A 53,450-nucleotide genomic window follows, 5' to 3' on the forward strand; every position below is an offset into this window, starting at 1 on the left:
AATGATCAGCGCGACGATCAGACCCTTCGGTCGCTGCGGAGGCGGCTCGTCGAACGGACTGCGGTGAACGTGAGTGGTGGTGTCAGTCATTCGTCACCTACCCTCACCGCTCGTCCGTGCCGATGAGCGCGACGCTGTAGAAGCCGTTGTCCTGCAGCATGTTCATCACGCCCATGAAGTCACCGTAGAGGGTGTCCTTGTCGGCGCGGATGAAGATCCGCTCCCGGTTCGGATCCCGGCGGCCCACCGCCCGGCGGATGTCGTCGCCGAGCGAGGCGAGGTCCGTCGCCGAGTCGCCGATGTAGATGTTCCCGTTCGGCTGGATCGAGATGTACACCGGCGTTGGTGGGTTCGGCGATGGCTGTGCGACGGCCGGAGGGAGCACCACCTGCACCGTCACGGCGGCCATCGGGGCGGCCACCATGAAGATGATCAGCAGGACCAACATGACGTCCACGAAGGGCGTCACATTGATTTCGTGGTTCGCCTCGACGTCGTACTTGCCACCCCCAGAACCTGAGAGTTTGGCGCCCATCTAGATTAGGCCCCCTTGTCGAGCTGGCGGGAGACCGCGTTCATCAGTTCGGCGATAAACCCTTCCGTCCGCGCGCCGAAGGCGGCGATGCGGGTCTGGAAGTAGTTGTAGAAGATAACCGACGGGATGGCCGCGAAGAGGCCGATGCCGGTGGCCAGCAGGGCTTCGGCGATGCCGGGCGCCACGACGGCCAGGTTGGTCGTGTTGGTGTTCGCGATACCGATGAACGAGCGCATGATCCCGTAGACGGTGCCGAACAGACCGATGAACGGACCGGACGAGCCGAGCGAGGCCAGGAACTGCATGCCGCCGGAGAGGCGCTTGGCGAGGTTCGCCTGCACCGCGCCGATGGCGGCCTGGGCGCGGGTCAGCGTGGTGTCGCGGTGTTCGCCGGTCACCTGCAGGCCGGCCTGCTGCGAGAGCTGGACTTCCTGAGCGGCCGCGGCGGCCATGTCGGCCAGCGGGTTGCCCTCGAATTCTTCCGACAGGGCGATGCGGCCCATGTCGTTGATGTTCTTGGCGCCGCGGAAGGCTTCCACGAACCGGTCGGAGGAGCGGTTCAGGGAGTTGAATTCGATGATCTTGGTGATCAGCAGCATCCACGAGAGGACGGAGGCGAGCACCAGACCGATCATGACGATCTTCACGACCCAGTCGGCGTCGAGGAACATCTGCATGATGGTCAGTTCGCCAGCATGCTCGATGGTCGGCGGGGCTTCGCCGGCGGGGGCGGCCGGAGCGGCGGGCGCGGCGGCCGGATCGGCAGGCGCGGCGGCGTCGCCGGCCGGGGCCGCAGCCGGAGCGGCCGGTGCGGCGGGAGCGGCTGCGTCCTGAGCGAACGCAGGCGCGCTCGCCATCAGCGCGACGGCGCCGAGGAGAGCCAGGAAAGGGGTCTTCCGTTTGTTGTCGAGCATCTGTCGCCAGTTCCTAATGGTCTAGCACGTTGGACCGAGGGTCGTCGCGCGAGAGCGTCTCCACCCTTATTCATCAAGCCCGGACCGAGGAATTCCGCAAATGGAATCCCCGCTCCAGAACCGCTGTCGCAGCGCCGGACCCGCCACGCTTCTCTTCAACTCCAGTCGAAGACCCGCGTATCGAAGGCGCAATGGCGGCTCCTTCCTTCCTTCCGGCCGGAGGGAACCTTACCGCTAGTTTAGACGTGCGGCGACGGTCCTTTGGCAACCCCTTTGACGGGCGTCAAGGGCGAAGCGTCGGTGCAACGAAACGGAGATGTTTGGATTTCCGCGAGCTTGTTGCGTTGCACAATAAGAAATCATCGCGAGTGCAGCGATGATCACAAGCTGACCGCGTTTGGATTTGCTGCGATGCAGCAGAAGTACACGGAACGCGGGTCTACGGACGTTTCAGCCCGGAAAGATGTTGTGCGACAGAACAGTAACAGCCTTCGCCGGCGCAGAATCCGCTCGCCGGCCCGCATATCAGGCAGCGCACGAAGGCGTAGAGTATAGTCAGGCCCGCATGCCCATCGCCGGACGAAACGTCGGCGGACCGTCTTCCGGCGCCGGGACAGCGCCATAGTGGCTGAACCGCATGCCGAACCGGGCCCGTCCCTGCGAGATGGCCTGAAGGGTGTTCGCGTAGCCGAACATTCTCGACAGCGGAACCGTCGCGCTGACGACGGTGGCTTCGCCGCGGATGTCCCGCCCCAGGGTCCGAGCGCGCCGACCGCCAAGGTCGCCGAGGATCGTGCGCAGATCCTCCTTCGCGCTCTCGACCTCGAGACTCATGATCGGCTCGAGCAGCTTGGGGGAGCCCTTCTCGCGTAGCTGTCGGAAGGCGGCGCGGGCGGCGATCTCGAAGGCCAGCGGCGAAGAATCGACGTCGTCCCAGGCGCCGTCGATGAGGATGGCTTTGAAGTCGATTACCGGGAAGCCGGCGACCAGTCCGTCCTCCCTGGCGCTCTCCAGGCCCTTCCGAACGCCCGGGATGTATTCCTCCGGGACCGCGCCGCCGACGATGGCGCTCTCGAACTGGAAGCCCGAGCCCGGCCCACCGGGGTCGAACACCAGCTTGACGCGGGCGAACTGGCCCACGCCGCCGGCCTGCCGCTTGTGCGTGTAGTCGATCTCCGCCCGACGCCCCAGAGTCTCGCGATAAGCCACCTGCGGCGCGCCGACGTTGAACCTGAGCCCCTGCTGAATCAGCTCGCCCAGGCGCTGATCAAGATCCTGCTCGCTCGATCCCGCGAGGATGAGCTGCCCGCTCTCGTTGTCGATCCTCACGGCGATGGAGCGGTCTCGGGCGGCGGCCTCGGCCAGCGCCGCCCTGAGGGGTTCGACATCCGCCGCTGGCCGCGGCTCGAGGGCGACCTCGATCAGGTGATGTGGCGGGTCGTCGTTCATGGCGCGGCCGACGAAGCTTAGCAGCTTCAGCACCGAAGCTCGAAGTGATGCGGCCGCGAGGACTTGGGAAAGGAAGTGGTGCCTGGGGCCGGAATCGAACCAGCGACACGCGGATTTTCAATCCGCTGCTCTACCAACTGAGCTACCCAGGCGAGGCCGCGCTCGCGGGAGCCGCGTCTATAAAAGAGGCCCCGCGGGAAGTCCAGCGGCCCTTCGTCAGTCCGCGTCGGGATCGGCTTCGGCCGGTCCGTCCTCGTCCTCCACGGCCGGCACGGCGTAGCCGCCGGTCAGCCAGCGCTGCAGGTCCACGTCCGCGCAGCGCTTCGAGCAGAACGGCCGGTAGTCCGGCTGGGCCGGCTTCTTGCAGATCGGACAGGGCGCGCTCATCGCAGGCTCACCCGCAGGTCGTCCTCCCTCAGGGCCGCATCGGAAACCAGCTCGACCCGGGCGCCGATCCGGGCGGTCAGCGCCTCCACCAGCGGCCCGGCCGCCTCGGCCACGGCCGGCGCGCAGGCCAGGATGAGCCGCCCGCCGGGGTCGGCGGCCGCTTCCCGCTCGGCCTGGCGGATCAGCCGCTGGGCCAGGGTCCGCACGGTCGGGCGCCCGCCCTCCCCGCACAGGGTCTCGGCGATCGGCGCCGTGCGGCGGGGAATCAGCAGCTCCAGGGTGCCGAACCGGCTGATCGGGCCGATGGCGACGCCCGGATTGTCCGGCCGGAAGGCGGCCCGGGCCGCTTCGGTCAGCGCCGCCCCGTCGTGCCCGCGCCCGACCAGGTCGAAGACCACGATGCCGCCCAGCCCCTTGAGCCGCAGCAGCCGGGCCGCCGCGGCCAGCGCGGCGAGATTCGCCTGCCGCGCGACGCGCTTGGTCTCCTGGCCCTGCCGCTCGCCGACGTCGATGTCGACCGCGGTCAGCGCCCGGGTGGGCTCGATGGAGAGGCTCCCCCCGCCCGGCAGAGGATGGATCACCGCCAAGGCCTCGGCCTCCGCCTCATCGGCGACCTCGCGGGCCGAAGGGCCTTCGGTCACCTTCACGCCCGGCGCGAAGGCCGCGAGCTGGGCCTTCAGACCCGGCGGCGGCGCGAGCATCTGCGGCGCACCCTCGGCGGGCCCCACCGCGCGCGCCAGGGCGAGCTTGCCCCGCCTCGGCTCGGCCCGGATCTCCACCTCGATCGACGCGCCCTGCACGGGCCGCGCGTCCGGCTTGAAGTCGAGCATCGCCTCGGCCCCGCCGGCCAGCTCCAGGAAGGCCGCGCCCAGCTGCGGCTCCACCTTGCGCACCCGGGCCCGGTGGCGGGCGCCGAGCCGCAGCTCCAGCGGATCCGAATCGCGCGCGATCAGCAGCCGCTCGGGCCGCCCGTCCAGGGTGACCACGCCGCGTTGCTCGCCGACGCCCTTGTCGAGATAGAGCCGCCGCTCGCTCATCGGACCTTCAGCCCTGCGCCCGTCAGCAGATTGAGTGTCTCATAGAGCGGCAAACCCACCACCCCGGAATAGGAGCCCGTAAGCTCGGTCACGAACGCCCCTGCCCGGCCCTGGATGGCGTAGCCGCCGGCCTTGCCCAGCCCCTCGCCGCTTTCCAGATAGCTGGCGATGTCGGCGCCGGTCAGCCGTTTGAATCTGACGCGCGTCTCCACCAGCCGGCTCGTCAGCCCCTTGGGCCCGCTCACCGCCACCGCCGTCAGAACCTTGTGGGCGCGGCCCGACAACAGCTCCAGGCAGGCGCGCACTTCGGCGCCCGTCTCGGCTTTCGGCAGGATGCGCCGGCCCAGGGCCACGACCGTGTCGGCCGCCAGCACGGCCGCATCCGGCCGCTCGGCGGCGACCTTCAGCGCCTTCTCGCGCGCCAGCCGGACCGCCAGCAGGCGGGGCGTTTCCTTCGGTTTCGGGGTTTCGTCGATCTCGGCGCCGAGGACGGTGTCGGGCTCCAGTCCCACCTGGCGCAGCAGATCCAAGCGCCTGGGGCTCGCCGACGCCAGCACCAGGCCTTGCGGCCGCTTGTCCGGCAACGTCCTTAGCGGACGCGGAAGGTGATGCGGCCCTTGGTCAGATCGTAGGGCGTCATCTCGACCAGGACCTTGTCGCCGGCCGACACGCGGATGCGGTTCTTGCGCATCTTGCCGGCGGTGTGGGCGATGATCTCGTGGTCGTTCTCGAGTTTCACGCGAAACGTCGCGTTGGGCAGGACTTCGCTGACCGTGCCCGGAAATTCCAGCAGTTCTTCCTTCGCCATACAGGCTCCCTAGTGCGGACCATAAAACGAACGGCCCGCGTCGAGGCCGCGAGCCGCACAGCCTCTATTATAACGCGCTTCGCACCCGCTGGTCGATGGGCCTCGTCGGGAGCGCCGTCAGGCGTGTCGCGCGAACACCCGCGTGCGGCCGCCGGGCAGCAGCAGCAGGGTCTCGTAGGGCTCGGTCTTGCCGGAGGGGTGCTCCATGCCCGGCGAGCCCAGCGGCATGCCCGGGACAGTGAGGCCCAGCGCCTTGGGCCGCTCCTTCAGCAGCCGGCGCACGTCCTGCGGCGGCACGTGGCCGACCGTGACGTAGCCGCCGATGTCGGCGAGATGGCAGGAGGAGAGCTGGTCCGGCACGCCCCGCTTGCGCCACTCCACGGACAGGTCCTCCACCTCCACCACCGTCGGCGCAAAGCCCGCCCGCGCCATCGCGGTCACCCATCCGCGGCAGCAGCCGCAGGAGGCGGTCTTGTAGACGGTGAGTTTCGGGCCCGCCGCCGCCGCCGCCGAGCCGGCGGAGAGCGCCGCCGCGCCCGAGGCGATCAGGAAGAGGCGTCTGTCCATGCCCCCAATGTGGACCCGCGGGGGCCGACTATCCAGCCGTCCCGCCGCCGAATCGCTCGGCGATGCGCCGCGCCAGGACGTCGCGCACCTCGCGGTAGGCGGCCAGCCGCGATTCGCGCGAGCCCTCGGCCAGGGTCGGGTCGTAGGTCGGCCAGTACTCGATCTCCACCGCCCGGCCGCGGGTGAGCTCGACCGCCCGGTGCTGGGCCTCGGGGGTGAGCGAGATGACCAGGTCGAAGGAATCGTCCTCCAGCTCGTCGAAGGTCTTGGGCGCGTAGTCCGCAAGGTCGACGCCCACCTCGGCCATCACCGCCCGGGTGAAGGGATCGACGCCCTCGGCCCCCTCCCCCGCCTCGTGGCGCAGGCCGCAGCTGTCCACATAGATGCTGCGCCCCGCCAGCTTCTTCAGCAGCCCCTCGGCCATCGGCGAGCGGACACGGTTGAAGTTGCAGGCGAACAGCACCGCGTGCGGCGACTTTACCCCCGAGCCCAAGCGATCAGCCCCGCCAGTGCAGCGCGCAGATCAGGGTGAACAGCCGCCGGGCGGTGTCGAGGTCGGTCTCGACCTTGCCGGCCAGGCGCGTGCGCAGCAGCTGCGAGCCTTCGTTGTGCAGTCCCCGCCGGCCCATATCCATGGCCTCGATCTGCTGCGGGCTCGCCGAACGGATCGCCTGGTAATAGCTGTCGCAGATCATGAAGTAGTCCTTGATGATGCTGCGGAAGGGCGAGAGCGACAGGATGTGGCGCTTCTCGTAGGCCGGGCCCTGGACGTCCAGCACCAGCCGGTTCTCCATCAGGCCCATCCGAAGGTCGTAGGGGCCCGTCTCGGCGCCCTCGGGATGGAAGTAGTTCTCCTCGAGCAGGTCGAAGATGGCGATCTGCCGCTCCTGCTCCTGGTCGCGCGAAACGGCCGCGAGCGACTCCTCGTCGATCTCGACGCTCTGCAGGCGGTGCTTCTTGCGCTCGTCGTCGGCCATGGCGGATTCGTAACGGCGAGCTTTATGCCAATCCGGGCTGCGCCGTCATCCGCCAGGACCCCACGGAACAGAAAAGGGCGCCCGGGGGTGGCCCGGGCGCCCAGTCTCTCCTCAGCCGATCCGGCGTTAGTAGCGGGCCGCGTAGCGGCCGCCGCCCGCCGGCACGACGTAGGCCTCGTGGACGTAGCCGACGCCGACGCCGCCCTCGCCCACCAGCACCCAGGGCGAGTTGCGCACCCGCGCCAGGGCCTCGAACTCCTGGCCGGCCCGCAGCTGGCCGACGCGGGCCGAGCCGGTGGTCGGCGCCGAGCGCACGTTGATGGTCGTCGTGGCGCGGTAGACGTCGCCGTCGCGCGCGAAGCTGGCCGGCGAAAGGCCGCCGTTCAGGCGGTAGCCGCCGTGGGTGTAGGTGCGCTCCTGATAGCCGTACGCGCCCTGGCGGGTGGCGTCCGAGCGCTGCATCCGGCAGCCGACGTAGGAGCCGGTGGCCGCGCCGGCGACCGCGCCGATGGCCGTGCCCGTGCCGCGGTCGTTCTTGGCCAGGTTCGAGCCCAGCGCCCCGCCGGCCAGGGCGCCGATCAGCGCGCCGGCGATCTGCTTGTTGCCCGGCGCGTCGCAGTTGACCACGCCGCTGCCGATCTGCTGGGCCGAAGCCGGGACCGCCGCGCCGGCCGTCAGGGCCAGGCCGGCCAGGGCCGCCGCCGCGCCGCGCGCCAGCTTGGTTTGGGTGAAGTTCATGGCTGCTCTCCGTCCTCGTGTCGCGAATTTCGTCCGGAGCCGGTGACGGCCCCGATGCGACGCACCCTAGCGGCGCGCATCTGAACGGCCCCCGCCCCGCGTCTGTCAGCTACTGTTCAGCTTCGTTAGGCGGATTTCGGACGCTCCGAGGGCGGGGCCTCGCCACAGGTGTTGCGGGGTGGTTAACGGGGGCGGGACGATGCTCCCGGTTAAGGGCTCGCGATGGCGGACCCTCGCCAGTGCGGCTCTACTGGACCAGGTGACGCCGCCCGTCGGGCAGCAGGTCAGCGCCGCCGGGGCGCCGCGCTGAGCACCACCAGGAGCGCGAGCAGCACGGCGGCGTGGGCCATGGCGTTTCCGGCGAAGTAGAGCGGATCGAAGGCCGTGTTGTGAGCGCCGTCTTCCAACACCTGGCGGAACAGGTAGGGCTTGGGCCAGCCGTGGCGGGTGACGAAGCCGGTCCCGGCATGGCCCGTGGTCGAAGCCAGACCGGAAAGTCCGCTCATGATCGCCGCCGCCAGGATCAGGCCCGCCCAGATCGCCGGCCGCCGCAGGCGCTGGCGGAGCGTCGGCATGCGAAGGGCCGGGAGCCCGGCGAGACACATCGACCCGAAGAGGAGGGCGGCGCATTCGTGGAAAGGCATGGGCCCGAGGCTAACCCCGCCCCGGCGGGACGGCGAGCACGCCTTCGCCTCGGCGCCCGGTGTGAACGCGGCGGCCCCGGTTCCGTTAGATTACCGAGCCCCTCGAGCGGGCGGCTGGCGAGGTCGCAATGGCTGAACGCCTGATCCTTGACGATGCGCAGTACGGGCTGTTGCGCAGCCTGCTCGTGTGCAGCCCCCGCGGTGGGCGCGTGCCCAAACGCGACCTTCTGCATCACGCCAAGGAGGCGAACGGCCTCTCGCCCGAGCGGGCCATGAAGGCGCTGGGCGAATTGCACGAGTTGGCGATCATCCGCCTCGATGTGTCTCAGCGGGTCTTCCTCGCCAGCGGCGTGACGTTGCACCTGGCAAGTTCGTCTCCGATCCCGGCCTCGTTCCGAGCCGACAACGGCGAAGCGCATCTTGTCCTGCCGGAGGCCTAGGCGCTCTAAGCCATGCTGAAGGTGCTCATACTGCAGGACGATCCGATCGCCGCCGTCCTGCTTCAGGAGGCGATCGAGGCCGCTGGCCACGCGGTGGCGGGCTGGGCCATGAACGCCGAGGACGCGGTCGCGCTGACCGCAACGCATCGGCCTGATCTGCTCATCATCGACACCGACCTCGATGCGTTCGACGCCTCGACAGAATCGGTGCTCGAGATCGGGCGGAAAGCCGACGCGCAGATCGTGTTCCTGACGAACGGCGACGAGCGCGTGCGGGAGGCGCTGGCGACGCTCCAGCCGGTGGCCATCCTCGACCTGCCATGGCGAGAAGAGTCGCTTCGCACGGCCCTGGACAGGGCGGATAGCGCCCGTCCTTCGCAGGTCTAGGGCAACCTGGACTCACGGCCTATCATCCCGCGATCGCCACCGCGGAGGATCGTGATGCTGAGAGTGCTCATCCACGCATCAACGCCCACGGCCGAGCGGCTCACGACGCTGCTGGCGTCGCGTACGGACGTGGATTGCCGACGTTCCGGCGCACAGTTCCACACCCTGCGGCAGCTTCGCGAATGGCGTCCGCACCTGCTCGTCGTGGAGGCGGAGCGCGAGGCGGCCGGTCTTGCGCCGTTCATCGCCGAGGCCGCCGCCTTCACCTTGTGCCTCGCGTTCTTCTGGCCTGAGGATCCGGAGGTGCGCCGCTCGCTCCTCCGGTATTCGCCGATGGGAATCCTGCCCCGGAACTACGATCGCGGCGACGTGGCGTCTCTTCTGGCCGCCGTCCGGAGCGAAGCGGATCTGCCGGACGCCGGGAAGCGCGCTCCGGCGCTTCGCCTCGAGGTTCTTGGGATGATCTGCGGACTCCTGGCGGCGGCGCTCGGGTTTCATCTGCCAGGGGCGTCCGCCGTCCTGGCCGGCGCCGACCACCGGGGCTACTACGCCGTGCTGGGCCTGGCGTTGATCGCCGGCGCCTGTCTTCTCCAGGTTCGGAGGCCCGTTGTCGCGGCCGTCCAGGCAGTGCTCGTGACGGCGGTCACCCTGGCCCCCACCCAGGCCTGATCCTCGGCGTCAGGCGTCATAGTTGCGGGCGGGGCGTCGTTCAGGGGCGGGTCGGCGCGGCTCGGCGTCGAACTGGCGCTCGAATACGCCCCCTTCCCCCGAGAGCCGGGCCTTGGCGACGATCAGCCTCGCCTCGCCTGGATCCACGCCCATCCGCGTGAGCGCGTACTCCAGCAGACCCAGCGCCAGCTCGCGCTCGCCCATGATCGCGATGCCCACGCCTTTTCTCGCAAGCTCGGCCACCTGGCTGTCGGAGTGCGTGCGGACCGCAGTGTCGATCGTGGGATTGACCTCGCGGGCGGCGTCTATGATCCGCTGCGTCTGGTAGCTGCCCGGCGTGGCGACGATCAGCAGTTTCGCATGCCGCAGGCCGGCGGCCTCGAGGACGCCTGTATTCGCGGCGTCACCGTAGACGGCGGCGACGCCCTCCTTGCGGAGAGCTTCGACTCGCCGACGGTCCTCGTCGACGGCCACCACGGCAAGACCCTGGCTGCGGAGAATGTCGCCCACACGCCGGCCGACGCGTCCGTAACCGACGATGATGGCATGATCCGACGGGCCCTCGTCCCCTCCTGTGGGCAGCTTCGCCAACGCCTCGTCGCCCTTGCGTTCGATCTTCGCGAGCATGTCTGGGCGGGCCCGGAGACGACGCATGATCGGGTCGATGGTCGCAAATGCGATGGGATTGAGGGTGATCGAGAGCAGGGCCCCGGCAAGGATAAGGTCACGGCCTTCCTCCGGCAGCAGACCGAGGCTGACGCCCAGCGCGGCTAGGATGAAGGAGAATTCGCCGATCTGGGCCAGGCTGGCGGAGACGGTAAGCGCCGTCCCCGCCGGATAGCCGAAGGCGAGCACGATCCCGAAGGCTGCGATCGACTTGCCGAACACGATCACCGCCACCACGGCGGCGACCGCCAGCGGTTCGCGGACGAGAATGGTGGGGTCGAAGAGCATCCCGACGGAGACGAAGAATAGGACCGCGAAGGCGTCCTGGAGCGGCAGGGAATCGGCCGCCGCCTGGTGGCTGAAGTCTGTCTCGCTCAGCACGACGCCGGCGAAGAAGGCGCCGAGCGCGAAGGAAACGCCGAAGAGCTCCGCCGACCCGTAGGCGATGCCCAGGGCGGTCGCCAGGACGGCCAGTGTGAACAGTTCACGCGATCCGACCTTGGCGACCTGCCGTAGCAGCCAGGGCGCCACGCGCGAGCCCACGGTGAGCACCAACGCCAGGAAGAGGCCCACCTTCAGCACCGTCAGGCCCAGTGCGCCCCAGACGCCGCCCGCCGCGTTCGCCGCCGCACCGCCGGCCACGGCAGGATCACCGCCGAGCGGCCCGGCCAGCGCCGGGAGAAGCACGAGGCTGAGGACCATCACCAGGTCTTCGACGATCAGCCAGCCGACCGCGATGCGTCCATTGACGGTGTCGATGGCGCGCCGCTGCTCCAGGGCGCGCAGCAACACGACGGTGCTGGCCACCGACAGCGCCAGGCCGAAGACAAGACCGGCCCCGAGCCCCCAGCCCCACAGGTGAGCAAGGCCCGCGCCCATCGCGGTCGCCGCCGCGATCTGACCGAGGGCGCCCGGCACGGCGATGTTCCGGACCGCCAGCAGATCCCTGATCGAAAAGTGCAGCCCCACGCCGAACATGAGGAGAATCACCCCCAGCTCGGCGAGCTGGGTGGCGATCTCCTCGTCCCCGGTGAACCCCGGCGTGAACGGACCGACTGCAATCCCGGCCAGCAGGTATCCCACTAACGGCGGCAGCCGAACCTTAGCCGCCAGGAAGCCTCCCGCGAACGCGAACACCAGGCCCATGACGACGGTGGTGATGAGCGACGTGTCGTGGTGCATTCAGTCCGCCGAGCTGTCCCAAAGGTGGACCACCCACGTGGCGCGTCGGAGCGGTCAGCGCCAACCATCAGCGGGTTTGCGCGCCCGCCGTTCCGCGAAAAGCGCCGGCGGCGCGGGATCTCGCCCGGCTGCTAGGCCGCCGCCGCCTCGCCGACGATCGCCCGGGCGACCGCCTCGGCGACCTTGATGCCGTCCACGGCGGCCGAGAGGATGCCGCCGGCGTAGCCTGCGCCCTCGCCGGCCGGGAACAGGCCGCGCACGTTCAGGCTCTGGAAGTCGCCCCCGCGGGTCATGCGGATCGGCGAGGAGGTGCGGGTCTCGACGCCGGTCAGCACCGCCTCGGGATCGTCGTAGCGGGGGATCTTGCGGCCGAAGACCGGCAGAGCCTCGCGCATCGCCTCGATCACGTAGTCCGGCATGACAGCCGAAAGGTCCGTCGGCCGCACGCCCGGGCGATAGCTGGGAGTGACGGAGCCCAGCGCCGTGGAGGCCCGCCCGGCCAGGAAGTCGCCCACCAGCTGACCCGGCGCGTAGTAGTCGCCGCCGCCGGCCACGAACGCCCGGCTCTCCAGGTCGCGCTGCAGGTCGATGCCGGCCAGCGGGTGCTCGCTCGGATAGTCGGCCGGCGAGATCCCCACCACGAAGCCGGAGTTGGCGTTCCGCTCGTTGCGCGAATACTGGCTCATGCCGTTGGTCACGACGCGGTTCGGCTCGGAGGTGGCCGCCACCACCGTCCCGCCCGGGCACATGCAGAAGCTGTAGACCGTGCGCCCGTTGGCGCAGTGGTGCGACAGCGAATAGGCCGCCGCCCCCAGGTCCGGATGCCCCGCGCACGGCCCGAACATCGCCCGGTCGATCCACGACTGGGGGTGCTCGATGCGGAAGCCGATTGAGAAGGGCTTGGCCTCGATGTGGACGCCCCGGTCGTAGAGCGCCTGGAAGGTGTCGCGCGAGGAGTGGCCGACGGCGAACACGACCTGGTCGGCCTCGATGAACTCGCCGGTGTGCAGGTGCAGGCCCCGCAGCCGCCGCACGCCGTCCCGCCCGCGGTCCAGCTCCACATCGACGACCCGCTGCTGGAACCGATACTCCCCGCCCAGCGACTCGATCTTGGCGCGCAGGCTCTCGACCATGGTCACCAGCCGGAAGGTGCCGATGTGCGGGTGCGCCTCGGTCAGGATCTCGGCCGGCGCGCCGGCCTGCACGAACTCGGTCAGCACCTTGCGGCCGAGGAAGCGCGGGTCCTTGATCTGGCTGTAGAGCTTGCCGTCCGAGAAGGTGCCGGCCCCGCCCTCGCCGAACTGGACGTTCGACTCCGGGTTCAGCTCGCTGCGCCGCCACAGGCCCCAGGTGTCCTTGGTCCGCTCCCGCACCACCTTGCCGCGGTCCAGGATGATGGGGCGCAGGCCCATCTCGGCCAGGATCAGCCCGGCGAACAGGCCGCAGGGCCCGGCCCCGATCACCACCGGCCGCAGCCGCGGCGCCGGCGGTGCGGCGACCACCGGGCGGTAGGCGGTGTCCGGCGTCGGCCGCACGTGCGGGTCCTTGACCAGCCGCTTCAGCACCGCCGCCTCGCCCTTCACCTCGGCATCGACGATGTAGACCTTCAGGATCGCCGATTTCCGGCGCGCATCGTGCGCCCGCTTCCACACCGACCAGCGCACCAGGTCCTCAGGCCGCACGCTCAGGCGCCTGGCGATCGCCGCCGGCAGCGCCTCGGGCGCGTGGTCGAGGGGCAGCTTGAGTTCCGAGATCCGCAGCATCGTCGCCAGTCTAGCCCTAAGACCTCTCTCTCCGCGAAGCGGGGGGAGAGGGTTGGGAGAGGGGGGCCTCCGCCGCGAGCGCCGCCTGGAGGTCTTAGCCGTCGCCGCGCGCCGGCGTTCGCCGCCGGGGCGGCGAAGCCCCTCACCCTACCCTCTCCCCGCAGGGCGGGGAGAGGTCAAGACCGTCAGCCCCGGCCCAGCCGGATCGCCGCCGAGCGCGCGTGGGCGGGCAGGCCTTCCGCCTCGGCCAGCGCCACCGTCGGCGGGCCGAGATGCTCGAACGCGGCCGCGTCGCACTTGATGATCGAGGTGCGCTTGATGAAGTCGAACAGGGACAGGCCCGAGGAGAACCGCGCCGCCCGGCTGGTGGGCAGCACGTGGTTGGAGCCGGCCACATAATCGCCGACCGCCTCCGGCGCATGCCGCCCCAGGAAGATCGCGCCCGCGTGGCGCACCCGGTCCGCCAGCCGCTCGGGCGCCTCGACGGCGAACTCCACGTGCTCGGGGGCGATGCGGTCGACGAGCGGCGGCGCCTCGTCGAGCGGGGCGATGATCACCGCCCCGTGGTCGCGCCAGGAGGCGGCGGCGTCCTCGCCGGTGGAGAGCGCGCCGAGCTGCTCGGCCAGCGCCGCCTCCACCTTGCCGGCGAAGGCCTCGTCGTCGGTGATCAGGATCGACTGGGCGTCCGGGTCGTGCTCGGCCTGGGAGAGCAGGTCGGCGGCGATCCAGGCCGGATCGTTGGCCCCGTCCGCCACCACGACGATCTCCGAGGGGCCGGCCATCGCATCGATGCCGACCACGCCGTAGACCTGCCGCTTGGCTGCGGTGACGTAGGCGTTGCCCGGCCCCACGATCTTGTCCACCGGCTGGATCGGCCCGGCCCCGTAAGCCAGCGCCGCCACCGCCTGCGCCCCGCCGATGCGCCAGATCTCGGTCACGCCCGCCGCCTTGGCCGCCGCCAGCACCGCCGGCTTCAGTCCGCCCGGCGGCGTCACCATGGCGATCCGCTCGACGCCCGCGGCCGCCGCCGGCACCGCATTCATCAGCACGGTGGAGGGATAGGCCGCCCGACCGCCGGGGACGTAGATCCCCACCGCCTCCAGCGCCGTCCACCGCCAGCCGAGCTCGACGCCGGCCTCGTCGGTGAAGCGCATGTCCTGCGGACGCTGCCGCTCGTGGTAGGCGCGGATCCGCCGGGCCGCGAACTCGATCGCCTCGCGCACCTCCGCCGGACACCTCGCCGCGCCCTCGGCGATCTCCTCGGCGCTGACCCTCAAGGTCGCCTCGGTCAGGGCCGGATCATCGAACTTGCGCGCGAACCGCAGCAGGCCCTCGAGCCCCTCGGTCCGCACGGAGTCCACCACCTCGCGGACCACCGCCTCCACGTCGGCCGGCATCCCCCGCCGCTCGTCCACGAAGGCCGAGAAGCGGTCCTGGAAATCGGGGTCTGGGAAGCGGAAGCGGCGCATGGCGCGCTCTTTATCCGCCCTGGCGACAGAACGCCACGCGCCTTGCTCGCGGTCAGTCCGGGCGACCCTCCGCCTCCACCAGCCGGGCCAGCTTCTTCGGAGCCATCGCGCAGTAGCTCTGCCGGATCCACGCCTCCAGCGTCGGCAGCTCCGCCAGGACATCGTCCTGCGGCCCGAAGCGGGCGATGGCCCATTGGTGCTGCCTGTACCAGCCGCGGCTTTCTCGGACGAAGGGCAGGTCCTGCACCATCTCGAACGAGATCGGCAGCTTGACGGTGATCGTCAGCGCGTCCTCAGGCTCGGCCTTGTCGCCGAAGATGCAGAACATCTTTCCTTTGACCCGCAGCACCCGGGTGAAGGCCCAACCCAGACCCGCGTCCGTCTCCGGGAAGGTCAGGCCGTAGGCGGTGAGCGCCGCCTCCGCCTCCTGGTGCGGCGTGGCCACCGCTCACACCTCGTGCGCCGGGGTCCTCGGCGTCGGCCAGGGCTCGGAGACGTCGGCCAGGACCGCGTCGACGCACTCGACCTCGGCCTTGAGGTCCGCATCGCCCGCGAAGCTGAAGACGATGCAGCCGCCGGGCGCCTCGTCGCCGGGCTCGAAGGTGACGGCGAGGATCTCCACCACCGCGTCCTTCACGCCTCGCTTCAGCTTGCGCGACTTGACGTTCAGCACCCCGCCCAGTTGCAGGCCGCTGCGCACCCGCTCGCCGCCGGCCTCCCAGCGATAGCGGTTGAAGGCCAGCGTCAGCCGCCGCGCCTTCGGCTCGTAGGAGATGTCCCCGAGCTTGACGACCGCGTCCTGAACGGCCGCCGAGATGATCGCCAGGTCCTCGGCGTCCTGCGCCAGAAGACGCAGCGGCGGCGCCTTGGAAGCTGCCATGCCCTGCCCCTACTCCTCCGTCTCGCCGTCGCCTTTGAGGCGGCGCACCTTCGCGCCGCACGCGCCCAGCTTCTCTTCCAAACGCTCGAACCCGCGATCCAGGTGGTAGACGCGGTTGACGATCGTCTCGCCCTGGGCGGCCAGGCCCGCGATCACCAGGCTGACCGAGGCCCGAAGGTCGGTGGCCATCACCGGCGCGCCGTTCAGGCCCGAGACGCCCCGCACGCGCGCCTCGCCGCCGTGGACGGTGATGTCGGCGCCCAGCCGCGCCAGCTCGGGCGCGTGCATGAACCGGTTCTCGAAGATCGTCTCCTTGATCACGCTCTCGCCGTCGGCCAGCGACATCAGCGCCATGAACTGGGCCTGCAGGTCGGTGGCGAAGCCGGGATAGGGGTCGGTCTCCACCTCCACCGCCTTCAGCCGCGCGCCGTTGCGCTTCACCGTCAGCCCGTCGTTGTGACGCGTCACCTCGACCCCGGCCTCGGCCATCTTCACCAGCAGGGCGTCGACGAAGTCCGCCCGCGTGCGGGTCAGCCGCACTTCCCCGCCGGCCATGGCGGCGGCCAGGGCGTAGGTGCCGGTCTCGATCCGGTCCGGGATCACCGCGTGGGTCGCCCCGTTCAGCCGCGCGACGCCGTCGATGACGACGGTCGAGGTCCCGGCGCCGGCGATCTGCGCGCCCATCTTGATCAGGCACTCGGCGAGGTCGGCGATCTCCGGCTCGGCCGCGGCGTTGCTCAGCACCGTCCGGCCCTCGGCCAGCACGGCCGCCAGCATGGCGTGCTCGGTCGCGCCCACCGAGACGAAGGGGAAGGCGATCTGCGCGCCCGTCAGGCCCCGCGGCGCCTGGGCGTAGACATAGCCCTCGTGCAGGTCGATCCGGGCGCCGAGGGCCTCCAGCGCCTTCAGGTGCAGGTCCACCGGCCGCGCGCCGATGGTGCAGCCGCCGGGCAGCGAAACCTTGGCCTGGCCGGTCCGCGCCACCAGCGGGCCCAGAACGTTGAACGAGGCCCGCATCTGGCGCACCAGGTCGTAGGGCGCGATGGCGCTGACGATCTCCGGGGTGTGCAGCAGGGTCTCGGGCCCTGCTTCGCCCTCGGCCTCGACCACTTCGGTCCCCAGCCGCTGCAGCAGCTTGCCCAGGAACCGGGTGTCGGCCAGCCGCGGCATGTTCGTCAGCCGCAGGGGCTGGTCGGTGAGCAGGCTGGCCGCCATCAGCTTGATGGCCGAGTTCTTGGCGCCGCTGATCGGGATCTCGCCCTCCAGCCGCGCGCCGCCTGTGATGGCGATGCGATCCATTCGGTCCCTCAGGTCCGGCCCCGCCGAACGCGGACCGTCTCTCCAAACGCGCTTCTAGCGGCGCCCCCAAGCGCCGCCAAGGCGCAACGCACGGCCCGCCGAACGGCTCACCGCCCGCCGGACTCGCCGCCCTCCCCGCCCGTCGCCGGCCCCGAATCGCCGGCCTTCGGAACGGGCTTCGGCGCCTTGCGGCGGCGCAGATTCGCCCTCAGCGCCTGGGCGAGCTTGGCTTCACGGTCGGCGTCGGATTTGTCTGCGCTCATTGGATATTTACGGCCTGCGACCATAGATAACGGGCGGATCGGTCCCTCTTCACCATTTTAGGGGCTTCCCGCGGGCGCGTCTTTTGGCTATCAGCGCGCCCTCGCCTTTCGCCGCCGTAGCTCAGTGGTAGAGCGCATCCTTGGTAAGGCTGAGGTCGGCAGTTCAATCCTGCCCGGCGGCACCACTTCTTCCTCCCGACATGTAGAGATCACCCCTTCGGGGGCGTGACGTGGAACGGCTGGACGACGGCCGCGAAGTCCGGATGGGCCTCGCAGGCCTTTGCGTGGGCCGCGAGCCTTGGCCAGCGGGCCGCATCAAACGCGCCGGGCAACGCCTCGCCGACGAACCGCAGGACGCAGCCGGCGGCGATGTCGGCGTGGGTCAGCCGCTCGCCGAACCACCAGGCGGCCTCGCCGCGGGAGGCCTCCAGCGCATCCAGCACCCCGGCGATCTGGGTGCGGCAGCGCTCGACCCAGACCGGCGTGCCGCGGCCGTGGACCACCTGCTCGTAGACGAGGCTCACCGCCTTGTCGGCCATGCCGGTGGCCAGGGCGCAGACCTTCAGGGCCGCCCGGCGCTCCGGGCCCGACGGCGCGATCAGCGCCCGCCCCGGACCCGCCTGCTCGTCCAGCCAGTCGAGGATGGCCGCGCTTTCGATCAGCGACTCGCCGTCGTCGGTGACCAGCGTCGGCACGCGGCGCAGCGGATTGTAGCGGGCGATCTCCTCGGCGTTCCCGAACACCGACCAGGGCCGGTGCTCGTAGGCCATGCCGTAGAGCCGCAGGGCCACCGCCACCCGCCGCACGAACGGGCTGTCGTACTGTCCGATCAGGATCATGCCCGGAATTCCGCCCGAGGCGGCGCATACGGTCAAGCCGAACAGGCGCAGCGCTCGTTCGTTCTCCTCCCGGCAGCAACCCGAGGAGCACACGCCATGCCCGCCAAGTCCGCCGCCCAGCAGAAGGCCGCCGGCGCGGCCCTGGCCGCCAAGCGCGGCGACCAGCCCAAGTCCAAGCTGAAGGGCGCCTCCAAGTCGATGGTCGAGTCCATGAGCGAGAAGGAGCTCGAGAAGATGGCTTCGACCAAGCGCAAGGGTAAGCCGGAGCACGTCGCCCGCAGCTAATTATACCCGGGCGTAATTGACGCCGGCGCGGCGGCCCTGCTATGCCGCGCCATGGACGAGCGCCGCTACACCGCCTTCGCGGGCGACCGCCTGCTGGCCCGCGGCTCGGCCGCCCAGGTCGCGGTCGCGCTGAAGGCCGCCTATGAGCGCGGCGAGACCCGGCTGATCGCCTTCGAGGACGCGACCGGCCGCCCCACCGACTTCGACCTGCGCGGGGACGCGGCCGAGATCGCCGCGCGCCACGCGCCCGCGGAGCCCCCGAAGCGCGGCCGGCCCAAGCTCGGCGTCGTCGCGCGCGAGGTCACCCTCCTGCCGCGCCACTGGGACTGGCTCGCCGCCCAGCCCGGCGGCGCCTCGGCCGCGCTGCGCCGGCTGGTCCAGGCGGCGATGACCGACGCCGATGGCCCCGAGGCGGTGCGCCAGCGGCGCGAGGCCGCCTACCGCGTCATGTCCACCCTGGCCGGCGACCTGCCCGGCTTCGAGGAGGCCAGCCGCGCCCTGTTCGCGGGCGACCTCGGCCGCCTCGACGAGTTGACCGCCGGCTGGCCGGCCGACCTGCGCGCCTATCTCGCCGAGCGGTTGGACGGCGGCGCCGCGTCGCGGGGCTGACACGTCCGAGTCTGACGCAGGCCTGTCGCTATAGTCGCACATGTCCGCCATGCGCGTTTTGATTGCATCCACCGTCGACACCCCCGCCCCTTGCAGGCGTCCGGGCGCGGCGCGACTTCGGCAGGCGCGGATCGCCGCCGGGTTCGAAACCGCCGAGCAGGCGGCCGGCGCCTGCGGCTGGGACGCGGCGGCCTACGCGGTGCACGAGGCTGGCGCCGCCTCCTTCGACTGGCGCAGGGCCAAGGTCTATGCGAGCGCCTTCCGCGTGCGGACCGAGTGGCTCTACGCCGGCGCCGGGCCGGCGTCCGACCCGGGCTTTGCGCCGGTCATCGGGCGGGTCGGCGCCGATCCCTCCGGCGCCCTGCTGTTCGCCACGGGGCAGTCGCCGGGCGAGCTCGCGCCCCTGCCGCCCGGCGCCACCGACAGGGCGGTGGCCCTGCGGGTGGCCGGCGAGTCCATGCGCGGCCTCGCCGACGACGGGGCGCTGATCTACTTCGAGGACCAGCGCACCCCGCCGACGCCCGACATGCTGGGCCATGTGGTGGTGGTCGAGACCGACGGCGACGAGGTGCTGGTCAAGCGGCTGCTGCGCGGCTCGCGGCCCGGCCTCTACGACCTGGAGAGCCTCGATGCGCCGGCCCGCAGCGACGTGCGGCTGCGCTGGGCCGCGCACATCACCGCGATCATCCCGCCCTTCCAGGCCCGGCGCATCCTCGTGAGCGCGGCCTGACACCCGAGTTCGGAACAACGCTTTTGCGGCCACGTTGCCTAGTTCGGTCGGGCCAAGAGGAGAGTTCTGATGAGGAGCGTTATCTACATCGTCGGCCTGGTCGTCGTCGTCGCCGTGGTCCTGTCCCTGCTCGGCATCGTCTAGCCCAAGATCGACAGGCGAGCTTTTCAGGCTCGCCTGACCGGGCTCTGATAGGCGGATGTGCAACGAATACCGCTTCCGCCAGCCGCTGGACCGCATCGTCGAGGAGTTCAGCCAGCTGAAGATCCCGGTCACCTGGAGCGGCGGGGCGCCGAACCTGGAGCCCCGCGACTCCATCCGCCCGACCGACCCGGCCCCCGTGCTGGTCGGCGCCGGCGGCGGCGGGGCCGAGCTCAAGCAACTGCGCTGGGGCTTCGCCCAGCCCAAGGGCGGCCCGGTGATCAACTACCGCTCCGAGAACCGCCGCTTCGCCAAGGGCCGCTGCCTGGTCCCCGCAGACGGCTTCTACGAGTTCACCGGGACCAAATACCCCAAGTCCAAGTGGCTGTTCACCGCCACCGACAGCGACTTCTTCTGCATGGCCGGTCTCGTGCGCGAGGACCGCTTCACCGTGCTGACCACCTCGCCCGGCCCCGACATCGCGCCCTACCACGACCGGCAGGTGGTCATCCTGCCCAGGTCCGAGTGGGCCGCCTGGCTGGGCGAGGCGCCGGAGCACCCCGAACCCGGCCCCCTGCCGGCCGGCGCGCTCAACGTGCAACAGATCCGCTAGACCGTAGGAACATCCCATCGATCAATGGGTTGTGGCGAGGTTCAGGAGCCGCCATGACCTTCCTCCACCTGCTTCAGCGCCTCTTCGCGCTCCTCTCGCTGGCGATCCTCGCCGCCGGCGCCTGGCTTGTCTGGTCGTGGATCGACCTGCGGGACGAGATCCATCCGACGCTCGGCGAGTCGCCCGACTGGCGGCTGTGGCTCGGCCTCGGCCTGCTCGCCTGGTCCTTCCTTGGCCGGTTCGTGGTGATGGGTCTGATCGGCCGCGGCTCGGCCAAGGCGCACGGCCGGCTCGAGCGGGGCGAGACCGCCCGCCTTCAGACGGCCGACGGCGCCGAAGTCCATCTGGAGCGGCACGGGCCGCAGGATGCGCCGACCCTGGTTCTCATCCATGGCTGGGGCCTCGACGCCACCATGTGGCGCGACCAGCGCGATCGTCTGGCGAGGCGGTTCCAGACGCTCAGCCTTGACCTGCCCGGGCTCGGGCTTTCGAGCGGGTTCGCCGACGGCGTCTACACCCTGCCGCGCTTCGCCGACGTGGTCGCCGAGGTCGTGCGCTCGGCGCCGGCCCGGCCGGTGGTCCTGGTCGGCCACTCCATCGGCGGGATGATCCTGCAGGAGTTCGCCAAGCGCCATCCGGACATGCTGGGCCGCGACGTGGCGGGCATGGCGCTGGAGAACACCACCTGTGTGGACCCCAGCCGCACGACGGTGATGAGCGGCCTCATCCAGGCGATGCGGCCGGCGGTCGGGCCGATGATGAAGCTCGACATAGCGCTCGCGCCGCTGGTCCGACTGATGAATTGGCAGAGCTATCTCAGCGGCTCCACCCACATCGCCATGCGCATCGCCGGCTTCGGGACGCGCCCGTCGCCCGGCCAGCTCGACCAGACGGCGCTGCTGGCCACGCGCAACTCCCCCGCCGTCCAGGCCAAGGGGAACCTCGCGATGATGAACTGGGAAGGCGCCGGGAACCTGCGCCACATCGGCCTGCCGGTCCTGGTGTTCATCGGCGGCCGCGACCTGGTCACCCGGCCCGACGCCGGGGAGGCCGTGGCCCGCAGCTTCGCCGCCGCCCATCTCGCGCCCTTCGAGCAGGCCGGCCACATGGGCCCGATGGAGCTGGCGGCGGACTACGCCCAGGCGGTGGCGGCCTTCACCGATCACGTCCTGCTGCCGGGCGCGCGCGAAGCCGACGCCAGGTCCATCGCCGCGGGCGCGCCGTCGAGGGAGGCCGGCGAGAGCGCGCCCAGGCCGCCTCCGTCCCTGTCCGCCGCGCCCTAGAGCAGCAGCACCAGCGCGGCCACGACCAGGACCACGCCGACCAGCGCGCCGAGGATCGCCGGCGCGACGCGCGGCGACGACGAGCCCGCCCCCGCCGGCTGCAGCGAGGGCTCGGCGGCGTTCTGGGTGGCCGTGTTGGATCCGCGCCTGCCCTCCTGAGCCCGGGCGAGCGCCACCTCGTCGGCCGTCGGCGCGGCGCCCCCGGCCTCCTCGTCCGTGCCCAGCGGCGCCGCGCCCGGGTCGAAGCCGCCGACCTTGTCGCCGGTCCTGCCGCTGTCGATGTCGTCCTTCAGCTGGGCGGGGTTGTGCCGCTCGCCTTCCGTGCTCATCCCAAGGCTCCTCAATGGCTTGCGGGGGTAACCCCGCCGCCTCGCGCCCGTTCCGGCGGAACGTCCGGCCCCGGCCGCCGCTTGTCTGCGGAAGAAGGAGGCCGCCATGCCCGACACCACCCCGGAACCCGTGAACCGCCAGGACGGCGTCCCCATCGGCGATGGCCAGACCGACGCCGGCGAGGCGGTGGCCACCGGCGACCGCCGCGAGGAGATGCGCTACGAGGACGACCCGGCCCAGCTCGCGCGGGTCCGCCACACCTCGGTCCACCCCGACCACCTGCCCAAGCAGATGACCGCGTCGGGGGACCACGAGGCGCCGCCGGGCGCCGACGCCGTCACCGACGTCGCCGAGCCGCCCCCCTCGCCGTCGGTCTGGGACGCCCGTCCGCCCGGAGGTTGAGGCCCTCCGCCGCCCGCGCGCCGCGCGCGGTTGACGCCGGCCGCGAGGCGCTTATGGGTAGTTTGGAAACCTAACTACCTTAAGTCTCGAGTCGCATGCGCACAGCCGTCCTCGCCGATCCGGAAGATCCCGTCGCCCTCGCCGAGGCGCTCCGCCCGGCGCTGTTGCGGGTCACCCGACGGCTGCGGCAGGAGGCGAACAAGGAGGGCCTGTCGGCCCTCGACGCCCTGCTGCTCGGCGAGATCAAGCGCAAGCCGGGCGTCGGCGTCTGCGACCTGGCCGACCAGGAGCAGATCTCGCGGCCGACCATGAGCGGCCACATCAAGCGGTTCGAGGCCTCGGGCTGGATCGTGCGGGCCGGCCACGCCCAGGACGGCCGCCGCTCGGGCCTCAGCATCACCCCGGCCGGCGTGAAGGCGCTCGAAGCCATCCGCCGGCGCCGCAACGACTGGCTGGCCGCGCGCCTGGCCAAGCTGCCGCCGGACGCCCGGCGGGACCTCGCCGCCGCCGCCGGGCCGCTCCTCCAGCTGCTGTCGGTGGACGCATGAGCCAGGTCGACGGCCAGATCCCCGCCGCCGCCCCGGCGGCCGCCGAGGACGCCGCCGGCCGGACTGTGCGCGGCTGGCTGGTCCCGGCGATCATCGGCTCGGCGCTGCTGATGCAGACGCTGAACGCCACCGTCCTGCACAACGCCCTGCCGACCATGGCCGAGGCCCTGGGCGAGGAGCCGCTGCGGCTCAACCTGGCCATCACCATGTACCTGCTGGCGGCGGCGGTCTTCCTGCCGATCAGCGGCTGGGCGGCGGACAAGTTCGGCGCCAAGCGTGTGTTCGTCGCCTCGATCGTCCTCTACGCCTTCAGCTCGGCCGCCTGCGGCTTCGCCGACAGCCTGAGCGAGCTAGTCATCGCCCGGCTGGTGCAGGGCGTGGCCGGGGCGATGATGATGCCGGTGGGCCGCCTCGTCCTGCTGCGCACCACGCCGAAGAACGAGCTGGTTGGGGCGATGTCGGTGCTGACCATGCCGGCCCTGCTGGGGCCGGTGATCGGCCCCGTGCTGGGCGGCGCCATCGTCACCTTCGGCGACTGGCGCTGGATCTTCTTCATGAACCTGCCGATCGCCGTCGTCGGCCTGGGGCTGGTCCTGCGCTTCGTGCCGAACGTGGCCGAACAGCAGGTCGCCAGGCTCGACGTCATCGGCCTGCTGCTCACCGGGCTGGGGCTGGCCGGGCTGATCTTCGGCTTCGAGAATCTGGGTCGGGACATCATGCCGGCCTGGGCGGTCGCCTGCCTGTTCGGCGGCGGCTTCGGCTGCGCGGCCATGTACTGGCTGCACGCCCGGCGCAACCCGGACGCCATCCTCGACCTCTCGCTGTTCAAGGTGCAGACCTTCACCGCGGCGGTGGTGGGCGGCTCGTTCATGCGTTTCGCCATGGGCGCGACGCCCTTCCTGCTGGCGATGCTGCTGCAGATCGGCTTCGGCTTCACCCCGTTCCAGGCCGGCCTGCTCACCTTCATGAGCGCCGCCGGCGCTCTGATCATGAAGACCACCGCCCCGCCGATCCTGCGCCGGTTCGGCTTCAAGCGGGTCCTGATCATCAATGCGGTGATCGTCGCCGCCTCGTTCATGGCCTACGGCCTGTTCCGCCCCTCCTGGCCGCAGTGGGCGATCATGGCCGTGCTGCTGGTCGGCGGCTTCTTCCGCTCGCTGCAGTTCACCAGCCTGAACGGCCTGGCCTACGCCGACGTCGACCAGCCGCAGATGAGCCGGGCCTCGACCATGTCCAGCATGTTCCAGCAGCTGAACCAGTCCATCGGCATCGGCCTCGCCGCCACCCTGCTGCACCTGTTCATGACCTGGAGCGGCCAGCCGCAGATGACGGCCGACACCATCGCCCCGGCGTTCATGGTGTTCGGCGTTCTCAGCCTGGTGTCGCTGGCCTTCTTCGTCCGCCTGCCCCGCTCGGCCGGGGACGAGATGAACGGCCGCACGCGCGAGGATTGAACGCGGCGCCTGCAACCAAGGGCGGTTGAGCCGCGCCTTCAACGCGTCATCATCGGCAAGACGCAAGATGATTCCGGGGCTTGCGGCTCCAGGGGGCGTGGATGGCTTACGACGGGGATGCGGCGGTCAAAGGGGCGGCGAACGGCGCCGGGGCCGCCTGACCGGAATCGGTGCACGGCGGCGCCGTTCTTGAAGCGAATGGAAACCTTGCCAAGCTTCCATCAGTTTGCGGGACGCCGCCCCGGAGCCCCTGTGCCTTACACCGTCGCCACCCTCGACCTCACGCCCCGCAAGGGACGGCGCCTGAGGCTGGCGGCCTGCGTCGTGGCGGCGCTCGCCGCGCTCGCCCTCGGCGGGGCGATGCTGTTCCAGCAGGCCTTCCTGACAGACCTGCCGCCCGTGCCCGACCGCAGCGGCCTGTGGGGCGCAGGCCGTCCGCCCGGCGTCACCTTCCTGGACAAGGATGGCCGGGTGATCGCCCACCGCGGTCCCCGCCACGGCGCGCCGGTCACCCTCAAGGAGCTGCCGCCCCACGTCCCCCGCGCCTTCCTGGCCGCCGAGGACCGCCGCTTCTATTCCCATGGCGCCGTCGACCTGCGCGGCATCGCCCGGGCGGCCAAGGTCAACCTCGAGGCCGGCCGGACCGTCCAGGGCGGCTCGACCCTGACCCAGCAGCTCGCCCGCACCCTCTTCCTCGCGCCCGACAAGACCTTGCGGCGCAAGGTCCAGGAGGCCGCCCTGGCGATGAAGCTCGAGCGGATGATGAGCAAGGACGAGGTCCTCGAGCTCTATCTGAACCGGATCTACTTCGGCGATCGCGCCTATGGCCTGACGGCCGCCGCCAGGACCTATTTCGCCAAGCCGCCTTCGGAGCTGACGCTGGCCGAGGCCGCCATGCTGGCCGCCCTGCCCAAGGCGCCGACGCGCCTCGCCCTCACCAACGATCGCGACGCCGCCTGGGCCCGGGCCAAGGTCATCCTGGCCGAGATGGAGGAGCTGGGCTGGGCCCACCCCCAGGCCGTCGCCGCCGCGGCCGCCGCCCCGCCGGCGGTGGTCCACACCCCCGAGCCGGGCGAAGGCGACATGGCCTGGGTGCTCGACGCGGCCGCCCTGCAGGCCGAGACGCTGGTCGGGACCCGCTCGCCCGACCTGGTGGTCCGCCTCACCGTCGATCCCAAGCTGCAGACCGAGGCCGCCCGCATCGTCCGCCAGGCCATCGCCGGGGAGGGCCGCCGCCGCGGCGCCGGCCAGGCGGCGCTGGTCGCCCTTGCGCCCGACGGGTCGATCCGCGCCATGGTCGGCGGCGTCGATCACGCCCAGAGCCCCTTCAACCGCGCCTGGCAGGCGCGCCGCCAGCCCGGCTCGGCGTTCAAGCCCCTGGTCTGGGCCGCCGCCCTGGAGCGCGGCGTCCACCCCTACGAGCTGCGCGCCGACGCCCCGGTCAGCATCGGCGGCTGGAGCCCGCAGAACTTCGGCGGCGGCTACTCCGGCGCGGTGTCGGTGTCCGAGGCCCTGCGCCGGTCGATCAACACCGTCTCGGTGCGGCTGGCCCGCGAGGCCGGCGTCGAGCGGGTGGCCGAGCTCTCCCACCGCTTCGGCCTGGCCGCCATCCCCGAGCGCCCCGGCCCGTCGATCGCGCTGGGCGCCTACGAGGTGAGCCTGCTCGAGCTGACCAGCGCCTACCAGGTCTTCCAGAACGGCGGCCTCCAGCGCCCGCCGCACCTGATCGCCAGCATCGCCAACGCCCGCGGCGACGTCCTCTACGCCCGCACCCCGACGGCCGGCGCGCCCGCCTACAACGAAACCCAGGCCGCTCAGATGGTGCGCATGATGCAGGGCGTGATCGGCTCGGGCACCGGCAGGCGGGCCGCCTTCGGGCGCATCGCCGCCGGAAAGACGGGCACCAGCCAGGACCACCGCGACGCTTGGTTCGTCGGCTTCACCCCCGACTGGGCGGTCGGCGTCTGGGTCGGCAACGACGACAACCGCCCGATGCGGCGCGTGGTCGGCGGCGAGCTGCCGGCCGTCGTCTGGCGCCGCTTCATGATCGCCGCCCACGCCGGCCTGCCCGCCCGCGGCTTCGACTGGATGCCGCAGGCCGCGCCGCCGCCGAGGGACTGGGCCTATCCCGAAGAGGCCGAAGGCGAGGCGCCGCTCGACGACTCCATCGAGGTCGCCGAGCACGCGGACCGGGAGGTCCGGATCTGGCCGCCGGAGCGCGTCCACGACGAGCCGCCGCCCTACTACGACGAGGTCGAAGTCGAGGAGGATTGGCCCGAGCCGCCCCCCTACCGCCCCGCCTACGGGCCGCCCGACATGGACCGGCCGCCGCGCTGGAACGGCTCCAGCTACTGGTGAGGCCTACTCCGCGGCCCAGGCCAGCGGCCGGCCCCGGGTGAGCGCCGTCTTGCCGGCCAGCGCCAGCTTGGCCTGCTCGTATTCCGCCGCCAGCCGGTCCACGAGCTCGCCCGCGGAGGGGATGTCGGCGATGGCGCCGATGCCCTGGCCGCAGCCCCAGATGTCGCGCCAGGCCTTGGCCTTCTGGTTGCCGCCGGATCCGAAGTTCATCTTCGACGGATCGGCTTCGGGCAGGTTGTCCGGGTCCAGCCCCGCCGCCTCGATGGACGGGCGCAGGTAGTTGCCGTGCACGCCGGTAAAGAGGTTGGTGTAGACGATGTCGTCGCCCGAGCTGGCGACGATCATGTCCTTGTAGCCCGGGGCCGCGTTGGCCTCCTTCGTGGCGATGAAGGCTGAGCCGATGTAGGCCAGGTCCGCGCCCATCGCCTGGGCCGCCAGGACCGCCCCGCCGTTGGCGATGGCGCCCGACAGCGCGATCGGCCCGTCGAACCACTGCCGAAGCTCCTGCACGAAGGCGAAGGGCGAGAGCTTGCCCGCGTGTCCGCCCGCCCCGGCCGCCACCGGGATCAGGCCGTCGGCCCCCTTCTCCACCGCCTTGCGGGCGAAGCGGTCGTTGATCACGTCGTGCAGGGTGATCCCGCCGTAGCTGTGCACCGCCTGGTTCACGTCCTCGCGGGCGCCCAGCGAGGTGATGACGATCGGGACCTTGTACTTCACGGTCAGCTCGACATCGTGCTCGAGCCGGTCGTTGGTCTTGTGGACGATCTGGTTGACCGCGAACGGCGCGGAAGGCGCCTCCGGGTGCGCCTTGTCCCAGGCCGCCAGCTCCTCGGTGATCTGCGCCAGCCACTCGTCCAGCTGGCTCGCCGGCCGCGCGTTCAGCGCCGGGAAGGAGCCGACCACGCCGGCCTTGCACTGGGCGATGACCAGCTCCGGGCCGGAGATGATGAACAGCGGCGAGCCGATGACCGGCAGGCGCAGGCGGTTTTCGAGGACGGCGGGAAGGGCCACGGGCAAGCTCCGTTCGGTTTACGATTTACACCGTAAGCCGATAACCTTCTAAGCCGCAAGCCCCCAAAAGTGCGCCCCCGGAGGGAGAGCCATCGCTTGCGAGGCAGCCCCGCGGCAGCCAATCAAACACGAAGACCACAAAGGGCACGAAGGACACGAAGGGATGAGTGGCTCGGCCTCTTCGTGATCTTCGTGCCCTTCGTGGTCTTCGTGTCAAAATTTGTTCCCCCTGCGGGGGGAGCAATCGCTCACACCAGATCGTTCGGCGGCCGGTCGCCTTTGCGGGTCCAGCGGTCGAGGAGCTTGCTGGCGGCCTCGCGGCCGCCGAGGCCGAATGCGAGCGCCGCGGCCACCGCCGCCGAGCCGAGGATCAGGCCGAAGGCGAGGATGACGATCTCGTCGGCGATGCCCATGAACCGCAGCCCCATGGCGGTCGCCAGCGCGATGGTCGCCCAGCGCACGATGCTGGAGGCGAAGGCGTCCGCCCCGCCGGTGGACCGGTCGATCATCCGGGCCAGGAAGTTGGCCAGCAGCACGCCGACGGTGATGATCACCCCGCCGAACAGCACATGGCCGGCCAGGTCCAGCACCTGCTGCAGGATGTCGGCGATGGCCACGAACTCCAGCAGCCGCGCCGCCTCGATGGCCGAGAACAGCATGATCGCCACCAGCACCAGCTGGGCGACCACCTTCGACGGCGTGGTCCGCACGGCCCCCGCATCCTCGGCCGCCGCCTGCTGGTCCACCGGCGCATCGGCGTCGCCGGGCGGCGAGATCTCGGCGGCCTTGACGCCCAGCGACTGCAGGCTGCGGTCAAACCCGAGCGAGGGCAGGATCTGCTCGATCAGTCCCGCCACCCAGCGGCCGATGAAGAAGGCCAGAGACAGCACGATGGCCGCCGCCAGCACCCGCGGCAGGGCGCTCAGCACCGTCTGCAGCACGGCCACGGCCGGCGCCGAGATGGCCTCGATCTGCAGCTGCTCCAGGGCCGCGATGGTCACCGGGATGACGATCAGCACGAACACCAGGGTGCCGATGGTCTTGGCCAGGCCCGAGGCGCCGGTGATCCGCGACAGCCCCGCCCGCTCCAGCCAGCCGTCCACGTGCGCCGCGGTCAGCGCCGCCTCGACCACCCTGCGCGCCAGCGTCGCCACCACCAGCCCGACGACGAAGATCACGCCGGCGCCGATGATGTTCGGCACGAAGGCCAGGATGTCGGTGATCAGCGTCGAGAGCGGGATGACCACGTCGTCCAGCTCCAGGATGGTCAGCGCCGCGATCACCCCGATCAGCAGCACCAGCCAGTAGCCCAGCTGGCCGAGCTGGAAGCCGATGGTCTCCTTCGGGCCGGCGTCACGGTTGTGCGCCCGGATGCCGGGGAAGCGGTCGATCAGCTTGGCCATGCCCCACTGCACCCCCTTGGCGAGGAAGTGGGCGGCGATCACCACGGCGATCGCGGTCAGGATCCTTGGCCCCCACTCGAGCAGGATGTCCTGGACGTCGTAGTAGCCCCCGGTCGGCATCGGCTGTCCCCAAGCTCCGCTGTTGCAAGCTGTACAATCCGCCGCAGCTCAACTGGTTTCACTCGCGAGTTCAACCCGCGCCCACGCTTGACGGCCCTCGCGTCAGGGGACCATCACCAGGGCCATGACAGATGTCGCCTCCCTCGCCGCCGGCTTCCCGCCCGCCTCGGAAGAGGCCTGGGCCGAGCTCGTCCGCAAGACGCTCAAGGACCGCCCGCCGGAAACGCTGAAGGGCGCCACCGCCGAGGGCCTGCCGATCGAGCCGCTCTACCGGCCGGCCGCCGACGCCCGGCCTCTGCTCGGCCCGCGCGATCCGGTGCGGCCCTGGGACGTGCGCACCCTGACCAGCCACCCCGATCCGGCCCGCGCGAACCGCGAGGTGCTGGCCGACCTCGGCGGCGGCGCGGCCTCGGTGATCGTGCGGATCGACCCGACGGGCGAGCGCGGCGTCGCCGTCGGCTCCGGCGAGGGCCTGGCCCGCGTGCTCGAGGCCGTCGAGCTGGAGCTCGCGCCGGTGGCGCTGGAGGCCGGCTTCCTCGGGCCCCAGGCCGCCGACTGGCTGCACGCGCTCGCCAAGTCCTCGCCCGGCGCGCGCCTCCTCTTCCACCTCGACCCGCTGAGCGCCTTCGCCGAAGCCGGGGCCAGCCCCGGCCCGGTGGAGAGCCACGTCATCGCCGCCGCGAACGTCGCCGCGCGCCTCTCTCAGGCCTATCCCAAGGCCGGGCTTTTCCTCGCCTCGGGCCGCATCGTGCATGAGGCCGGCGGCGGCGAGGCGGGCGAGATCGCCTTCGCGGCGGCCGCCGGCCTGGCCTACGCCAAGGCTCTGGTCAGGGCCGGCCTGCCGATGGATGCCGCCTTCGGCGGCGTCACCCTGGGGCTCGCGGTCGATTCCGACGTCTTCCTGAGCCTCTCCAAGCTGAGGGCCGCCCGCCTCGTCTGGGGCCAGATCGCCGAGGCCTGCGGCGCACGGGCTCCCGTCCGCGTCGAGGCCCGCGCCTCCCAGCGGATGCTGGCCGCCAGGGACGCCTGGACCAACATGCTGCGCCTCACCGCCGCCGGCTTCGCCGCCGCGACCGGCGGCGCGGACGCGGTGGTGCTGGGCTGCTTCACCGACCCCCTCGGCCTGCCCACCGCCTTCGCCCGCCGCCAGAGCCGCAACACCCAGCTGGTGCTGATGGAGGAGGCTCATGTCGGCCGCGTCGCCGACCCCGCCGCCGGCTCGGGCTACGTGGAGACCCTGACCGAACAGCTCGCCCGCGCCGCCTGGCACCGCTTCCAGGCCATCGAGGCCGCCGGCGGGATCGTCCCGGCCCTCGCCTCGGGCCTGATCGCCCGCGACGTCGACGCCGCTCGCGCCGCCCGCGAGGCCGCCGGCAAGCCCCGCATCGTCGGCGTCACCGCCTTCCCGCCGGACAAGGACGCCCCGCCGGAGGTGGAGCGCGCAGAGCCCCGCCCGGTGGAGGCGCCCTCGCCCCGCCTCCCCGGCCCCGACGGCGCCTGCCCGCCGCTCGCCCCGATCCGCCTCAGCGCGCCGTACGAGGTGGCGTGAAGCCCATGACCCAGTTCCCTGATTTCACTCAGATCGCCTTCGAGCCCGTCGCGCCGTACGCCGCGGCGGCGGGCGCGCCGTGGGACACCCCCGAAGGCATCGCCGTCCAGCCCGTCTACGGCCCGGACGCCCTGGCCGGCCTCGACACACTCTCGGGCCTGCCCGGGATCGCGCCCTACCTGCGCGGCCCCTACCCGACCATGTACCTGACCAACCCGTGGACCATCCGCCAGTACGCAGGCTTCTCCACGGCCGAGGACTCCAACGCCTTCTACCGGCGCAACCTGGCGGCCGGGCAGATGGGCCTGTCCATCGCCTTCGACCTGGCCACCCACCGCGGCTACGATTCCGACCATCCGCGGGTGAAGGGCGACGTCGGCATGGCGGGCGTGGCCATCGACTCCATCCTCGACATGCGCACGCTGTTCGACGCCATCCCGCTCGACAAGATGAGCGTGTCGATGACCATGAACGGCGCCGTCCTGCCGGTCATGGCGCTCTACATCGTCGCCGCCGAGGAGCAGGGCGTGCCGCACGCCGCGCTCACCGGCACGATCCAGAACGACATCCTCAAGGAGTTCCTGGTCCGGAACACCTACATCTATCCGCCCGAGCCCTCGATGCGGATCGTTTCGGACATCTTTTCATACACTTCGCGCGAAATGCCGAAGTTCAACTCGATCTCCATCTCCGGCTACCACATGCAGGAGGCCGGGGCGACGCTGGACCTGGAGCTGGCCTACACCCTGGCCGACGGGATCGAGTACGTCCGCGCGGGGATCGCCGCCGGCCTTCCCGTCGACGCCTTCGCGCCGCGCCTGTCGTTCTTCTGGAACGCGGGCATGAACGCCTTCATGGAGATCGCCAAGCAGCGGGCCGCACGCCTGCTCTGGGCCAAGCTCATGAAGGAGAACTTCGATCCGAAGGACGCCCGCTCGCTGGCCCTGCGCGCCCACACCCAGACCAGCGGCTGGTCCCTGGCGGCCCACGACGTGTTCAACAACGTCGCGCGCACCTGCGTCGAGGCCCTCGCGGCGGTGGGCGGCCACACACAGAGCCTTCACACCAACTCGCTCGACGAAGCCCTTGCACTGCCTACGGATTTCTCCGCCCGCATCAGCCGCAACACCCAGCTGCTGCTGCAGGCCGAGGCTGGCCAGACGCGGGTCATCGACCCCTGGGGCGGCAGCTTCTACATCGAGCGGCTGACCACCGAGCTCGCCGCCCGAGCGCTCGAGCACATCGCCGAGGTCGAGGCCCTGGGCGGCATGGCCAAGGCCATCGAGGACGGCCTGCCCAAGCGCCGCATCGAGGAGGCCAGCGCCCGCACCCAGGCCCGCATCGACGCGGGCGTGCAGAGCGTCGTCGGCGTCAACCGCTACCGCCCCGAAGGCGCCGACGAGATCCCGGTGCTGAAGGTGGACAACACCGCCGTCCGCGAGCGCCAGATCGCCAAGCTGAAGAAGCTGAAGGCCGAGCGCGACGGCGCCGCCGTCGAGGCCGCGCTCACCGCGCTGACCAACGGCGCCATCGGGAACGCGAACCTGCTGGAGCTGTCCGTGGCGGCCGCCAGAGCCCACGCCACCGTCGGCGAGATCAGCGAGGCCCTCGCCAAGGCCTTCGACCGCCACGTGGCCAAGGCCGACGCGGTGAAGGGCGTCTACCTCGCCGAAGCCGGCGCGACGCCCGCCGCCGACCGGGCCAAGGCCATGGCCCAGGCCTTCGCCCAGGCCGACGGGCGCAAGCCCAAGGTGCTGGTGGCCAAGATGGGCCAGGACGGCCACGACCGCGGCCAGAAGGTGGTCGCCTCCGGCTTCTCCGACCTCGGCTTCGACGTGGTGATCGGCGACCTCTTCCAGACCCCCGCCGAGACCGCCGCCCAGGCGGTGGCCGACAACGTCCATGCGGTGGGCGCAAGCTCGCTGGCCGCCGGCCACCTCACCCTGGTCCCCGAGCTCAAGGCCGAGCTCGCCCGCCTAGGCCGGCCGGACATCCTGGTGGTCGTCGGCGGCGTCATCCCGCCGGAGGATTTCCAGGCCCTGAAGGACGCCGGCGTCGGCGCCGTCTTCACCCCCGGCACGGTCATCCCGGAAGCGGCCATCGAAGTCCTGGAACGGCTGAACGAGCTGCTCGGCTACGCGCAGGAAGCGGCGGAGTAGGCGCTACCGCCGCGCGCCGCGGAAACCGGCGCCGCCGTTCACGGCCCGCCCTCGCCGGCCGCGCCGGCGGAACAGCCAGTCGTCCCCGAGTGCGGAAGGGCCGTGCCGCTCTTCGATGTCCCGCTGCAGCGACTTGGCGGCCATGGCGTGGCCGCGGAACAGGGTGTCCACCGCCCAGCCGAGGACGGGCACGCCGGAGCTGGCCGAGTCGGCCAGCAGGAAGGCGGCCATCTTGGCGATGGTGGCGGGCCTGGCGCCGGCGTTCACCGCCTCGGCGAGCAGCAGTCCGCCTGCGCCCAGGCTGTAGACCGCGTTGGCGCCTGGCACCCAGGCGATCACACCGTCGATCCCGAGGCCGAACGGGCCGATGCCGACCACGCGGTCGGACAACAGCTTGATCCGCTCGGCGGACCGCCAGGCGCGGTGGGCTTTGGCCTTGTCGTCGGTCATGGGGGCGAAACGCGTTCCTGCACCAGATGCTCCGACCAAGATGGGAGCGGCCAGGCCCGAGCGGGAGCCCCCTACCCCCAGAGCTCAGGCGCCGGCGGCTCGATCAGCGAGCCCGTGAAGCGCAGGCCGGGCTCGCGGTCCCTGGCCAGCAGCAGCGGCCCGTCCAGGTCCACGAACTCCGCCCCCTGGGCGAGGATCATGGCCGGCGCCATGGCCAGCGAGGTCGCGACCATGCAGCCCACCATCACCTCCAGCCCCAGCCGCCGCGCCTCCTCGACCATGGCCAGCGCCTCCGTCAGGCCGCCGGCCTTGTCGAGCTTGATGTTCACCGCCCCGTAGCGGGCCGCGCAGCGGGCGAGGTCCTCGCGGGTGTGGCAGCTCTCGTCGGCGCAAAGCAGCACCGGGCTCTTCCAGCCCTCCAGCGCCGCGTCCTCAGCCGCCGGCAGCGGCTGCTCGATCAGCTTCACGTCGAGCCGCGCAAACTCCGGCGCGAGGCGCTCAAGGTCCTCGAAGCTCAGCGCCTCGTTGGCGTCCACCACCAGCCGTGTGCGCGGCGCCGCAGCCCTAACGGCGGCGACCCGGTCGAGGTCGTCCGCGCCGCCGATCTTCAGCTTCAGCATCGGCCGGCGGGCGTTGTCGCGGGCGGCCTGCGCCATCTCCTCGGGACTGGCCAGGCTCAGGGTGAAACAGGTCTTCACCGGATCCAGGCGCGCGCGGCCGGCGAGCCGCCAGGCGGGCGCGCCCGTGCGCTTCGCCTCCAGGTCCCAGAGGGCGCAGTCCAGGGCGTTGCGCGCCGCCCCGGCCGGCAGACGGGCCTGCAGCGCCGCCCGGTCGAGCCCGGCCTCGATGTCGCCGCGCAGGCTTTCGATCTGGGCCATCACGCCGACCGGCGTCTCGCCATAGCGGGCGTAGGGCACGCATTCGCCCCGTCCCCGGGCCGCGCCGTCGGCGATCTTAGCGATCACCACCTCGGCCTCGGTCTTGGCGCCGCGGGCGATGGTGAAGGCCCCGGCGATGGGCCAGCGCTCGGCGGCGCAGGTCAGTCTCCGCACGGCGGCCTCAGCCGCCCGGGGTTCCGGCGTAGCGCCCGCTGACCCGCCGCAGCCCCTGCAGCACCGCCGCGGCGGCCTCGCCGTCCTTGGCGCCGGCCTCGCCCATCAGCAGCCGCAGCGAGCGAACGTGCACGCTCACGGCCTCGGCGTCCCAGCGCTCGCACCGGGCCAGATGGTCGAGCAGATCGCAAAGGCTGCGCAGCGCCTCGTCCACGGACGGTCGCTGGCAAAGGCTCGCCAGGCCGATGGCCCCTTGAGCCAGGCCGTAGAGCTCCTCGAGGCCCGCGGCCTCGAACTGAGCCGGCCGCTGCGCCGCACAGGCTTCCACCGCGGCCAAGGCCGCAGCCAGCTCCTCGCGGGCGGGCGCCTCTAGCTCGGCCAGTCCCGCTTCGGCGGCGACCACGGCGTCGGCCACCGGCGCGCCGCCGGGAATCCGGAGCAGCTTGCCGAGCCGGTTCTCCGGCACGAAGAAACGAACGGCGCTCACGGGTTCACCTTCGACAGGGCCTCGCCGTCGGCCGCAGCGGCCGCCAGCGCGGATTGGAGGAGCTGGTCGGTCCGCCGCCGCCGCGGGTGGCCCTCCGGCAGCTCGATGTCGCGGAACCGGCGGTCCGGGCCGATGTAGCGGTCGCAATCCACGAACTGGCGGCCCTCCCGCGCGATCCAGATGATTCGTTCCAGCACGCCGATCGCGGTCAGCGGCTTGGCGATGATGAAGTGGGCGCCGCAGTCCCGCGCCCGCTGCACGTCCGCGGCGCGGGTGTGGGCGGTGGTCATCAGCACCGGCGCGTGACAGTTCATCTTGTAATCCGACCGGCGCAGCCAGTGGACGAAATCATAGCCGTGCCCCTCCGGGCCCAGAGTGTCGACGACCATCAGGTCGAACTGGTTCACGTCCAGGAAGTCGCGGGCCTCGGCCGTGCTGGTGGCGCGCACGATATTCTTGGCCCCGAAGCCGGAGAGGATCTGCACGAGGACCTGCATGCCGAGAGGCGTCGCCTCGAGCACCATGATCCGCGCCTCGGACAGATTGAACCTCGCGCGCGATGTCGCGCTGAGGGCCATGGGCCGCCTCCCGGTTTTGTCGTGGCGCCCAGTAGGCGCCCGCACCGGTTAAGGAAAAGCCCTAGGCCAGGTCGCCGGCCGCCGCGTCGACCAGCAGGAAGGCCCGGCCGGCGTCGGTGTCGAGCAGGTTGGCGACCATGTAGCCGCGCGAGTCGCGCTGGGCGGCCTCGGTGAGCACGGCGCGATAGCTGCTCACGAACCCGGCCGCGGCCGACTTCAGTTTCTTGTCGCCGTTCAGGCGGCGCGACAGGCGCCGGATGGCGGCGGGCGCGAGGCCCTTCACCACCTCGCGGGCGCCGGACGCATCGCCGGCCTGGATGACCGCGGCCAGCTCGTCGGTCCGCGGCTGCGGCAGCAGGGCCGTGGCGTCGACGCCCATCCGGGCGACTTCGGCCAGCACCACCGCCTCGGCGTCCTCGGCCTGCTCGTCCGCGCCCTCGCCCTCGTCGATGGAGGAGAGCAGCTCCTTCCAGGTCCAGCCGTCCGCGCCGGCCATGGGCGCCGGCGGCTCCTCGAGGCGAGCGCCGCCGGTGGCGGACTCGAACACCTGGGTGAACTCCTCGTCCGTGGCGGTGGGCGTGAGCCTGAGGCGGGGGCGCAGGCCCAGCCGCGCCGCCGTCGGCTCCAGCGCCGGGCCCGCCTCGGCCTTCTCCGGCGCGGGCCTGGCGGCCTTGGCGGCGTGCCCGGGCTCGGGCGCCTGGGGCTTCGGTTCCGGCGCGGCGGCGGCCGGCGCCGGCGCGGGCGCAGGGGCCGGCGCGGCCGCCCCGGTCACCGCGCCCATCAGCTGCACGGCCTGGCTCAGGACCTCGTAGTTGCGCCGGACCCGCTCCTGGAAGGCGGTGTCGATCGCCTGGGTCTCCTCGGCGGTGCGGCGGGCCTGGCCGATCAGCGCCTCGATGCTGTCGGCGACCGCATCGCGCACGTCCTGGGCCTGGCGGCGCGCGCTGGCCGGCAGCTCGGCGGTGCGGCGCTCGATGTCGGCCAGCATCTGGGTGAGTTCGGTGAGCGCCTCGCGGGCGGCGACCGCCCCGGACTCCAGCTTGCGTGCGGTGTCCGCGCCGGCCTGCTCGACCAGTTGGGCGCTGCCCTCGATCAGGGCGCGGGCTTCGCCGAGGCGGGCCTCGAACACCTGGTTGGCCTTCTGGCCGGCCGCGAAGGCGGCTTCAGCGAGCTGGTCCACCTGTTCGCGGGCGGTCTGGGCCTGGCGGGCGGCGGCGGCCTGGGTCTCCTGGACGGCCTTGGCGAGCGCCTCGACGGCGGCGCGGGCCTGCGTCTCCAGCCGCTCGCGCTCGGCGCGGGCCGCCTCGGAGACGACCGAGATCGAGCGGCCGGCGTCCTGGGCGAAGGCGTCGCGCTCGGTCGAGGCGGTGCGGGTCAGCTCGGCGAACCGCTCGGACGCCTCGGCGATCAGCCGGCGCAGCGCCTCGCCCTGCTCTAGGGCCCGCTGCCCCATCCCGGCGGCGACCTCGCGGGCGTCGGCGATGAAGTTGGACAGCTGCGCGGCCTGGCTCTCGGCCTCGGCGGCGAACGCCGAATGGTCGGCGCGCAGGGCGTGGGCGACGGTCATCAGCGCCGCGCGCTGCTCGGACAGCCCCTGCTCGGCGGCCCGCACCTGGTCGGCGACGCCCATGCCGGCCGTCTCGAGGCGGGCGACGTGGCGGGCCAGGTCTTCGCCGGCGACCTTGGCCGCATCGCTCGCCTGGCCGGCGGCGGCGGTCAGGTCGGCGGCGCGCGAGGCCAGCGAGGCCTCGGCCTCCCGCAGCTGGGTCTCGGCCAGATCCGAGGCTTCGGCGACCATCCGCGCCTGCTGGGTGATGGCGTCGGCGACCTTGGCGGCCTGGCCGCCGAGGGTCTCGGAGAGGCCGCTCATCTGCGTCCGCTCCTGGTGCAGGGCCTGGGCGAGCTCGCGGGCGGTGCGCGAGGAGGTGGCGGCCGCCTCGGCCAGCCGCTGGGTCTCCTCGGCGAGCGCCTGGCGCAGCGAACTGAGCGACTGGTGGGCGCTGCGGGCGGCCTCGGCGGCGGCCGAGATGTCCTCGCGCAGGCCGCTGGTCACCTCGCCGACTTCGCCGGCCGCCAGGGCCGCGGGCGCGACCATCTGGTGAGCCAGGGCCTGGGTGCGCCGGGTCTCGGTCGCCAGCAGCTGGCCCTGGCGGTAGAGCCAGGCGCCGGCCCAGACGAACAACGCCGGTAGCAGGGCGATCACGAAGAAGACCGTCTTGGCGAATACGTCGGTCGCCAGCGCCGCGCCGCCGTCGCGCAGGCCCCAGGCGTAGGCGATCGGGAACAGCGCCAGGATCGAGACCGCGAAGGCGGCGGTCCACACCGGCCAGCCGGGCGGCGGCCTCACCGCGTCCGCGCCCGTGCGCGCGACCGGCGCCGGCGAGATGGGCGTGAAGTCGTTCTCCTCGGCGGTCGCCGGCGGGCTCGCCTCGACAGGCGACAGCGCGCCGCCGGCCGCGGGATGGAAGCCCGTCTGCCGCTTGCGGAAGACGTAGCCCAACTCGACGTCCGGCTCCGGATCGGCCAGTTCGGCCGGGACGTCGACGGTCTCGTCGCTGAGGGACTGAAAGTCTGCCGGCTGACGCCGCTTCTTGATCTTCATGCGCGGCCCGACAATCGGCCTTTCCCACCCGATGGCCCGCGTGCATGGCGCAGGCCTACCCGGCGGCAGGATTAGCGCCGAAAGCGGCGGAGGAAAATCGGCTGTGCGCGCTTAGCTACGGATTGTCGCGAATTGTGGCGCTCAGGCCTTCACGATGCGGGCGGCGGTCTCGGGGCAGTCCTCGGCCTTGACGGCGGAGGCCGGCTTCACGGCGCGGGCGGGCGACGGCGTCACGCGCGCGACCGTGCGGGCGACCGGCGCCGGACGCTCGGGCTGCTTGACCTCGACGGCCACGCCGAAGTGCGAATAGGCGGCGGCCGACGAATGCACGACCATCGCCGTCACGATTTCCGTCAAGGTAGCCATCGGATCTCTCCCAAGCGCTCCGATACGACTCCGCAGGGGTTGGTTATCCGTTAAGCGCCGCCTTGGGGCAATGTCGCAGAACATGAAATTTCGGTCATGTGCCTGCAGATCAGGCAGCCAGCGCCGGCTTGAAGCGCGCCCCTTCATGCTTCAGCAGCCAGGCCTTGCGGGGCAGCCCGCCGCCGTAGCCGGTCAGCGACCCGTCCGCGCCGATCACCCGATGGCAGGGCACGACCACGCCGATCGGATTGGCCCCGTTGGCCAGCCCCACCGCCCGCACGGCCGTGGGCGCGCCGATCCGCTCGGCCAGGCCGCGGTAGCTCAGCGTCTCGCCGGGCCGGATCGTCAGCAGCCCGTCCCAGACCTTCTGCTGGAAGGCCGTGCCCGCCCGCCGCCTCGGCAGCGCCTCCAGGGCGGAGAGCTCGCCGGAGAAATAGGCCTCTACGGCCGAGCGGGCCGGTGAGCGGCCGGGGACCAGCGCCACCTCCCCGTGGTAACGGGCCAGCAGCCGGCGCATGCGGCGCTCGTAATCCTCGAAATCGAAGGCGAGCAGCGCGCCCGCCTCGTCGGTGACCACCAAGGCCTCGCCGACAGGGGTCGGGATCCGGTCGAGGACCGCAGGCTCAGGCCGCCTGTTTCGCATGTTTGCGCTCCTTGATCGTCTTGGGCGGGGCGAGCGCCGCATCGGCGGCCCACAGGTGCAGAGCCGCGTAGGCGCGCCAGGGCCGCCAGCGTTCGGCCCGTTCTGACAGCTCGACGAAGCTCGGCCGCTCGCCAGTCAGCCGCTCCAGCGCCCGCACCAGCCCGACATCCCCGTGCGGGAAGGCGTCCGGCTCGCGCAGCTCGCGAAGAGCGATGTACTGGGCGGTCCACTCGCCGATCCCCGGCAGCGCCTTCAGCCGGGCGACCTGGGCCTCCAGTTCGCCGTGCGGGGTGAACAGGCCCGGGTCCGCGCAGGCGGCCGCGGCGAGCCGCTCCAGGGCATGGCCGCGGGACCTGGGCATCCCCAGGGCGGCGATGTCGGCGCCGACCAGCCGCTCGGGCGCGGGGAAGACGTGCGTTAGCCCCGGCTCGGCGAGCTCCGGCGGCAGCGGCTCGCCGTAGGCCTCGACGATCTTGCCGGCCAGCCGCGTCGCCGCCGAGACGGTGATCTGCTGGCCGAGGATGGCCCGCACGGCGAGCTCGAAGCCGTCCCAGGCGCCGGGCGTCCGGAGCCCCGGCCGGGCCTCCACCAGCGGCGAGAGGTCGGGGTCCGTCGACAGGTGCTCGCCGATGGCGACGGGATCGGCGGTCAGGTCGAAGACGCGGCGCACGCGGGCGATCACCGCCGGCAGGGCCGTCATGTCGGTGAAGCGGACCGTGGCCTGCAGGGCCCGCCCGTCCGGCGCCGGCTCCACCGCGACCACGCCCCGGCGGGCGCCGATCGCCAGGGTGCGGACGTACCGCTGCGGGGTCACCACCTCCACGCCGGGGATCGCCCGGCCGGCCAGGAAGGCGACCAGCTGGTCCCAGTCGTAGGGCGGCTTGTAGGCCAGGCGAAGGGTTGCGCCGGCCGCCGCGCTCGTCTCGGCCGCGCCGGAGCGGCGCAGGGCGCCGGGCGGACGGCCGAACAGCTGCTGAAAGGTCTCGTTGAACCGCCGCACCGAACCGAAGCCGGAAGCCAGGGCGACGTCGGCCATGGAGAGCCGCGTCTCGTGGATCAGCTGTTTGGCGAGCAGCACCCGCCGCGTCTGGGCCACCGACACCGGCGAGGCGCCCAGGTGCAACTGGAACAACCGCCGAAGCTGCCGCTCGCCGACTCCCAGCCGGCCGGCCAGCGCGTCCACGTCGCCTTCGTCCAGCGCGCCGGCCTCGATCAGCGCCAGCGCCCGCGAGACGGTGTTCGAGCTGCCGCGCCAGGCGCCGAGGTCCGGCGAGGTCTCCGGCCGGCAGCGCAGGCAGGGCCGGAACCCCGCCTCCTGGGCCGCCGCGGCCGAGCGGTAGAAGGTGACGTTCTCGCGCTTCGGCGTGCGGGCCGGGCAGATCGGCCGGCAGTAGATGCCGGTGGTCTTCACGCCGATGAACAGCCGCCCGTCGAAGCGGGCGTCGCGGGTGCTGACGGCGCGGTAGCAGGCGTCCGGGTCGAGATCCATGGCCCGACGATGGGCGCTTGCGCGGCCCAAGTCTCGCGGTTTTCGGACTCTGACGTCGCAGAAACCCCCATCATCCCGGACGGCCTGCAAGGCCGATCCGGGACCCAGCTGCTGCGCGCGGGATCCTGGGTCCCGGCGCTCCAGCCCTGCGGGCTTGCGGCCGGGATGACGGTTGAGGATGCCGGCTACGTCCGCGGCGGCGTATACGCCCCCCTGGCCGCTGCGAGGGCGACGATGCCCCAGGCGAGGCCGACGTTCTCCACCGCTTCGAGCAGGGCCTCGCGGGTCAGCGGCGCCGCGCGGACCTCCAGGCCGGGATGCTCGCGTCGCAGGGCCTCGACGGCGGCGGCGGGCGCGAGCGCGAGCACGGCCGGCCCCCGGGCCTCGGCACGCAGGTCGGCGAGCAGCGCCGCCTCCCGCGCCGGGTCGCGCCCGAGTGTGAGCAGCACGACGCCGGGCGGATCGGCCGCCAGCGCCGTCCGCGCCTCGGCCTCGCTCCGGGCGACCTCGATGCGGTTGGCGAGCCTCAGGTTCGCCAGCACGGCCAGGGTCTCTTCGAGGGCCCGCGCGTCGTCCTCGATCAGCAGGATCGGTCGCAGCTCGCTCACGTCGCCTCCGTCGGCCGCGCACGGGCCGTCAGTTTTCCTAATAGCGCTTCCACGGTTAGGTTGCTTGCGCTCCTTGGGCCCCTCCCCTACCTGACCGAGCGAAGGGCCGTTAGTCCGCACGTCGCCAGGCCGGCGCGGGCGGCTTTTTATTAGATTTTGAGGTCGCCCCGAATGGACGCCCGCGTCGCGACCGCCTTTGCACCGATGGCTGACAGCACCGCCACGATTTCCCCGCAACGGCTGACCCACCTCGAACGCCTCGAGGCGGAGAGCATCCACATCATGCGCGAGGTCGTCGCCGAGTGCGAACGGCCGGTGATGCTCTACTCCATCGGCAAGGACAGCGCGGTGATGCTGCACCTCGCCGCAAAGGCCTTCTACCCCTCCAAGCCGCCGTTCCCGCTGCTGCACGTCGACACCACCTGGAAGTTCCGGGCGATGTACGAGATGCGCGAACGGATGGCCCGCGAGCTCGGCTTCGAGCTGCTGGTCCACCAGAACCCGGAGGCCCTGGCCAAGGGCATCAACCCGTTCGACCACGGCAGCGCGCTGCACACCGACATCTGGAAGACCGAAGGCCTGAAGCAGGCCCTCGACAAGTACGGCTTCGACGCCGCGTTCGGCGGCGGCCGCCGGGACGAGGAGAAGAGCCGCGCCAAGGAGCGGGTGCTCTCGTTCCGCACCCCCGAGCACCGCTGGGACCCCAAGAACCAGCGCCCCGAGCTCTGGCGGCTCTACAACACCCGCAAGCGTCCGGGGGAGAGCTTCCGCGCCTTCCCGATCTCCAATTGGACCGAGCTCGACATCTGGCAGTACATCTACCTGCAGAACATCCCGATCGTGCCCCTCTACTTCGCGGCCAAGCGGCCGGTGGTCGAGCGTGACGGCACGCTGATCATGGTCGACGACGACCGCATGCCGCTGAAGCCCGGCGAGACCCCGCAGATGAAGTCGGTGCGCTTCCGCACCCTCGGCTGCTACCCGCTGACCGGCGCCATCGAGAGCGAGGCCGCGACCCTGCCCGAGATCATCCAGGAGATGCTGCTCACCACCACCTCCGAGCGGCAGGGCCGGATGATCGACCACGACCAGTCCGCCTCGATGGAGAAGAAGAAGCAGGAGGGCTACTTCTGATGGCTCTCGCCGACACCGCCCCCGCCAAGGCCGGCGCCCACCAGTCCGACCTCATCTCCGAGGACATCGAGGCCTACCTCCACGCGCACGAGCACAAGAGCCTGCTGCGGTTCCTCACCTGCGGTTCGGTGGACGACGGCAAGTCGACCCTGATCGGGCGGCTGCTCTACGACTCCAAGATGATCTTCGAGGACCAGCTGGCGGCCCTCGAAGCCGACTCCAAGAAGGTCGGCACCCAGGGCGGCGACATCGACTTCGCCCTCCTCGTCGACGGCCTCGCCGCCGAGCGCGAGCAGGGCATCACCATCGACGTCGCCTACCGGTTCTTCTCCACCGACAAGCGGAAGTTCATCGTCGCCGACACCCCCGGCCACGAGCAGTACACGCGCAACATGGTCACCGGCGCCTCGACGGCGGACGCGGCCATCATCCTGATCGACGCGCGCAAGGGCGTGCTGACCCAGACCCGTCGGCACAGCTACCTGGTCAGCCTGCTCGGCATCCGCCACGTCATCCTGGCCGTCAACAAGATGGACCTGGTGGACTGGTCGCAGGAGACCTTCGACGCCATCCTCGCCGACTACCGCGCCTTCGCCGAGCAGATCGGCATCAAGGCCTTCCACGCCATCCCGATGTCGGCGCTCAAGGGCGACAACATCACGACGAGCAGCGACAAGGCGCCCTGGTACGCCGGGCCGCCGCTGATGACCCTGCTGGAGACCCTGGAGGTCGAGGACGACCTGCAGGAGAAGCCCTTCCGGATGCCGGTGCAGTGGGTCAACCGCCCCAACCTGGACTTCCGCGGCTTCTCCGGCCTGATCGCCTCCGGGACCATCGCGACCGGCGACAAGGTCAAGGTGCTGCCCTCCGGCCGCGAGAGCACGGTGGCGCGCATCGTCACCTTCTCCGGCGACCTGCCGCGGGCGGTGGCCGGCCAGTCGGTGACCCTGACCCTGGCCGACGAGATCGATGTTTCGCGCGGCGACGTTCTGGCCGCCGCGGGCGATCCGCCGGCCGTGGCCGACCAGTTCGAGTCCACCATCGTCTGGTTCGACGAGGAGGCCCTACTGCCGGGCCGGCCCTACCTGGTGAAGCTCGGCGCCCGCATCGTCGGCGCCCAGATCACCGAGCCCAAGTACAAGGTCAACGTGAACACCCTCGAGCACCTGGCCGCCAAGCGGCTAGAGCTGAACGAGATCGGCGTCTGCAACCTCTCGCTCGACGCGCCCGTCGCCTTCGACCCCTACGCGGAGAACAAGGACCTCGGCGGCTTCATCCTGATCGACCGGCTGTCCAACCGCACGGTCGGGGCCGGCATGCTGCACTTCGCCCTGCGCCGCAGCCAGAACATCCACTGGCAGGCGCTGGACGTGAACAAGTCCGCGCGCGCCGCGCTGAAGGGCCAGAAGGGCCGCGTCGTCTGGCTGACCGGCCTCTCGGGCTCGGGCAAGTCGACCATCGCCAACCTGGTCGAGAAGCGGCTGCACGCCGACGGGAGGCACACCTACATCCTCGACGGCGACAACGTCCGCCACGGCCTCAACAAGGACCTCGGCTTCACCGACGAGGACCGGGTGGAGAACATCCGCCGGGTCGCCGAGGTGGCCAAGCTGATGGTCGACGCGGGGCTGATCGTCCTCGTCTCCTTCATCTCGCCGTTCCGCGCCGAACGGCGGCTGGCCCGCGAGCTCTTGGCCGAAGGCGAGTTCATCGAGGTGTTCGTCGACACGCCCCTGGAGGTCGCCGAGCAGCGCGACGTCAAAGGCCTCTACAAGAAGGCCCGGGCCGGCGAGCTGAAGAACTTCACCGGCGTCGACAGCCCCTACGAGGCCCCCGAGCGCCCCGAGATCCGCATCGACACCACCGCCATGACGCCGGCCGAGGCCGCCGAAGAGATCGTCCGCTGGCTGGACGGCGACCTGGGCGACTACAGCATCTGACCCCCTCCTCTCCGCGACCTGAACGCGCGGGGGGAGTGGCCGGGACAGCGGCGTGGCGGCCCCGTCGCACACGCGTCCGTGACGGAACTCCGGCGAAAAACGCCGGTTCTTTCCATGCGCGCGCTTCTGAGGTCTAGCGCGAGCCCTCTTGTCGGGTCCGGCGGTCACGTCCCTGGTCGCCGGGCCCGATTTTGCGTCGGCGCCTGCTTCCTACCTCCCCCGCGCAGCGGCGGGAGGGGGACCGCCCGCCGAAGCCGGCGCACGCCGGCTGCAGAGCGGGGGGTGGAGGGGGCGGGCCACCCGCACCGCCTCGCCGCCGCGACTCAGCCGCAGTTCAAAACGCCCCGCCTACGGCCCGCCCCCTCCACCAGTCGCTCTTCGCTGCGCTCGGCGACTGGTCCCCCTCCCGCCGCTTCGCGGGGGAGGTAGAAGCTCCTTCAGAACGTCAGCACGATCTTTCCGAAGTGCTCCCCCGCCTCCATCGCCCGCAGCGCCGCCTGCGCTTCGGTGAAAGGGAACCGCTTGTCGACCACGGGGCGGATCTTGTGCAGGTCGATGGCCCGGCACATGGCCTCGAACATCGCCCGCGAGCCGACCGAGACGCCCACCAGCCGGGCCGAGTTGCCGATCAGCGAGGCCGGGTTGAACGGCGCCCCCTCGCCGGCCGCCAGCACGCCGATGATGGCGATGTGGCCCGCCTGGCGCACGGCCCGCATGCTCTGCTGGATGGTGCCCTGGCCGCCGACCTCCATGATGAAGTCGGCCCCCTGGCCGCCGGTCGCCTCGCGCACGCCGCGCGCCCACTCCGGCTGGGCCCGGTAGTTGATCAGGTGGTCGCCGCCCATCGCCTTGGCCCGCTCGAGCTTCTCGTCGGACGAGGAGGTGACGATGGTCCGGTAGCCGGCCGCCTTGGCGAGCTGCAGCCCGAAGATCGAAACCCCGCCGGTCCCCTGCAGCACCACGCTTTCGCCGGGCTCCAGGTGGGCGTCCTCGAACAGCGCCCGCCAGGCGGTCAGCGCTGCGCACGGCAGGCAGGCGACCTCCTCGTCGGTGAGGAACTCCGGCGGCTTGGAGAGCCCCTCCTGATTGTAGACCGCGTACTCCCGCCCGACCCCCGGCACCGGCCAGCCGAGCGCACTCATTCCGGTCCGCTCCGGCGTCGGCCGCCCGTCGATCCAGCCCTGGAAGAACATGCTCGCCACCCGGTCGCCGACCTGGAAGCGGGTGACGCCCTCGCCCACCGCCTCGACGATCCCGCAGCCGTCGGAGAAGGGGGTGAGCGGGCCCTCGATCGTCCCGCGCGCGGCGCCGTGGCGGATCATCGACAGGTCGCGGTAGTTCAGCGACACCGCCCGCATCCGCACCAGCACCTCGCCGGGGCCCGGCTTCGGGTCCGGCCGCTCGACCACCTCGACCCGATCGATGCCCCAGGGGGCGGTCACCTGCAACGCACGCATATTCACTCCTCCCGTTCGGCGGCGAATGGGACTGCGGGCCCGCAGCCTCTATAGTGGGGCCATGCCCCCTCGCCTGCTCATCTGTGGCTTTAGCGCCTTCCCCGAGGCCATCCGCAACCCCGCACAGGCCGCGGTCGAGGCGCTGGCCGCGCACGGCTGGTCGCCAGAGGGCGCCAACGCCGACTACCTGACCGTGCCGGTCGCCTGGCGCGGCTCGGCGGAGGCCATCCTCGACCGCCTGGCCGCCGCCCCCGCCGACGCGGTGCTGGTGGTGGGCGTCGCCGTGAGCGCCGCCAGCTTCCACGTGGAGCGGCTCGGCCGCAATCGCGCCGCGGCGGAGAAGCGCGACGACCTGGGCGAACTGTGGGGCGCCGAGCTGATCGCTGCGGACGGCGCCGACGAGATCCGCACCGTCGCCCCGACCCGCTCCATGGTCGCCGCCATCGAGCGCGAGGGGCTGGCGGCCGAGCTCTCGGACGACGCCGGCGACTACCTCTGCAACTTCACCTACTACCGGCTGCTGGCCGCCGAGGCCGCCCCCACCGTCGCCTTCCTGCACGTGCCGCAGGTGCGCGAGTACGTCGAGGGCGCGGCGTTCGGGCTGGCGGACGTCGCCCGGGCGGTGCAGGCCGCGGCCGGCGCCATGGCCGAGGCCCTCAGCCGTCCAGACGCCTCGCGCCGTACAGCCTGAGCGCGCCCAGCACCCCCACCAGGCTCATCGCGGTCATCAGCAGGTAGCCGCCGGCGCCGTAGCGGTCGAACAGCGGCCCGGACGCCAGCGTCGCCAGGCCCGCCAGCAGGCCGCTGGAGAAGGCCGAGTTGATGGTCTGGGCGGCGGTCATGTTCACCGGCGAGGACAGCCGTTCCACGAGCTGCAGAGAGGCGAGGAAGGTCGCCGCATAGCTGAGCGCATGCAGCCCCTGCAGCGGGAACAGCAGCCAGAGCGGCGGCGAGAAGGCGTAGGCGGTCCAGCGCACCAGCGCGGCCAGGCCGCCGATCACCAGGAGCCGCCGCGGCCCGATGCGCCGCCGCCAGGGCTCTAAGAACCACATGAAGACGATCTCGACCGCGACGCCCACGCCCCAGAGGACGCCGGTCAGGTTCTCCGGGATGCCCTGGGCCTTCCAGGCCAGCGCCGAGAAGCTGTAGTAGAAGGCGTGGGCCGACTGGATGAGCCCCACCGACAGCACCGCCAGCAGGAACAGCCTGTCCTTCAGCAGCAGGCCCAGGCCCGCCAGCCGCTCGCGCAGCCCGGCGACGCCGCCGTGCTCCAGCACCGGATCGGCCGGCAGCAGGAAGCGCGAGGCCAGCGCCGCCAGCAGCGCCGCGGCGATGATCCACACCAGCACCGCGTCCGAGGACGTCGCCACCAGAAGGGCGCCGGCGGCGATGTTGGCGACGATGAACGCCGCCGAGCCGATGCCCCGCGGCCAGCCGTAGTTGAAGCCCTCCGTCCGCGCGCGGGCCAGGGCGACGACGTCGGTCAGCGGCGGCAGGGTGGCGAACGCGCTCGCCGCCACAAACCAGACGGCCAGCCACCAGGGAAAGCCGAACGGGGCGGCCATCATCAGATAGCCGAGCGCCGTCGCCAGACTCAGCAGGATCAGCGGCGTGCGCCGTAGCGCGAAGCTGTCGGCCCAGACCGCCAGCGCCGGCGCGGTCACCACCCGGGCCAGCATCGGCAGCGACAGGATCAGCCCGATCTGCGCGCCGGAAAGACCCCGCTCGGCGAACCACACCGGCATGTAGGGCGCCATCGCCCCCGTGCCGACGAAGATGGCCGAATAGCAGAGGCCGAGGCGCACGGCGGAGGACATGGTCCTGGCGTGCTTACCGCGAGTCTCGCAAGACCTCTCCCCGCAACGCGGGGAGAGGGGTGGGTGAGGGGGCCCGAAGCGCAGCGAAGGGCCTCGGGCGTCAGGGCTGCGGAGGCGCCGCCCCCCTCACCCTACCCTCTCCCCCCGCTGCGCGGAGGGAGAGGTTTAAACCGTGGCCATGGGCTCCAGCGCCTTCGCGGCGGTCTCGGCGGTGCCGAGGTGCCTCACGTAGAACCGCTCCCAGCTCGCGCCTTCGAAGGGCGGGATGCCCATGTGGCCGCCGGGGTTGATGTGCATGGTCTTCTCCGCCGAGCCGAAGGCCTCGAACAGGGCGATGCCGTGCTCGCGGGGCGCGACCGCGTCGTCCCACTGGAAGACGAACTCGACGGGGATGGTGATGGACCTGGCCGCCGCCTCGAACTCGGCCGCGCCGGGGCGCAGGCCGGCCAGGCCGAAGACGGCGCACTTGATCCGCGGTTCCTGGGCCACGAACGGCACGCCGATGGCCGTGCCCATGGAGACGCCCCAGTAGCCGATCCGCCCGTCGTCGCCGACGAAGTCCAGGCTCAGGACGGCGTCGAGGGCCGCCTTCCACTCCGGCACGGCCTGGGCGGTGCGCTGGGCCATCTGCTTCAGCCGCTCGGGCGTGAAGCCGGCCGGCGCCTGGCCGGTCACCCGCGCGCCGACGTCGCGGGCCATCGCCTCGGCCTGCTCGCGGGAGATGCGGTCGCCGTGGCCCGGCGCGTCGATGGCCAGCGTCGCGTAGCCGAACTTCTTCGCGTAGATCCGCGCCCGAGCGACGATGCCGGCGGTCTTCTTGTGCTGCGAGCCGCCGTGGCCCATCAGGATCAGCGGCCGGGGCCCCTTCGCCCCTTCCGGCGTCCACAGCGCCGCGGGCACCGTCTCGCCGCCGACCGACAGCTCGAATAGCCGGCGGGTGACGCCCGGCTCGTCCTGCCGCTCCTGCGTGAACTGGATCATCTCCTCCACCACCTTCTTCTCGTTCCTGGGACAGCCGACAGCCTCGTGCCCCGGCGGTTGAAGTCAAGGCTGACTACCGGCTGACGAACTCGGTCGGCCAGTCGTCGAGGGGCACGCCGCGGCAGTCCGGCATCACCTCCGAGCGCTTCAGGGCGAAGGCCTGGCCGGTCCAGACCCAGCTGGTGAAGGCGCCGCAGTCGCCAAGCCCGCGGGCCTTGTCGAAGTTGGTGAGCGTCTGGGAGCCGGGGTCGAACTCGGCGTTCATCAGCCGCCCGCTCTCCGCCATCCCGCTCTCGTACGGGAAGTCCGGCGCGCCCTTGAGCGTCCCCTTCTCGTCCAGCAGGCTGAAGTCGTAGATGATGTTGTAGGCGCCGCGGCTGCACGCCGTCTGCCACATCAGCAGCCCGGGAGCGAGGCGGAAGACCTGCGGATCGATCCCCAGCTCGCCGATGTCATCGTCGCAGGACTCCCACGGGTACTTGATCGCATCCGGCAGCGCCTTCGGAAGCCCGGCTTGCGAGACCGGCGCGGCCGCACGCACCAGCGGCGGCGGCGGGACGGCCGGCACGGCGCTCGCCGGCTTCGGGCCCTTGGCCACCAGCGCCGTGACCGTTCCGGCGCGCTTCTGCCGGTCGTCGGCCCAGCGCAGCGCCGCCGAGCTCCCCTTCAGGGAAATCGCCGAGACGATATCCCGGCCTCGCCAGATCGAGAGGATCCCGCCGTTCGCCAGGCCCTTCAGCAGCGTCGCCGTCTGCGCCGAACTCAGCACGGCCCGCTGGTAGACCTCGTCCTTGCCCGCGCTGGCCGGGACCTGGTCCACCACCGCAAATCCGTCGATCTCCAGCCGCCAGACGGCGCTTCCCTCCCCGTTCGCCGAAATCGAGATCGTAGGCGCAGCGCCGGCCGCTCCGCTGCGGGTGATGCGAATGTAGGAGAGCTGCTCCGTGTCCTGATCTGAGAAGCCGTAGGCGTTGCACGTCCGGACGTTGTCGCAGACCACGATCCAGTCGCCGAACGCCCCGGACTCCGCCCGCGCCGCCCCCGCAAGCGCCACAACCCCCGCCGCAAGAAACCCGATCAACGCCGCGCGCATGACCCCTCCCGTTCGCATTCGCCGCCACATACCCTAGAGCTGGGCTGATCGTTCGCAATCGGGTGGCAGGAACATGTGGACGGCTCGCAACTGGATGACGCTGGCGGCGCTCCTCGGCCTCGCGGCCGTGGCCGGCGGCGCCTTCGGCGCGCACGGCGTGGCCGATCCCAAGGCACGGTCATGGCTGCAGACCGGGGCGGAATATGCGCTGGCTCATGTGCTGGCGACGTTCGCCTGCGCGATCCTGGCTCAGTTCGGCGCCCGCAGGGTCGGGCTCGCGGCGGGCTTCTTCCTCGCAGGCGTCGTGCTCTTCACCGGTTCGCTGTTCGCCATGGGACTGGGCGGACCGCGCTGGCTGGGCGCGGTCACGCCCATCGGCGGGCTGTCCTTCATGGTCGGGTGGGCGGCGCTGGCCTGGGCGGCCCGGGGCGTCCGCCGCCCTTAGGCCTTCTCGCGGCTCGGCAGCGCCAGCGTGTGCAGCGCGATCGCCGAGCCGGCGATGGCGACCAGCATGATCAGCGCCATCGGCCGCGCGGTCGCATCGTGCAGGGCGGCCGAGATGCTGGCCGCCACCGCGCCGGCCGCGAACGAGGCCGCCCCCGTCAGCGCCGAGACCGAGCCGGCCCGCAGCGGATCGACGCTGAGGGCGCCGGCGGTCGTGTTGCCCTGCATGAAGCCGTAGCTGGCCAGCAGGATGAACAGCAGGCCGAGCACGCCCCACTGGCCGCCCCAGCCGGTGACCGCGACGAGGGCCAGGAGGGCCGCGAGGCCCGCCGAGACCAGGCTCGCGGTCGCCAGCACCTGGTCCGGCGTGCGCCTGCGCAGAAGGTGGCGGTTCACCTGGTTGGCCCCGATGATCCCGAAGGCGTTGAGGCCGAACACCCAGCCGAAGTTCTGCGGGCTGATGCCGTAGGTCCCGATCAGCAGTCCCGGCGAGGCGGAGATGTAGGTGAACAGCGTCGCCCCGTTCAGCGCCCCGGCCAGCAGGTAGCCGATCAGCCGCTTCTGCCTGAAGAGGGCCGCGTAGGCCTGCAGCGGGCTCTCGCTGCGCGCCTGGGCGGCCGTCGCCTCCGAGCGCGACTCCTTCAGCCGCAGCAGGACGGCGGCGCCGACCGCCACGCCGAACGCGGCCAGCACCCAGAAGTTGGCCCGCCAGCCGGCGATGGTGAGGATCACGCCCCCGAGCAGCGGCGCGAGGATGGGCGCCAGGCCCATGATCAGCATCATCAGCGACAGCATCCGCGCCGTCTCGGTGTGGTCGAACTTGTCGCGGATGATCGCCCGCGCCACCACCCCGCCGGCGCAGCCGCCCAGCGCCTGGACGAACCGGGCGGCGATCAGCATCTCCGGGCTGGTCGCCAGGGCGCAGGCCACCGAGGCGGCGGTGTAGACCACGACGCCGACGAGCAGCGGCGCGCGCCGGCCGTAGCGGTCCGACGCCGGGCCGTAGATGAACTGGCCGATGGCCATGCCCGCGAAGAAGGCGGCGACCGTCGCCTGCGCCTGTCCGGCGCTGGCCGACAGCCCCTGGGCGATCGCCGGCAGGCTCGGCAGGTACATGTCGATGGCCATGGGTGCGAAGGCGGTCATCGCCCCCAGCATGACGACGAGGCCCCAGGGGGTCGGGGCGGGCTTGATCTCGGCGTCCTTCGGCATGGGCGCCTTCTAGCGCGTCGGCGCGGGCGAAGAACCCCTTCCCTTCCGCCGCGGAGCCTGCGCAGCCTGCGGCGCCTGGAACGAGTCCCGGAGCAAGCCATGCCCACCACCGAGATGCCGCCCGCACAGCGCGCCGCCGTGAACGGAATCGAGCTCGCCTATTACGAGGTCGGCCCGCGGCAGGGCGTCCCCGTCGTCCTCTGCCACGGCTTTCCCGAGACCGCCTTCTCCTGGCGCCATCAGCTGAAGGCGCTGGAGGCGGCCGGCCGCTGGGCCATCGCCATCGACGGGCGCGGCTATGGCCTCACCTCCCGCCCTCCGGCGGTGGAGGACTACGACATGGAGCACCTGACCGGGGACCTCGTGGGCCTCCTGGACCACCTGGGCGTGGAGAAGGCGATCTTCGTCGGCCACGACTGGGGCGGCTTCGTCGTCTGGCAGATGCCGCTGATGCATCCGGGCCGCTGCGCCGGGATCATCGGCCTCAACACGCCGTTCCAGCAGCGGCTGGGCATCGACCCCATCGCCCTGTTCCGCAAGGTCTATGGCGACGAGATGTACATCGTCTGGTTCCAGACGCCGGCCGAACCCGACGCCCTGCTGGCGCAGGACGTGGAGAAGACCATGCGCTTCTTCATGCGCGCCGGCGACGGCCTGAAGTCCGACGCCCAGCCGAAGGCCGAGGGCCGCTCCACCTTCGCCTTCGGCGAGACGCTGAAGCGCTACGATCCCGCGGGCGACGCCCGCCAGTTCCTGAGCGACGAGGAGCTCGCGGTCTACGTCGAGGCGTTCCGGCGGACCGGCTTCACCGGCCCGATCAACTGGTACCGCAACTTCACCCGCAACTGGGAACGCTCGGCGCATCTGCCGCAGCGGATCGACGGCGTCCCCTGCCTGATGATCACCGCCGAGCACGACCCTGTGCTGCGCCCTTCCATGGCCGAGGGCATGGGCGACCACATTTCCGACCTGGAGACGGTGATGATCGAAGGTTCCGGCCACTGGACGCAGCAGGAGAAGCCGGAAGAGGTGAACCGGATCATCCTTGGCTGGTTAGATCGCCGCTTCCCGCGGTAAGAAGAACATCGAATGGAACGCACCACGCCCGCGCCCGCCGTGTCCTCGCTCGCCGGCCGAAGAGGCCTCTACGCGGACAACGAGCCGTTCGCCTACGGCTGGCTGCCCACCGGCGGCCCGCACGAGATCTTCTACGAGGAATGCGGGCGGCCCGACGGAAAGCCGGCGGTGATCCTGCACGGGGGGCCGGGCGGAGCGATCAATCCGACCATGCGCCGGTTCCTCGACCCCGCCCGCTGGCGGATGACGCTGTTCGACCAGCGCGGCTGCGGCCGCTCGCGCCCGAACGCCTCCCTCGAGGACAACACCACCTGGTCGCTGATCGAGGACATCGAGCGGCTGCGCGAGCATCTCGGAATCGAGAAGTGGACCGTGTTCGGCGGCTCCTGGGGCTCCACCCTGGCGCTGGCCTACGCGATCAAGCATCCGGATCGGGTCGCGGGCCTGATCCTGCGCGGCGTCTTCCTACTGACCGATCGGGAGCTGGGCTGGTTCTACCAGGACGGCGCCTCGATGCTCTTCCCCGACGCCTGGGAGCGGTTCTGCGCCCCGATCCCGGCCGCCGAGCGCGCCGACATGATCGGCGCCTACCACCGCCGGCTGACCCACCCGGACCGCAAGGTCCAGGCCGAGGCGGCCGCCGCCTGGAGCCAATGGGAGGGGGACACCATCTCGATCCGCGGACCCGAGGCCCGGCCCTCGAAGTTCAACGAGATCGACTTCGCCATCGCCTTCGCGCGCATCGAGTGCCACTTCTTCGCCAACCGCGGCTTCTTCCCGGAAGACGGCTGGATCCTGAAGAACATCGACAAGATCCGCGGCATTCCGGGCTGGATCGTCCAGGGCCGCTTCGATGTGGTCACGCCGATGGAAGCGGCCTGGAAGCTGAAGACCGCCTGGCCGGAAGCCCGCTTCGAGGTGGTCTGGGACGCCGGCCACGCCTCCACCGAACCGGGCATCGTCGACGCCCTCGTGCGGGCGACGGACCAGGCGCTGGCGGTCTGAATACAGAGGGAGCCGGTGACTGGTTGCGCCCCAGGCGCTACCTGTCACCCGTATCGAGCCGCTGCGCCGCGTAGGGTGACAGGTAGGGCCGCTCCGCGTCCCAACCA

At 71.6% G+C, this 53,450-nt stretch carries 57 protein-coding genes, 2 tRNA genes and 1 pseudogene (1 of these 60 cut by a window edge); 21 read left to right on the forward strand and 39 right to left on the reverse strand.

What is annotated here, in order from left to right; genetic code table 11:
• The 14 genes and pseudogenes from ACFSC0_RS19975 to ACFSC0_RS20040 form a co-directional block, all read right to left on the reverse strand.
• A protein-coding gene (locus ACFSC0_RS19975) for an energy transducer TonB (RefSeq protein ID WP_377281719.1) crosses the window boundary here: on the reverse strand, positions 1-90 show its 5' end (the start). 618 nt of this gene lie to the left of the window's left edge; the window shows 90 of its 708 coding nt (coding positions 1-90); the start codon lies at positions 88-90; the stop codon falls past the left edge of the window.
• A 13-nt stretch (positions 91-103) separates the two neighbouring features.
• Positions 104-535 (reverse strand): ExbD/TolR family protein, encoded by a 432-nt coding sequence (locus tag ACFSC0_RS19980; RefSeq protein WP_377281720.1) that lies wholly within the window; start codon positions 533-535, stop codon positions 104-106.
• Positions 536-540: 5 nt separating this feature from the next.
• Positions 541-1,449 carry a MotA/TolQ/ExbB proton channel family protein gene (locus ACFSC0_RS19985; RefSeq protein ID WP_377281721.1) on the reverse strand — a complete coding sequence of 303 codons (909 nt, stop codon included), beginning with the start codon at positions 1,447-1,449 and terminating at the stop codon, positions 541-543.
• A gap of 555 nt (positions 1,450-2,004) precedes the next feature.
• A pseudogene (locus tag ACFSC0_RS19990) lies at positions 2,005-2,883 on the reverse strand (translation factor GTPase family protein); the annotation flags it as partial.
• 91 nt (positions 2,884-2,974) lie between these two features.
• A tRNA-Phe gene (locus ACFSC0_RS19995) sits at positions 2,975-3,050 on the reverse strand.
• Between the two features lie 64 nt (positions 3,051-3,114).
• Positions 3,115-3,285 (reverse strand): DNA gyrase inhibitor YacG, encoded by a 171-nt coding sequence (locus ACFSC0_RS20000; RefSeq protein WP_377281722.1) that lies wholly within the window; start codon positions 3,283-3,285, stop codon positions 3,115-3,117.
• A complete protein-coding gene (locus tag ACFSC0_RS20005) occupies positions 3,282-4,322 on the reverse strand; it encodes a ribonuclease E/G (protein WP_377281723.1) in 1,041 nt (346 codons plus the stop codon). The genes ACFSC0_RS20000 and ACFSC0_RS20005 overlap by 4 nt, the downstream gene beginning before the upstream one ends.
• Positions 4,319-4,876, reverse strand: coding sequence for a Maf family protein (locus tag ACFSC0_RS20010; RefSeq protein ID WP_377281782.1), 558 nt, complete (start codon positions 4,874-4,876; stop codon positions 4,319-4,321). Before ACFSC0_RS20010 ends, ACFSC0_RS20005 begins: the two co-directional genes overlap by 4 nt.
• Before the next feature lie 35 nt (positions 4,877-4,911).
• Positions 4,912-5,130, reverse strand: a complete 219-nt coding sequence (gene infA, locus ACFSC0_RS20015; protein ID WP_111458197.1) for a translation initiation factor IF-1 — start codon at positions 5,128-5,130, stop codon at positions 4,912-4,914.
• 117 nt (positions 5,131-5,247) lie between these two features.
• Positions 5,248-5,697, reverse strand: coding sequence for a DUF411 domain-containing protein (locus tag ACFSC0_RS20020; RefSeq protein ID WP_377281724.1), 450 nt, complete (start codon positions 5,695-5,697; stop codon positions 5,248-5,250).
• 28 nt (positions 5,698-5,725) lie between these two features.
• A complete protein-coding gene (locus ACFSC0_RS20025; RefSeq protein WP_377281725.1) occupies positions 5,726-6,190 on the reverse strand; it encodes an arsenate-mycothiol transferase ArsC in 465 nt (154 codons plus the stop codon).
• A 4-nt stretch (positions 6,191-6,194) separates the two neighbouring features.
• Positions 6,195-6,674 (reverse strand): UPF0262 family protein, encoded by a 480-nt coding sequence (locus ACFSC0_RS20030; protein ID WP_377281726.1) that lies wholly within the window; start codon positions 6,672-6,674, stop codon positions 6,195-6,197.
• Between the two features lie 126 nt (positions 6,675-6,800).
• Positions 6,801-7,412 carry an SH3 domain-containing protein gene (locus ACFSC0_RS20035; protein ID WP_377281727.1) on the reverse strand — a complete coding sequence of 204 codons (612 nt, stop codon included), beginning with the start codon at positions 7,410-7,412 and terminating at the stop codon, positions 6,801-6,803.
• Between the two features lie 284 nt (positions 7,413-7,696).
• Positions 7,697-7,987: a hypothetical protein gene (locus ACFSC0_RS20040; protein WP_377281728.1), complete on the reverse strand. Its 291-nt coding sequence runs from the start codon at positions 7,985-7,987 to the stop codon at positions 7,697-7,699.
• Between the two features lie 197 nt (positions 7,988-8,184).
• On the opposite strand from ACFSC0_RS20040, the gene ACFSC0_RS20045 reads away from it, so the two are divergent.
• The 3 genes from ACFSC0_RS20045 to ACFSC0_RS20055 are packed head-to-tail and all read left to right on the forward strand — an operon-like array spanning position 8,185 to position 9,552.
• Positions 8,185-8,496 (forward strand): hypothetical protein, encoded by a 312-nt coding sequence (locus tag ACFSC0_RS20045; protein WP_377281729.1) that lies wholly within the window; start codon positions 8,185-8,187, stop codon positions 8,494-8,496.
• 12 nt (positions 8,497-8,508) lie between these two features.
• Entirely contained in the window at positions 8,509-8,883 is a 375-nt protein-coding gene (locus tag ACFSC0_RS20050; RefSeq protein WP_377281730.1) for a response regulator, read from the forward strand.
• A 54-nt stretch (positions 8,884-8,937) separates the two neighbouring features.
• Positions 8,938-9,552, forward strand: coding sequence for a hypothetical protein (locus ACFSC0_RS20055; RefSeq protein WP_377281731.1), 615 nt, complete (start codon positions 8,938-8,940; stop codon positions 9,550-9,552).
• A 9-nt stretch (positions 9,553-9,561) separates the two neighbouring features.
• Here ACFSC0_RS20055 and ACFSC0_RS20060 read toward each other — a convergent pair whose 3' ends face one another.
• The 7 genes from ACFSC0_RS20060 to ACFSC0_RS20090 all read right to left on the reverse strand — a co-directional run bounded on the left by ACFSC0_RS20060 (position 9,562) and on the right by ACFSC0_RS20090 (position 17,074).
• Positions 9,562-11,400: a cation:proton antiporter domain-containing protein gene (locus ACFSC0_RS20060; RefSeq protein ID WP_377281732.1), complete on the reverse strand. Its 1,839-nt coding sequence runs from the start codon at positions 11,398-11,400 to the stop codon at positions 9,562-9,564.
• 131 nt (positions 11,401-11,531) lie between these two features.
• On the reverse strand, positions 11,532-13,163 hold the full coding sequence (locus tag ACFSC0_RS20065; protein ID WP_377281733.1) for an NAD(P)/FAD-dependent oxidoreductase: 1,632 nt from the start codon (positions 13,161-13,163) through the stop codon (positions 11,532-11,534).
• A gap of 185 nt (positions 13,164-13,348) precedes the next feature.
• A complete protein-coding gene (hisD, locus tag ACFSC0_RS20070; protein ID WP_377281734.1) occupies positions 13,349-14,632 on the reverse strand; it encodes a histidinol dehydrogenase in 1,284 nt (427 codons plus the stop codon).
• A gap of 52 nt (positions 14,633-14,684) precedes the next feature.
• Entirely contained in the window at positions 14,685-15,077 is a 393-nt protein-coding gene (locus tag ACFSC0_RS20075) for an MmcQ/YjbR family DNA-binding protein (protein ID WP_377281735.1), read from the reverse strand.
• A 3-nt stretch (positions 15,078-15,080) separates the two neighbouring features.
• Entirely contained in the window at positions 15,081-15,512 is a 432-nt protein-coding gene (locus ACFSC0_RS20080) for a DUF2948 family protein (protein WP_377281736.1), read from the reverse strand.
• A 9-nt stretch (positions 15,513-15,521) separates the two neighbouring features.
• Positions 15,522-16,811: a UDP-N-acetylglucosamine 1-carboxyvinyltransferase gene (gene murA, locus ACFSC0_RS20085; protein WP_377281737.1), complete on the reverse strand. Its 1,290-nt coding sequence runs from the start codon at positions 16,809-16,811 to the stop codon at positions 15,522-15,524.
• A 107-nt stretch (positions 16,812-16,918) separates the two neighbouring features.
• The gene (locus ACFSC0_RS20090; RefSeq protein ID WP_377281738.1) at positions 16,919-17,074 is read right to left on the reverse strand and encodes a hypothetical protein; all 156 of its coding nucleotides are present in this window, start codon (positions 17,072-17,074) and stop codon (positions 16,919-16,921) included.
• Positions 17,075-17,184: 110 nt separating this feature from the next.
• Between ACFSC0_RS20090 and ACFSC0_RS20095 the strand changes: the two genes are divergently transcribed.
• A tRNA-Thr gene (locus tag ACFSC0_RS20095) sits at positions 17,185-17,259 on the forward strand.
• A 24-nt stretch (positions 17,260-17,283) separates the two neighbouring features.
• On the opposite strand, the gene ACFSC0_RS20100 is transcribed toward ACFSC0_RS20095, so the two are convergent.
• A complete protein-coding gene (locus ACFSC0_RS20100) occupies positions 17,284-17,913 on the reverse strand; it encodes a glutathione S-transferase family protein (RefSeq protein WP_377281739.1) in 630 nt (209 codons plus the stop codon).
• Between the two features lie 96 nt (positions 17,914-18,009).
• On the opposite strand from ACFSC0_RS20100, the gene ACFSC0_RS20105 reads away from it, so the two are divergent.
• The 5 genes from ACFSC0_RS20105 to ACFSC0_RS20125 all read left to right on the forward strand — a co-directional run bounded on the left by ACFSC0_RS20105 (position 18,010) and on the right by ACFSC0_RS20125 (position 21,574).
• Complete coding sequence (locus tag ACFSC0_RS20105) at positions 18,010-18,198, forward strand: DUF3008 family protein (protein WP_377281740.1); 189 nt, start codon at positions 18,010-18,012, stop codon at positions 18,196-18,198.
• Between the two features lie 51 nt (positions 18,199-18,249).
• On the forward strand, positions 18,250-18,807 hold the full coding sequence (locus ACFSC0_RS20110; protein ID WP_377281741.1) for a DUF2239 family protein: 558 nt from the start codon (positions 18,250-18,252) through the stop codon (positions 18,805-18,807).
• Positions 18,808-18,847: 40 nt separating this feature from the next.
• A complete protein-coding gene (locus ACFSC0_RS20115) occupies positions 18,848-19,537 on the forward strand; it encodes an XRE family transcriptional regulator (protein WP_377355252.1) in 690 nt (229 codons plus the stop codon).
• A gap of 199 nt (positions 19,538-19,736) precedes the next feature.
• Positions 19,737-20,291: an SOS response-associated peptidase gene (locus ACFSC0_RS20120; protein WP_377281743.1), complete on the forward strand. Its 555-nt coding sequence runs from the start codon at positions 19,737-19,739 to the stop codon at positions 20,289-20,291.
• A gap of 53 nt (positions 20,292-20,344) precedes the next feature.
• The gene (locus ACFSC0_RS20125) at positions 20,345-21,574 is read left to right on the forward strand and encodes an alpha/beta fold hydrolase (protein WP_377281744.1); all 1,230 of its coding nucleotides are present in this window, start codon (positions 20,345-20,347) and stop codon (positions 21,572-21,574) included.
• On the opposite strand, the gene ACFSC0_RS20130 is transcribed toward ACFSC0_RS20125, so the two are convergent.
• Complete coding sequence (locus ACFSC0_RS20130) at positions 21,571-21,903, reverse strand: hypothetical protein (RefSeq protein WP_377281745.1); 333 nt, start codon at positions 21,901-21,903, stop codon at positions 21,571-21,573. The two genes, ACFSC0_RS20125 and ACFSC0_RS20130, sit on opposite strands and share 4 nt — an antisense overlap.
• A 106-nt stretch (positions 21,904-22,009) precedes the next feature.
• Here ACFSC0_RS20130 and ACFSC0_RS20135 point away from each other — a divergent pair, with 106 nt between their 5' ends.
• From ACFSC0_RS20135 to ACFSC0_RS20150, 4 genes are all read left to right on the forward strand, one after another.
• Positions 22,010-22,306, forward strand: a complete 297-nt coding sequence (locus tag ACFSC0_RS20135; RefSeq protein ID WP_377281746.1) for a hypothetical protein — start codon at positions 22,010-22,012, stop codon at positions 22,304-22,306.
• A gap of 95 nt (positions 22,307-22,401) precedes the next feature.
• Positions 22,402-22,854, forward strand: a complete 453-nt coding sequence (locus ACFSC0_RS20140; RefSeq protein ID WP_377281747.1) for a MarR family winged helix-turn-helix transcriptional regulator — start codon at positions 22,402-22,404, stop codon at positions 22,852-22,854.
• Complete coding sequence (locus tag ACFSC0_RS20145; protein ID WP_377355253.1) at positions 22,851-24,308, forward strand: DHA2 family efflux MFS transporter permease subunit; 1,458 nt, start codon at positions 22,851-22,853, stop codon at positions 24,306-24,308. The genes ACFSC0_RS20140 and ACFSC0_RS20145 overlap by 4 nt, the downstream gene beginning before the upstream one ends.
• A 252-nt stretch (positions 24,309-24,560) precedes the next feature.
• Complete coding sequence (locus ACFSC0_RS20150; protein WP_377281749.1) at positions 24,561-26,666, forward strand: transglycosylase domain-containing protein; 2,106 nt, start codon at positions 24,561-24,563, stop codon at positions 26,664-26,666.
• Between the two features lie 3 nt (positions 26,667-26,669).
• Here the strand turns inward: ACFSC0_RS20150 and ACFSC0_RS20155 are convergent, their stop codons facing one another.
• Both ACFSC0_RS20155 and ACFSC0_RS20160 read right to left on the reverse strand, forming a co-directional pair.
• On the reverse strand, positions 26,670-27,677 hold the full coding sequence (locus ACFSC0_RS20155; RefSeq protein WP_377281750.1) for an NAD(P)H-dependent flavin oxidoreductase: 1,008 nt from the start codon (positions 27,675-27,677) through the stop codon (positions 26,670-26,672).
• Between the two features lie 248 nt (positions 27,678-27,925).
• A complete protein-coding gene (locus tag ACFSC0_RS20160; protein ID WP_377281751.1) occupies positions 27,926-29,200 on the reverse strand; it encodes a mechanosensitive ion channel in 1,275 nt (424 codons plus the stop codon).
• A 124-nt stretch (positions 29,201-29,324) separates the two neighbouring features.
• Here ACFSC0_RS20160 and ACFSC0_RS20165 point away from each other — a divergent pair, with 124 nt between their 5' ends.
• Together ACFSC0_RS20165 and scpA are read left to right on the forward strand one after the other, a co-directional pair.
• Entirely contained in the window at positions 29,325-30,749 is a 1,425-nt protein-coding gene (locus ACFSC0_RS20165; protein WP_377281752.1) for a methylmalonyl-CoA mutase family protein, read from the forward strand.
• A gap of 5 nt (positions 30,750-30,754) precedes the next feature.
• The gene (gene scpA / locus ACFSC0_RS20170) at positions 30,755-32,908 is read left to right on the forward strand and encodes a methylmalonyl-CoA mutase (RefSeq protein WP_377281753.1); all 2,154 of its coding nucleotides are present in this window, start codon (positions 30,755-30,757) and stop codon (positions 32,906-32,908) included.
• Between the two features lie 3 nt (positions 32,909-32,911).
• On the opposite strand, the gene ACFSC0_RS20175 is transcribed toward scpA, so the two are convergent.
• From ACFSC0_RS20175 to ACFSC0_RS20215, 9 genes are all read right to left on the reverse strand, one after another.
• The gene (locus ACFSC0_RS20175; RefSeq protein WP_377281754.1) at positions 32,912-33,358 is read right to left on the reverse strand and encodes a DUF4112 domain-containing protein; all 447 of its coding nucleotides are present in this window, start codon (positions 33,356-33,358) and stop codon (positions 32,912-32,914) included.
• A gap of 71 nt (positions 33,359-33,429) precedes the next feature.
• Positions 33,430-34,410: an N-acetyl-D-Glu racemase DgcA gene (gene dgcA, locus ACFSC0_RS20180; RefSeq protein WP_377281755.1), complete on the reverse strand. Its 981-nt coding sequence runs from the start codon at positions 34,408-34,410 to the stop codon at positions 33,430-33,432.
• Positions 34,411-34,417: 7 nt separating this feature from the next.
• Positions 34,418-34,897, reverse strand: a complete 480-nt coding sequence (locus ACFSC0_RS20185) for a hypothetical protein (RefSeq protein ID WP_377281756.1) — start codon at positions 34,895-34,897, stop codon at positions 34,418-34,420.
• On the reverse strand, positions 34,894-35,475 hold the full coding sequence (locus ACFSC0_RS20190; protein ID WP_377281757.1) for a response regulator: 582 nt from the start codon (positions 35,473-35,475) through the stop codon (positions 34,894-34,896). Before ACFSC0_RS20190 ends, ACFSC0_RS20185 begins: the two co-directional genes overlap by 4 nt.
• 61 nt (positions 35,476-35,536) lie before the next feature.
• A complete protein-coding gene (locus ACFSC0_RS20195; RefSeq protein ID WP_377355254.1) occupies positions 35,537-38,077 on the reverse strand; it encodes a coiled-coil domain-containing protein in 2,541 nt (846 codons plus the stop codon).
• 141 nt (positions 38,078-38,218) lie between these two features.
• Positions 38,219-38,443 (reverse strand): hypothetical protein, encoded by a 225-nt coding sequence (locus ACFSC0_RS20200; RefSeq protein WP_377281759.1) that lies wholly within the window; start codon positions 38,441-38,443, stop codon positions 38,219-38,221.
• A gap of 109 nt (positions 38,444-38,552) precedes the next feature.
• A complete protein-coding gene (locus ACFSC0_RS20205) occupies positions 38,553-39,086 on the reverse strand; it encodes a methylated-DNA--[protein]-cysteine S-methyltransferase (protein WP_377281760.1) in 534 nt (177 codons plus the stop codon).
• On the reverse strand, positions 39,067-40,575 hold the full coding sequence (locus tag ACFSC0_RS20210; RefSeq protein WP_377281761.1) for an AlkA N-terminal domain-containing protein: 1,509 nt from the start codon (positions 40,573-40,575) through the stop codon (positions 39,067-39,069). The genes ACFSC0_RS20205 and ACFSC0_RS20210 overlap by 20 nt, the downstream gene beginning before the upstream one ends.
• Positions 40,576-40,760: 185 nt before the next feature.
• Entirely contained in the window at positions 40,761-41,183 is a 423-nt protein-coding gene (locus ACFSC0_RS20215; protein ID WP_377281762.1) for a response regulator, read from the reverse strand.
• Positions 41,184-41,354: 171 nt separating this feature from the next.
• Between ACFSC0_RS20215 and cysD the strand changes: the two genes are divergently transcribed.
• Together cysD and cysN are read left to right on the forward strand one after the other, a co-directional pair.
• Complete coding sequence (gene cysD, locus ACFSC0_RS20220; protein ID WP_377281763.1) at positions 41,355-42,317, forward strand: sulfate adenylyltransferase subunit CysD; 963 nt, start codon at positions 41,355-41,357, stop codon at positions 42,315-42,317.
• Entirely contained in the window at positions 42,317-44,257 is a 1,941-nt protein-coding gene (gene cysN / locus ACFSC0_RS20225) for a sulfate adenylyltransferase subunit CysN (RefSeq protein ID WP_377281764.1), read from the forward strand. Before cysD ends, cysN begins: the two co-directional genes overlap by 1 nt.
• A gap of 437 nt (positions 44,258-44,694) precedes the next feature.
• Here cysN and ACFSC0_RS20230 read toward each other — a convergent pair whose 3' ends face one another.
• Positions 44,695-45,714: a zinc-dependent alcohol dehydrogenase family protein gene (locus ACFSC0_RS20230; protein ID WP_377281765.1), complete on the reverse strand. Its 1,020-nt coding sequence runs from the start codon at positions 45,712-45,714 to the stop codon at positions 44,695-44,697.
• A 61-nt stretch (positions 45,715-45,775) separates the two neighbouring features.
• On the opposite strand from ACFSC0_RS20230, the gene ACFSC0_RS20235 reads away from it, so the two are divergent.
• The gene (locus tag ACFSC0_RS20235) at positions 45,776-46,405 is read left to right on the forward strand and encodes a pyroglutamyl-peptidase I family protein (protein WP_377281766.1); all 630 of its coding nucleotides are present in this window, start codon (positions 45,776-45,778) and stop codon (positions 46,403-46,405) included.
• Here ACFSC0_RS20235 and ACFSC0_RS20240 read toward each other — a convergent pair.
• From ACFSC0_RS20240 to ACFSC0_RS20250, 3 genes are all read right to left on the reverse strand, one after another.
• A complete protein-coding gene (locus ACFSC0_RS20240; protein ID WP_377281767.1) occupies positions 46,371-47,531 on the reverse strand; it encodes an MFS transporter in 1,161 nt (386 codons plus the stop codon). The genes ACFSC0_RS20235 and ACFSC0_RS20240 overlap by 35 nt on opposite strands.
• 165 nt (positions 47,532-47,696) lie before the next feature.
• Positions 47,697-48,512: an alpha/beta hydrolase gene (locus ACFSC0_RS20245; protein ID WP_377281768.1), complete on the reverse strand. Its 816-nt coding sequence runs from the start codon at positions 48,510-48,512 to the stop codon at positions 47,697-47,699.
• A gap of 73 nt (positions 48,513-48,585) precedes the next feature.
• The gene (locus ACFSC0_RS20250) at positions 48,586-49,605 is read right to left on the reverse strand and encodes a DUF1176 domain-containing protein (RefSeq protein WP_377281769.1); all 1,020 of its coding nucleotides are present in this window, start codon (positions 49,603-49,605) and stop codon (positions 48,586-48,588) included.
• A gap of 73 nt (positions 49,606-49,678) precedes the next feature.
• On the opposite strand from ACFSC0_RS20250, the gene ACFSC0_RS20255 reads away from it, so the two are divergent.
• Positions 49,679-50,050 (forward strand): DUF423 domain-containing protein, encoded by a 372-nt coding sequence (locus ACFSC0_RS20255; RefSeq protein ID WP_377281770.1) that lies wholly within the window; start codon positions 49,679-49,681, stop codon positions 50,048-50,050.
• Here the strand turns inward: ACFSC0_RS20255 and ACFSC0_RS20260 are convergent.
• Positions 50,047-51,261, reverse strand: a complete 1,215-nt coding sequence (locus ACFSC0_RS20260; protein ID WP_377281771.1) for a multidrug effflux MFS transporter — start codon at positions 51,259-51,261, stop codon at positions 50,047-50,049. The two genes, ACFSC0_RS20255 and ACFSC0_RS20260, sit on opposite strands and share 4 nt — an antisense overlap.
• A gap of 99 nt (positions 51,262-51,360) precedes the next feature.
• Between ACFSC0_RS20260 and ACFSC0_RS20265 the strand changes: the two genes are divergently transcribed.
• Together ACFSC0_RS20265 and pip are read left to right on the forward strand one after the other, a co-directional pair.
• Positions 51,361-52,338, forward strand: a complete 978-nt coding sequence (locus tag ACFSC0_RS20265) for an alpha/beta fold hydrolase (protein ID WP_377281772.1) — start codon at positions 51,361-51,363, stop codon at positions 52,336-52,338.
• A gap of 12 nt (positions 52,339-52,350) precedes the next feature.
• Entirely contained in the window at positions 52,351-53,343 is a 993-nt protein-coding gene (pip, locus tag ACFSC0_RS20270; protein ID WP_377281773.1) for a prolyl aminopeptidase, read from the forward strand.
• Positions 53,344-53,450 lie beyond the last annotated feature (107 nt).

It is taken from the genome of Phenylobacterium terrae, assembly GCF_042681205.1.
Taxonomy (GTDB): Bacteria; Pseudomonadota; Alphaproteobacteria; order Caulobacterales; family Caulobacteraceae; genus Phenylobacterium; species Phenylobacterium terrae.

Coding starts and splice junctions, on each gene's coding strand:
- ACFSC0_RS19980 (WP_377281720.1), bottom strand. CDS start 535: ATGGGCGCCAAACTCTCAGGTTCTGGGGGTGGCAAGTACGACGTCGAG.
- ACFSC0_RS19985 (WP_377281721.1), bottom strand. CDS start 1,449: ATGCTCGACAACAAACGGAAGACCCCTTTCCTGGCTCTCCTCGGCGCC.
- ACFSC0_RS20000 (WP_377281722.1), bottom strand. CDS start 3,285: ATGAGCGCGCCCTGTCCGATCTGCAAGAAGCCGGCCCAGCCGGACTAC.
- ACFSC0_RS20005 (WP_377281723.1), bottom strand. CDS start 4,322: ATGAGCGAGCGGCGGCTCTATCTCGACAAGGGCGTCGGCGAGCAACGC.
- infA (WP_111458197.1), bottom strand. CDS start 5,130: ATGGCGAAGGAAGAACTGCTGGAATTTCCGGGCACGGTCAGCGAAGTC.
- ACFSC0_RS20020 (WP_377281724.1), bottom strand. CDS start 5,697: ATGGACAGACGCCTCTTCCTGATCGCCTCGGGCGCGGCGGCGCTCTCC.
- ACFSC0_RS20030 (WP_377281726.1), bottom strand. CDS start 6,674: ATGGCCGACGACGAGCGCAAGAAGCACCGCCTGCAGAGCGTCGAGATC.
- ACFSC0_RS20035 (WP_377281727.1), bottom strand. CDS start 7,412: ATGAACTTCACCCAAACCAAGCTGGCGCGCGGCGCGGCGGCGGCCCTG.
- ACFSC0_RS20040 (WP_377281728.1), bottom strand. CDS start 7,987: ATGCCGACGCTCCGCCAGCGCCTGCGGCGGCCGGCGATCTGGGCGGGC.
- ACFSC0_RS20045 (WP_377281729.1), top strand. CDS start 8,185: ATGGCTGAACGCCTGATCCTTGACGATGCGCAGTACGGGCTGTTGCGC.
- ACFSC0_RS20050 (WP_377281730.1), top strand. CDS start 8,509: ATGCTGAAGGTGCTCATACTGCAGGACGATCCGATCGCCGCCGTCCTG.
- ACFSC0_RS20055 (WP_377281731.1), top strand. CDS start 8,938: ATGCTGAGAGTGCTCATCCACGCATCAACGCCCACGGCCGAGCGGCTC.
- ACFSC0_RS20060 (WP_377281732.1), bottom strand. CDS start 11,400: ATGCACCACGACACGTCGCTCATCACCACCGTCGTCATGGGCCTGGTG.
- ACFSC0_RS20065 (WP_377281733.1), bottom strand. CDS start 13,163: ATGCTGCGGATCTCGGAACTCAAGCTGCCCCTCGACCACGCGCCCGAG.
- hisD (WP_377281734.1), bottom strand. CDS start 14,632: ATGCGCCGCTTCCGCTTCCCAGACCCCGATTTCCAGGACCGCTTCTCG.
- ACFSC0_RS20080 (WP_377281736.1), bottom strand. CDS start 15,512: ATGGCAGCTTCCAAGGCGCCGCCGCTGCGTCTTCTGGCGCAGGACGCC.
- murA (WP_377281737.1), bottom strand. CDS start 16,811: ATGGATCGCATCGCCATCACAGGCGGCGCGCGGCTGGAGGGCGAGATC.
- ACFSC0_RS20090 (WP_377281738.1), bottom strand. CDS start 17,074: ATGAGCGCAGACAAATCCGACGCCGACCGTGAAGCCAAGCTCGCCCAG.
- ACFSC0_RS20100 (WP_377281739.1), bottom strand. CDS start 17,913: ATGATCCTGATCGGACAGTACGACAGCCCGTTCGTGCGGCGGGTGGCG.
- ACFSC0_RS20105 (WP_377281740.1), top strand. CDS start 18,010: ATGCCCGCCAAGTCCGCCGCCCAGCAGAAGGCCGCCGGCGCGGCCCTG.
- ACFSC0_RS20110 (WP_377281741.1), top strand. CDS start 18,250: ATGGACGAGCGCCGCTACACCGCCTTCGCGGGCGACCGCCTGCTGGCC.
- ACFSC0_RS20115 (WP_377355252.1), top strand. CDS start 18,848: ATGTCCGCCATGCGCGTTTTGATTGCATCCACCGTCGACACCCCCGCC.
- ACFSC0_RS20120 (WP_377281743.1), top strand. CDS start 19,737: ATGTGCAACGAATACCGCTTCCGCCAGCCGCTGGACCGCATCGTCGAG.
- ACFSC0_RS20125 (WP_377281744.1), top strand. CDS start 20,345: ATGACCTTCCTCCACCTGCTTCAGCGCCTCTTCGCGCTCCTCTCGCTG.
- ACFSC0_RS20130 (WP_377281745.1), bottom strand. CDS start 21,903: ATGAGCACGGAAGGCGAGCGGCACAACCCCGCCCAGCTGAAGGACGAC.
- ACFSC0_RS20135 (WP_377281746.1), top strand. CDS start 22,010: ATGCCCGACACCACCCCGGAACCCGTGAACCGCCAGGACGGCGTCCCC.
- ACFSC0_RS20140 (WP_377281747.1), top strand. CDS start 22,402: ATGCGCACAGCCGTCCTCGCCGATCCGGAAGATCCCGTCGCCCTCGCC.
- ACFSC0_RS20145 (WP_377355253.1), top strand. CDS start 22,851: ATGAGCCAGGTCGACGGCCAGATCCCCGCCGCCGCCCCGGCGGCCGCC.
- ACFSC0_RS20160 (WP_377281751.1), bottom strand. CDS start 29,200: ATGCCGACCGGGGGCTACTACGACGTCCAGGACATCCTGCTCGAGTGG.
- ACFSC0_RS20165 (WP_377281752.1), top strand. CDS start 29,325: ATGACAGATGTCGCCTCCCTCGCCGCCGGCTTCCCGCCCGCCTCGGAA.
- scpA (WP_377281753.1), top strand. CDS start 30,755: ATGACCCAGTTCCCTGATTTCACTCAGATCGCCTTCGAGCCCGTCGCG.
- ACFSC0_RS20175 (WP_377281754.1), bottom strand. CDS start 33,358: ATGACCGACGACAAGGCCAAAGCCCACCGCGCCTGGCGGTCCGCCGAG.
- ACFSC0_RS20190 (WP_377281757.1), bottom strand. CDS start 35,475: ATGGCCCTCAGCGCGACATCGCGCGCGAGGTTCAATCTGTCCGAGGCG.
- ACFSC0_RS20195 (WP_377355254.1), bottom strand. CDS start 38,077: ATGAAGATCAAGAAGCGGCGTCAGCCGGCAGACTTTCAGTCCCTCAGC.
- ACFSC0_RS20200 (WP_377281759.1), bottom strand. CDS start 38,443: ATGGCTACCTTGACGGAAATCGTGACGGCGATGGTCGTGCATTCGTCG.
- ACFSC0_RS20205 (WP_377281760.1), bottom strand. CDS start 39,086: ATGCGAAACAGGCGGCCTGAGCCTGCGGTCCTCGACCGGATCCCGACC.
- ACFSC0_RS20210 (WP_377281761.1), bottom strand. CDS start 40,575: ATGGATCTCGACCCGGACGCCTGCTACCGCGCCGTCAGCACCCGCGAC.
- cysD (WP_377281763.1), top strand. CDS start 41,355: ATGGACGCCCGCGTCGCGACCGCCTTTGCACCGATGGCTGACAGCACC.
- cysN (WP_377281764.1), top strand. CDS start 42,317: ATGGCTCTCGCCGACACCGCCCCCGCCAAGGCCGGCGCCCACCAGTCC.
- ACFSC0_RS20230 (WP_377281765.1), bottom strand. CDS start 45,714: ATGCGTGCGTTGCAGGTGACCGCCCCCTGGGGCATCGATCGGGTCGAG.
- ACFSC0_RS20235 (WP_377281766.1), top strand. CDS start 45,776: ATGCCCCCTCGCCTGCTCATCTGTGGCTTTAGCGCCTTCCCCGAGGCC.
- ACFSC0_RS20240 (WP_377281767.1), bottom strand. CDS start 47,531: ATGTCCTCCGCCGTGCGCCTCGGCCTCTGCTATTCGGCCATCTTCGTC.
- ACFSC0_RS20245 (WP_377281768.1), bottom strand. CDS start 48,512: ATGATCCAGTTCACGCAGGAGCGGCAGGACGAGCCGGGCGTCACCCGC.
- ACFSC0_RS20250 (WP_377281769.1), bottom strand. CDS start 49,605: ATGCGCGCGGCGTTGATCGGGTTTCTTGCGGCGGGGGTTGTGGCGCTT.
- ACFSC0_RS20255 (WP_377281770.1), top strand. CDS start 49,679: ATGTGGACGGCTCGCAACTGGATGACGCTGGCGGCGCTCCTCGGCCTC.
- ACFSC0_RS20260 (WP_377281771.1), bottom strand. CDS start 51,261: ATGCCGAAGGACGCCGAGATCAAGCCCGCCCCGACCCCCTGGGGCCTC.
- ACFSC0_RS20265 (WP_377281772.1), top strand. CDS start 51,361: ATGCCCACCACCGAGATGCCGCCCGCACAGCGCGCCGCCGTGAACGGA.
- pip (WP_377281773.1), top strand. CDS start 52,351: ATGGAACGCACCACGCCCGCGCCCGCCGTGTCCTCGCTCGCCGGCCGA.